Genomic DNA, 56674 nt, shown 5'->3' with positions numbered 1-56674 from the left:
GGGGTGGTGAAGAACGAGAACTCGTGCGTGCCGCCGCCGATGCCGACCACCGTCAGCCGCCCGCCCTGGGCCATCGAGGCCGCGGCGGCCGCGATCGTCGGGGTCACCCCGACGAAGTCGAACGCCGCGTCCACGCCCCGGCCACCGGTGATCTCCCGGATCTCCTCCACCTGGCGCGCGCCGCCCGCGACGGTCACCGCGCCGTTCTCCCGCGCCCGGGCCAGGGCCTCGGGCTTGACGTCGGTGGCGATCACGGTCGCCCCCGTCAGGGCCCGCAGGATCTGCACGCCGATCTGCCCCAGCCCGCCCAGGCCGATGACCAGGGCGTTGCGCCCGCCGCCCGCCAGGTGCGGCAGCGCCTGCTTGATCGCGTGGTAGGGCGTGAGCCCGGCGTCCGACAGCGGGGCGGCGGCCACCGGGTCGGCGTCGCCCAGCGGCACCAGGTGGTGGGCGGGCGCCGTCATGTACTCGGCCATGCCTCCGTCGCGGCCCAGGCCGGTGGCCAGGTAGGGCATCGTGGCCGCGTTCTCGCAGTAGGTGTCCTGGCCGCGCGCGCACTTGCGGCAGTGGCCGCAGCCGATCGGCCCGTAGACCAGGTAGGCGGCGCCGACCTCGACGCGCCCGCTCACGCCCTCGCCGAGCGCCTCCACCCAGCCGGAGTTCTCGTGGCCCAGCACGAACGGGGGCTTCTGCGCACCCGGCTGCCCCTCCTTGAAGTGGCGGTACACGCTCACGTCGGAGTGGCAGGCGCCCGCGCCCGCCACCCGCAGCAGCACCTCGCCGGGACCCGGCTCCGGCTTGGGGACGTCGGTCAGCGACGGGAACTGCTCGTAGTTCTCGAAGACCACGGCTCGCATCGGGTGTTCTCCTGCCTGTCGGTTTCGGCGGCGCCGGGCCACCGGCAGGTCGCCCCGCGTGCCCGGCCGACCGCTCGACGCTATCAACGCAGGTCACGGCTGTCGGCCAACGCCGATCCCGGAATCGGTCGACACTTCTTGACCCGGGAGGCCCCGCACGATCTCCCGGCGGTGGCCCGCCAGCCGCGAGGTCCGGTTCACGGTCAGCGCGCCGACGGTCCGGCCGCCCCGGAGGTAGACGACCTCCAGCCGCCGCCGCACGGGGTCGTGCTCGCGGACCTCGGCCCGGTCCGCCGCCCCCGGCACCCCCACCGACCGCAGGCGCAGCCCGAACTGGTCGGACCAGAACGAGGGGACCACCGGCTCCCGGGGCGGGGGCGCGCCCAGCAGGGCCGCCGCCGCGCCCGCGGCGCGGTCCACCGCCCCGCTCCAGTGCCCGAGCGCGAGATGGGAAGGGGTCCCCGGGCCGGGACAGGGGTGCGGCGGTGCGGCGGCGTCGCCCAGTGCCACGATGTCCGGTACGGGGTCGCCCCGCAGGTCCAGCGCCCTTCCGCGGCTGTCGCACAGCAGCGCGCCGGTCTTCGGGTCCAGGAGCAGCCCGCCGCCCCGCAGCCAGTCCGTGGCGGGCCGGGCGCCCAGGGCGAGTACGACGGTGCGGGCGGCCACCCGGGTCCCGTCGGACAGCAGGACCCGCCCGCGGCGGTCCGGCAGCGCCGCCACCGCGGTACCCGTGCGCAGGTCGACCCCGGCGTCGGCCTGCACGGCGGCCATGAAGGCGCCCGCCCGCGCGCCGACCGCGGACTCCAGGGGCGTCCCGCCCCGTGCCACCAGGGTGACCTCCAGCCCCATCGACCGGGCGGCGGAGGCGACCTCGCAGCCCAGGAACCCCGCCCCGGCCACCAGCACGGGGCCGCCGCCGAGCAGCGCGGCGCGCAGCGCGACCGCGTCGCGGCGCCCGCGCAACAGGTGGACTCCCGGCCCCGGTGTCCGCGGGCCGGGCCATGGCGCGGCGCCGGCCCCGGTGGCGACCACCAGCCCGGCGTAGCGCAGCTCGGTGCCGTCGTTCAGCAGAACGGTGCGCGCGGCCCGGTCGAGCCGGACGGCGGCCCGCCCCAGGACCGTGCGCGCGTCGAGTCCGGCGGGGATCGGCAGGTCGGCGGCGGAGACGGGCACGCGCCCGGTGAGCACGTCCTTGGACAGCGGCGGGCGGTCGTAGGGCGGGTCGGGCTCGTCCCCGACGAGGACCAGGCCGCCCGTGTACCCCTGCTCGCGCAGGGCGTCCGCGGTCCGCAGCCCGGCCAGGCCCGCCCCGATGACGACGACCGGGTCGGGCGCGGCGCTCACGGCGCCCCCTCGACGAGCACCGCCCGTACCGGGCAGGCCGCCGCCGCGGCGGCGACGGCCCCGGCCTCCCCGGGCGGCGGGGCGGGGTCGTAGAGGAGGTTCTCGTCGTCGTCGAAGGAGAACACCCCGGGGGCGGCGAAGACGCACTGGCCGTGGTCCTCGCACCGGTCGCGGTCGACACCGACTCTCATCGCGGAGCTCCTTCCGGGGACGCGGGGGCGGTGGGCGGGTTGAACCTGGAGTACCCGGGCTCCCCGGGCGCCAGCAGGCCCGCGCCGGGGACGGACACCGTCCGGCCGACGTCGAACACGACCGTGCGCGAGGTCCCCTCCCAGCCGACCCGGGCGCTCCCGGTGAGCATCAGGACGGCCCCCGTCTCCCAGTCCGGGAACAGGAGGCCGGCCCGCGGCCGGGACCACAGGTTGCCCAGGGTGTTGAACACCGCGTTGCCCGCGTAGTCGGGCCAGGAGAGCCGGGTGGGCGAGTGGACCCGCACGAACCCCGGCGCGCCGCCGCGGTGGCTGGCGTCGGCGTCCCCGTCCGGCCCCGAGGTGGCGATGAAGAACGTGTCCGCACCGCCGACCAGGGACCGCTGCTCCGCGGACAGTCGCGTGCCGCAGGCGGGAGCGCCCCGGCGTCCCGGCGGAACCGGCCGCGGGTGCCGCTTCTGGATGTACTTGGGGCAGTTGGCGTAGACCTGGTCGGTGGTGACGCGCAGCCCGCCCGGGCGCGGGCGCGCCACCCCGTTGACCCGCATTCGGCGCCGCGTCAGGGGGTCGATCGCCAGCAGGCCGACCCGGGCAGCGGCGTGCGCGTCCAGGGGGTCGCCCGCGCCGGGCAGGGCGGCCGCGTCCAGGGTGCGCGGCCCGGTCGCGCGCAGGAATCCGGCCGGGCCGCGGAGCAGGGTGCACCACGGGTCGCCGTGGGCGTCGACGGCGCCCAGGACCAGCCAGGTCCGCTCGGCGAGGAACGCGGCGGCGACTTCGGGGATCTCCGCGCGGATCGCGTCGTCGGAGAGGGCGGCCCGGCCGCTCAGGCCGGCGCGTTCGCGCACGGCCCGCTCACCGGGGTGGCGGCGTGGTGCCATGGTTCCTCCGTCGGGTGGTGGGAGCGGTGGGTGTGGTGGGGGCTCCGCTCGCGGGCGGACCGAGTTCAGAAGAAGCCGCAGGCGGGCGCGCCGCCGGCCGGGGCGGGGAGGGACTCCGCGCCGGCGGGGGCGTAGATCTCCAGGCGGATCCCGTCCGGGTCGTGGAAGAAGATCCCGCCGGAGGAGGCGCCCTCACCGTGGGGGACCACGCCGTCGTGGGCGAACTCCACGGACAGCTCCCGCAGTTCGCGCTCGGCGGCCCGGACCTCCTCCAGCGTGCCCACCTCGAAGGACAGGTGGTGCAGGCCGGATGCGGTCCGGTCGAAGGGCCCCCGCGCCTGCTGCCACAGGGTGAGGACCAGCCGCCCCGCGCGGCCGAGGAAGGCGAACCCGCGGCCCTCCTCGGAGCCCTCGCCCAGGACCTCGAAGCCGAAGACGCGCGTGTAGAAGGCGCGCGAGCGGGCGAGGTCGGTGACGTTCAGGCCCACGTGCCCGGTGGCGAGGTCGGTCGGTGCCATGACACCACTCCTTGAGTCGTCGGATGTAACCGTTGAAAGTGACTTTAGGGGTTAGTCGGGGAAGGGGCAACCCCTGAAATCCGTTTAGATGGTTGTCGCAGGTGGCTGGTAGCATCCCGCGACCGCCCGCGGCTTCCCGCCGCGGGGGACGTCCGCGGAGGAAGGGGGTGCGGAACCGGTGAACGACCGGCCGCTCCTGGGCGAACCGCTCGCGATGGACCTGCTCAACACCCGGTGGGCGGCGGCCGGGGAGCGCTTCGACCTCTTCGACGCGCCCGGCGGCCTGGCCCGGTGGCTGGCCGACAACGGCCTGTCCGCCCGCCACCCGGCCGACGCGGCCGCCCTGCCCCCGCTCCGGCACGTTCGCGACGTCCTCACCGGGCTCGTCGAGGACCCCGCATCCCCCGCCGCCACCGCCGACCTCAACCGCGTCCTGGCCCACGGCAGAGTGCGCAGGGTCCTGGACGGCGGGGCCCCGGGGGCGGTCGTGGAGTTCGACGACCCCGCCTGGGGGCCCGCCTGGGCCGCCGCCGACGGCTACCTCGACCTGCTGCGGGCCCCGGACCGCATCCGCCGCTGCGGCCACCCCGACTGCGTCCTGTACTTCTTCGACACCTCCAAGAACGGCACCCGCCGCTGGTGCTCCATGGCGGGCTGCGGCAACCGCGCCAAGGCCGCCCGGCACCAGGCCCGGTCCCGCTCCGACCTCCGGGCCTGACCCGCCGCCGCGGCGACGGGTCAGGCCGGGAAGCCGCTCCGGCGAACGGCTCCCCGGGCGCGATGAGTTCCGCGGCCCCTCCGTGTCCGTACGTGTGAACGAACCCGTTCGGACCGGAGGACACCGTGACCGCACCCCGCCCCGCCGCCCCGGCGGCCCGACCCGACCGCCGGGCCGTGCTCGGCTTGGCCGTGCTCGCCCTGCCCACCCTGCTGCTGTCCGTGGACATGAGCGTGCTGTACCTGGCGCTGCCGCACCTGGCCGCCGACCTGGACCCCACCGGGCCCCAGCTGCTGTGGGCCGTGGACGCCTACGGCTTCATGGTCGCCGGGTTCCTCGTCACCATGGGCACCCTCGGCGACCGCGTCGGCCGCCGCCGGCTGCTGCTGATCGGGGCCGCCGCGTTCGGCGCGGCCTCGGCCGCGGCGGCCTTCGCGCCCACCGTCGAGTTCCTCATCGCGACCCGCGCCCTCATGGGCGTCGCCGGGGCCACCCTCATGCCCTCCACCCTGGGCCTCATCGGCGGCATGTTCCCCGACCCGCGCCACCGCGCCGCCGCCATCGCCGTCTGGAGCGCCTGCTTCATGGGCGGCACCGCCCTGGGGCCCGTGGTCGGCGGGGTGCTCCTGCACTGGTTCTGGTGGGGGTCGGTGTTCCTGCTCGGGGTGCCCGTCATGGCGCTCCTCCTGGTGTGCGGGCCGCTGCTGCTGCCCGAGCAGCGCGCCGACCACCCCGGCCGCCTCGACCTCGCCAGCGTGGCCCTCTCCCTGGCCGCCGTGCTGCCCGTCGTCCACGGGCTCAAGACGCTCGCCGACGGTCACGCCCCCGCCGTGCCCCTGCTCACCGCGGCCGCCGGGCTGGCCGCGGGCGCGCTGTTCGTCCGCCGCCAGCTGCGCCTGGCCGACCCGCTGCTGGACCTGCGCCTGTTCCGGGCGCCGGGCTTCGGCGCCGCCCTGGCCGTGATGGCGGGCGGGGCCCTGGCCATGGGCGGCACCTTCCTGCTGATCAGCCAGTACTTCCAGCTCGTCGCCGGGTACCCGCCGCTCACCGCGGGCCTGTGGCTGCTGCCGCCGTCGCTGGCCATGGTCGCCGCCACCCTGGCCGCCCCGCCGCTGGCCGCCCGGGTCGGCCGCGCGAGCGTCATCGGCGGCGGCATGTTCGTCACCGCCGCGGGGTTCGCGGTCCTGGCCCTGGCCCCCGCCCAGGACGGGGCGCCCGCCGTCATGGCCGGGCTGCTCCTGGCCTCCGTGGGGCTCGGCCCGGGCGCCGCCCTGGTGGCCGACATCGTCGTCGGCTCGGCGCCCCCCGAGCGCGCCGGTGCCGCCGCCTCCCTGTCCGAGACCAGCGGCGAGCTCGGCATCGCGCTGGGCATCGCGCTCATCGGCAGCCTCTCCGCCGCCGTCTACCGAGCCGGCGTGACCGTGCCCGAAGGCGTTCCCGAGGCGGCCGGGAGCACCCTCGCCCAGGCCGTCGACGTCGCCCGGTCACTGCCCGACGCCACCGCCGCGGCCCTGCTCGGCCCGGCCCGGGAGGCGTTCACGGACGGCCTCAACCTGGCCGGGGGCGCCGGCGCCGTCGGCATGGCCCTGTTCGGCGCGGCCCTGGTCCTGCTGCGGACCCCGGCGAAGCCGGCCGGACCCGATGAGTCCGCGGCCCCGCCCGGGTCGGTACGGGTGAACGAACCCGTACCGGACGCCTGAGGAGGCACCGTGGCCACCCTCGACAGCATGCTGCTGGCCAGCACCGACCCCGACCGCCTGCACGACTGGTACGCCGCCGCGCTGGAGCCCCACTCCGACGACGACGTCGACTCCTACCGGGTGCTGCGGTTCGGCCGCTTCCACCTGCTCATCGACCGCCGCGAGGACGTCGGCCCCCGGGCCGCCGACGCCACCCGCATGATCATCAACTTCGACGTGGACGACGCCCGCGCCGTCGCCGCCCGCATGGACGGGCTGGGCACCGACTGGGTCTGCCCGCTGGAGGACCGCGGCGGCAGCCTGTTCGCCACCGCGGCCGACCCCGACGGCAACCTCGTCCAGATCATCCAGCTCGGCGCGGCCGACCGCGCGGCCATGGCCGCGGCGGAGACCGACTCCTAGGAGGGGACATGTTCGACACGAACCGGGCCTTCGGGTCCTTCGCGGTACCCGACACCGCACGGGCGCGCGAGTTCTACGGGGAGACCCTGGGACTGGACGTGCGGCCGGTCGAGGGCATGGAGGGGGAGGGGCTGATCCGCATCGCCCTCGCCGGGGACCACGCGATCCTCGTGTACCCCAAGTCCGACCACGTGCCCGCCACCCACACCGTGCTCAACCTGGTCGTGGACGACGTGGAGGCCGCGGTGGACGAGCTGGCCCGCCGGGGCGTGCGGACCCTGCGCTACGAGGGGTTCGACCAGGACGGGCGCGGCATCGCCCGGGGGGTGCCCAGGGTCGCCTGGTTCACCGACCCGGCCGGGAACATCGTTTCCGTCTTACAGGAGGCGTAACGTGGCGGTCGTGGTGGAACAGACGACCGACCAGGACTTCGCGCGGCTCGCCGCCCCCTACCGGCGCGAGCTGTACGCACACTGCTACCGGATGCTCGGCTCGGTGCACGACGCCGAGGACCTGGTGCAGGAGACGTACCTGCGCGCCTGGAAGGCCTACGACGGGTTCGAGGGCCGCTCCAGCCTGCGCACCTGGCTCCACCGGATCGCCACCACGGCCTGCCTCACCGCTCTGGAGCGGCGACGGCGGCGGCCCCTGCCCACCGGGCTGGGCGGGCCCGCCGCCGACCCGTCGGCCGACCTGGCCGACGGGTCCGAGGTGCCCTGGCTGGAGCCGGTCCCCGACGCCCTGGTGGGCGCCGACGACCCCGGCTCCGTGGTCGCCGCCCGTGCCGGGGTGCGCCTGGCGCTGGTGGCCGCGCTCCAGTACCTCCAGCCGCGCCAGCGCGCCGTCCTGGTCCTGCGCGACGTGCTGCGGCTGTCGGCCGCCGAGGTCGCCGACATCCTGGATACCTCCGTCCCGGCGGTCAACAGCCTGCTCCAGCGGGCCCGGGCGCAGCTGTCCCGCAACGCCCCGGTGGAGGAGGAGATCGTCGAGCCCGCCGACGCCAAGGCGGTCCTGGCCCGCTACGTGGCGGCGTTCGAGACCTACGACGTCTCGGCGATCACCGCCGTGTTCACCGAGGACGCGGTGTTCGAGATGCCGCCGTTCCGCACCTGGGTCCGCGGGGCGCCGCACATCGCGGAGCTGATCTCCGTGCACTGCCCGGCCTCCGCCGCGGGCGACATGGTGCTGCGGCCGGTGGAGGCCAACGGCCAGCCCGCGTTCGGCCTCTACATGCGCGACGCCGGGGGCGTGCACCGGGCGTTCGGGATCAAGGTGCTGGACCTGGTTCCGGAGGGCGTGCGGCACGCGGCGATGTTCTTCGACACCTCGCTGTTCGCCCGGTTCGGGCTGCCCGACCGGCTCTGACCCGCCCGTCGGCGGCCCCGCGGCGCGGCGCGGCCGGGTGCACGACGGCGCCCGCCCGCCCCCGGCGCCGCCGGGGCTTGACGCGGCGAAGCCGGCGGATGTAGCTTCCCGGAAGCCTTGCCACCGTGGCCCGCGTCTCCGTCGAGCGGTTCTGGAAACGTTTCCGCCCCTCGGCGCATCGCGTGACGGGAGCTTCGATGACGTCTTCACGCGCCACCCTGGTCCAGGTGGCGGAGCGCGCGGGGGTCTCGCTCGCCTCCACCTCCCGGGCCCTGCACGGGAGCGGCGCCAGCGCCGCCATGGTCGAGCGCGTGCGCGCGGCGGCCGACGAGCTGGGCTACAGCCCGGACGCGGTCGGGCGCTCGCTGCGGATGAAGCGCACCTTCCAGATCGCCTTCGCCGCCGCCGACATCGGCGGCCCCGCCCACGTCGAGATGATGACGGCGATCCACGGGGAGCTGGCCCCGCACGGCTACCGCGTCGTCGTCCTGGCGACCGGGGACACCGCGGCGTCCACCGCCGACCTGGTGCACAGCCTGAACAGCGGCTTCGCCGACGGGATGGTCCTCGTCCCCCCGCGCACCGACGACCTGCTCGCCGACTCCCTCCGGCGGCGGGACGCGCCCGTGGTCGTGGTCGGCCGCGCGTCCGGCGACCACGGCGCCGACTCGGTCTCCACCGACTCCGCCGCCGGGATCGGCCGGGCGGTCCGGCACCTGCGGGAGACCGGCCGCCGCCGGATCGGCTTCCTCGGCGGCCCTGCGGACAGCGTCCCCGGTGAGGAGCGCCGCCGCGGCTTCGACGCGGCCACCGCCGGCGGGGGCGGCCCGCCCGCCGTGGCGGAGGCCGCCGCGGAATTCACCGTCGCCGCGGGCGAGGTCGCGGCCCGGCGCCTGCTGGACCGCGCCGCCGCCGACGGCGGCCCGCTGGACGCGGTGGTCGCCGCCGACGACCTGCTGGCGATCGCGGTCCTGCGCGCCGCCCGGGAGCGGGGCCTGTCGGTCCCGGGGGACCTCGCGGTGACCGGGGTGGGCGACACGGAGCTGGGCCGTATCTTCCAGCCCAGTCTGACCAGCGTCTCCCTCGGGTGGGCCGAGTGCGGCCGCTCCGCCGCCCGGATCATGCTGGACCTGGTCCGGGGCCGCGGGGAGGGCGCCCGCCGGGTCCGGGTGGAGCCCCGCCTCATCGTCCGCGAGTCGACCGGCGGTGCCGCGCCCGGCGCCGCGGGGGACCCCGCCGCGGACACCCCGGAGCCCTGAGGGGCCGGCCGTGGGAGGGTGGGACCCCACCGGCGGGAACAGGGAGGCCCCGATGATCACGGGAGAGCTGGGCGGGAGCATCCGCCACACCGAGCACGGCGACCCGGACGGCGAACCGGTCGTCCTGCTCGCGGGGTTCAAGGCCCCGGCGACCTCGTGGCGCTTCCAGATCCCCGTGCTGGCCGGGGCGGGGTTCCGGGTGCTGGCCGTGGACCTGCCCGGGCACGGCGGCACCGCCCTGCCGGAAGGCACCGACATGGACGTGCGCGGGCGCGACCTGCACACCTTCCTCACGGCGGCGGTCGCAGGCCGGGCCCGGCTGGTGGGCGCGTCCATGGGCGGGAACACCCTGTGGTCCTACGTCGCGCGGTTCGGTACCGGGGCCGTCGAGCGCATCGTGATCGTCGACCAGACGCCGGCGATGCTCAACACCCCGGACTGGCCCCACGGGTTCTACGGGTACACGGAGGAGAACACCGACACCTACTTCCGCGACGGCATCCCGCGGACGGGGCGGGGGGTCCCGCTGCTGCGCCGCGGCGCGGCGGCCGTGCGGCTGCTGGTCGCCATGCGGGGCACCGACCCCGCCCTCACCGGCCCCGAGGGCGAGCTGCTGCGCGACCACGCCCGGCGCGACTGGCGGCCGGTGGTGGCCGGGGCGGAGGTGCCCGCGCTGTTCGTCGCGGGCGGGCGGAGCGAGTTCTGGCCCCCGGAGCACGCGGCCGCGGCGGCGGCCCTGAACCCGCGGGCCTCCGCGGCCGTGGTGGGGCGCGCGGGGCACGCGGTCAACATGGAGCGCCCGCGCGCCTTCGGCCACGGCCTGGTGGAGTACCTGCGGCGGGGGACCGCCGCGGGCTGAGGGGCAGGGCCGGCCCTCCCGGGGCGGGCCGCGCCGTGCGGCTCCGCCCGCCGCCGGCCCGGTGTGGCTCCGGGGCGTGGTCGGGACCGGAGCGGACACGGCGGACGGGACCCTAGTCGAACCGCGCGGCGTACGCCGCTGCGGCCCGGAGCGAGTCCGCCGCGAAGGCGACGTGCCCGACGGGGACCCGGCCGTCCACCGCGCGGGCCACCGCGGCGGCGTCCTCCAGGGAGAACCCGCCGCACAGCTCGATCAGCCCCACCCCCTCCCCGACCAGCTCCACGGCGAGGGCGGGTGCGTCGGCCGCGCGGGGGACGGGGACCAGGTGCGTGGTCTGCCCGGCGCGGTCCAGGGTCGTGCGGTCTCTGCCCGGGTCGCTTTCGGGGTGCTCGTAGATGTAGGCCCAGACGGCGTTCACGGCGACTCCTTCCGTTTCCCCGCGACGCTAGGGGCTCAACCTTGGTCGAGGTCAAGGAAGGGGGGTTTCCCGGAGGGCGCACCCGATATACCGTGCGGGCGTCTGGGAGCGCTCCCAGATCCGATCGAAAGGATGTGACCGTGTTACGCACCCTCCTGCGCGCGGCCCTGGCCGCCGCGCTCGTCGCAGCCGCCCTCGCCCCGGTTCCGGCGGCGGCCTCCCCGACATGCGCGGCCGAGGCCGCCGTGACCTCCTCGTGGGGGAGCGGGTTCACCGCCCTCGTCACGGTGACCAACACCGGGGACGCCCCGGTCCAGGGGTGGACCGCCTCCTGGACGCACCCGGAAGGGCAGGCGGTCACCTCCGCCTGGAACGCCGGCCTCGGAGCCGACGGGGCCGCGTACACGGCCCGCAGCGCCGCGTGGAACGGTGGACTGGCCCCGGGCGCCTCCGCCGACTTCGGGGTGCAGGGGACCACCGTCGGCGGGGAGGTCGAGTTCACCGGTCTGACCTGTGGCTTCGACACGGACGGAAAGGGGGACGCGGTGCGGATCATGCCGCTGGGAGACTCCATCACGGGCTCGCCGGGGTGCTGGCGCGCCCTGCTGTGGCGGGACCTCGCGGACGCGGGGCAGGAGGCGGACTTCGTCGGCACCCTGCCGGGCGACGGGTGCGGGTTCGCCTACGACGGGGACCACGAGGGGCACGGAGGCTATCTGGTGACGAACGTCGCCGCGCAGGGGCTGCTCCCCGGATGGCTGGAGCATGCCGACCCGGACACGGTGCTCATGCACTTCGGCACCAACGACGTCTGGAGCGGCGTCCCCACCGCCGGCATCCTGGCGGCCTACGACACGCTGCTGGCGCAGATGCGGGCGCACGACCCCGGCATCCGGCTGCTGGTGGCGCAGATCATCCCCATGGATCCCGACCGCAGCTGCGGGACCTGCGGGCAGGGAGTCCGGGACCTCAACGCGGCCCTCCCGGACTGGGCTGCGGCCAACACGACCCCGGAGTCGCCGGTCACGGTGGTGGACCAGTGGACCGGGTTCGACACCGACGAGGACACCTACGACGGGGTGCACCCGTCGGCGAGCGGCGACCGCCGGATCGCCGACCGCTGGTTCGCGGCCCTGGTGTCGTGACTCACGGTGGGCCGGGCGTCACCGGGGCCCGGCCCACCGCTAGGCTTCCCGCCATGAAACCCTCCGCACGGATGACACTGCCCCCGGCCGCCGCGGTGCTGGCCCTCCTCGCGACGGCGTGCGCGCCGACGGCGGACCTGTCCTCCCACTCCGAGCCGGCGTCCGGGCCGCAGGCCGGTGCCGAGGCCGCGCCGCTGCCGGACGGCGGGTTCGACTACCAGCTCGGCGGCGGGTACGAGCCGCCCGAAGGCGTCGAGATCGTCGTCCGCGACTCCACGGACGAGCCCGCCGCCGGCCTGTACTCCATCTGCTACGTCAACGGGTTCCAGACCCAGCCCGGGGACCGGGAGATGTGGCTCGACGAGGGGCTGGTCCTCCTCGACGGCGCCGGGGACCCGGTGCCGGACCCGGGCTGGCCGGACGAGTACCTGCTGGACACCTCCGACCCGGACAAGCGCGGGCGGATCGCGGAACTGCTCTCCGAGACCGTCGCGGGGTGCGCCGAGGCGGGCTTCGCGGCCGTGGAGTTCGACAACCTGGACTCCTTCCTGCGCTCGGACGGCGCGCTCACCGCCGAGGACAACTTCGCCCTGGCGGAGGAGCTGGTGGCGGCCGTCCACGGCCACGGCCTGCTCGCCGCGCAGAAGAACACCGCGGAGGAGACCGAGCGGGGCCTGGCCGCGGGGTACGACTTCGCGATCACCGAGTCCTGCGCGGCGTGGAACGAGTGCGACGTCTACACCGACGCGTACGGGGTGGACGGTGTGCTCGACACCGAGTACCCGGGCACCCTGGAGGAGCGGGGGATGACCTTCGACGAGGTGTGCGCCCACGAGGACACCCCGCCGCGTGCCATCCTGCGCGACCTGGACCTGGTGCCGGAGGGCGGGGAGGGCTACCTCTACCAGGCCTGCTGATCACGGATTGCAGGCGGGACCTAAGGCCCCGTTATCCTTCCCGGTTCCGTGGGGAACGCCGGCGCCGAAGGGGGACATTCCGCCCGGTCCTGGCGGTAACGCCGACCTTGGGTCGTCCGGAAAGCGCGGGGGCCGCTACGGACCGTGTACGCAGAGTTCCCGCCTGGTGCACAATGAAGCCGTCGGTGTTCCCTTCCTGGAACTTTCACATGCCGGCAGGGCCCCGGGGGTGCGCGCACCCCCGGGGTTCGTGCTTTCCGGGGTTCTCCCGCGCGGCGCCCACCCGGTGCAATAAAGTGCCCTTCGGGGCTCCTGTCCGATTTTCAAGAAGTTGGAAAATCGCCCGGTTTCCCGTGGAATCTTCGCAGCTCAATTACTGTGCTCCCCGCCCGCGCGGGGATGGTCCCGCCCCCACCCCCTGCACCTGGTACGTGGTGCGGTGCTCCCCGCCCGCGCGGGGATGGTCCCCCGGCGCCGATAGGACGTGCGCGAGTTCGGCGGTGCTCCCCGCCCGCGCGGGGATGGTCCCCATGCACTACTCCTGCGATCGGGGCACGCGGGGCGGTGCTCCCCGCGTATGCGGGGCTGAGCCCTCATGACCAACAATGAGCCGTCCGGTGGCCCCGCGCTCCCGTGCGCGGGGCGGGCCCGTGCCGCCGGCGGCGTTGGTCGCGTCCGGGCTCCCCGCGGGGCGGAGAGGGCGACGGAGCCGCCGGTGGTCGGGGGAGCAGGGTGATAGCGCTAACAATCGGCGAGTGAAGGCATCAGCCAAAGCCAAGGGGGGTGTCGTGAAAGCCAGCGAATGGGATATGTTAGCGCACACCCGTGCTCCTCGGGTGGGCCCCGGGTGCGGGGGCCGGTCCGGGCGGAGCACGCTACGGCATCGGCTGTGAAGGAGCTGCGGGTGAGCCAGACCCCACCGAACCCCGGCGCCGCCCGGGAACCGGCCATGACCGACGTCGCCCGGCTGGCGGGGGTGTCCCACCAGACGGTCTCGCGCGTCCTCAACGGCCACCCCAACGTCCGCGAGCAGACCCGGCTGCGCGTGCGCGCCGCCATCGAGCAGCTCGGCTACCGGCCCAACCGCGCCGCGCGCACCCTGGCGACCGGGCGGTCCCAGCTCCTCGGCGTCGTCGCCCAGAACTCGACCCTGTTCGGCCCCTCCTCGCTGCTGGCCGCCTTCGAGCTCGCCGCCGCCTCCCGCGGCTTCGTCGTCAGCGTCCGCCGCGTCCGGGTCCTGGACCGGGGCTCCATCGCCGAGGCCGTCGACCACCACCTGGAGCAGCGCGCCGCCGGGATCGTCGTGATAGCCCCCACCGCCGCCGCGGACGAGGCCCTGGCCGCGGTGCCGCCCGACATCCCGCTGGTCGCCGTGGACGGCGACCCCGCGCGCGGCGACACCCTCGTGACGGTGGACCAGCAGGAGGGTGCCCGCCTGGCCACCCGCCACCTCCTGGACGCCGGCCACCGCACCGTCTGGCACGTGTCCGGCCCCTCCGAGTGGTTCGACGCCGCCGACCGGGAACGGGGCTGGCGGCTGGCCCTGGAGGAGGCCGGGGCCGAGGTGCCGCCGGTGAGCCCCGCGGACTGGAGCGCCGCCTCGGGCTACCGGGCCGGGCTGCTGCTGGCCCGCATGCCCGAGGTCACGGCGGTGTTCGCCGCCAACGACCACCTCGCCCTGGGCATCCTGCGCGCGATGTCGGAGCGGGGCCGGGCCGTGCCCGGGGACGTGAGCGTCGTCGGGTTCGACGACGTGCCCGAGGCCGCCTACTTCATCCCGCCCCTGACCACGGTGCGCCCCGACTTCGCCACGGTGGCCACCGAGACCCTGGACGTGCTCCTGTCCTGCATGTCCGGCGAGCCCACCGCCTCCACCCGCAGGACCATCACGCCCACGCTCGTGGAACGCGCCAGCGTGGCCGCCCCGCGCGGGTAGGCGCGGGGCGGCCGTGCCGGTCAGGCCGAGGCGGGCTCCCGCGCCCCCGGGGAGGAGGCTCCCGCGCCCCCGCCGGGGCCGGGGCGCCCGCGCCGGCGGAGCCCGAACACCGCGGCCCCGCCCGCGCCGACCCGCCGCTTGTTGTAGATGTCGAAGGCCACCGCCAGCAGCAGCACCAGCCCCTTGATGAGCTGCTGCCAGTCCACGCCCAGCCCGATCAGCGACATCCCGTTGTTGAGGACGCCCATGACCAGGGCGCCGATGACGGCCCCCACCACCGTGCCCACCCCGCCGGAGGCGGACGCGCCCCCGATGAACGCGGCGGCGATGGCGTCCAGCTCGAACATGGTCCCCGCGCCCGGGGTGGCCGCGTTGAGCCGCGCGGTGAACACCAGCCCGGCCAGCGCGGACAGCGCCCCCATGTTGACGAACACCCAGAAGGTCGTCCGCTGCGTGCGGATGCCCGACAGGGCCGCCGCCCGCTCGTTGCCGCCCACCGCGTAGATCCGCCGCCCCAGCGTCGTGGAGCGGGTCACGAACGAGTACCCCGCGATGAGCGCCACCAGCAGCAGCCCGACCAGGGGCAGCCCGTTGTGGGCCGCCAGCGCGAAGGTGAACGCCAGGATCGCCGCCACCAGCACCGCCGAGGCCGCCGCGGTCACCGCCGCGTGCTGCACCGGCAGCCCGTGCGCCCGGGTGCGCGCCCGCGCGCGCCACTGGATCCACACCACGACCGCCGCGCCCGCCGCGCCCAGCAGCAGGGTCGGCAGGTGCGGGCCCTCGCCCTGGCCGGGCAGGAACCCGCCCGCGATCTGGCGCAGCGACGGGGGCAGGTGGGCGATGGACTCCCCGCCCAGGACCGCCAGGGTGGCGCCGCGGAACACCAGCATCCCGGCGAGGGTCACGATGAACGCCGGGACGCGCACGTACGCGATCCAGAAGCCCTGCCAGGCGCCGATCGCGGCCCCCAGCAGCAGGGCCAGGGGCACCACCGCCGCGGTCGGCAGCCCCCACGAGGTCAGCATGACCGCCGACACCGCGCCGGTGAAGGCCACCACCGAGCCGACCGACAGGTCGATGTGCCCGGTGACGATCACCAGCATCATCCCGATGGCCAGGATCAGGATGTAGGAGTTCTGGAGGATCAGGTTGGTGATGTTGAGCGGGGTCAGCAGCAGCCCGCCGGTCAGGATCTGGAACAGGACGACGATGGCGACCAGGGCCACCGCCATCCCGTACCGGCGGGAGTCGCCGCGGAGCAGGCTCCCGAGCCCGGCCCGTCCTGAGGTCGTCTGGTTCATGGCCGGTCCCCGGTTCTCGTCATCAGTCTCATCAGGGTCTCCTGGTCGGCCTCGCCGGCGGGCACCTCGCCGGTGAGGCGCCCCTCGCACATGGTGTGGACGCGGTCGCACATGCCCAGCACCTCGGGCAGCTCCGAGGAGATGAGCAGGACGGCCGCGCCCTCCGCGGCCAGCCTGCGGATGATCAGGTGGATCTCGTACTTGGCGCCGACGTCGATGCCGCGGGTGGGCTCGTCCAGGATCAGCAGCTCGGGGCGGGTGAACATCCACTTGGCCAGCACGACCTTCTGCTGGTTGCCGCCGCTGAGCGTGCGCACCGTTCCGGCGGCGACGTTCCCGCGCACGTGCAGCCCGTCGCTCATCCGCCGGGCCTCGACGGTCTCCCGCGCCTGGTCGATCACCCCGCGGCGAGAGACGCGGTGCAGCCCCGCCAGGGTGGTGTTGTGCCGGATGTCCTCGTCCAGCAGCAGCCCCAGCGTCTTGCGGTCCTCGGGCACGTAGGCCAGGCCGCCGCGGACGGCCGCGGCCACGTCGGGCACCGGCAGGACCTCGCCGTCCTTGAACAGCGTGCCCCGCACGTACCTGCCGTAGGACCGGCCGAACAGGCTCATCGCGAACTCGGTGCGCCCGGCCCCCATGAGCCCGGCCAGTCCGACGATCTCGCCCGAGCGCAGGTCGATGTCGACGCCGTCGACCATGCGCCGCCCCGGCTGGGTGGGGTGGTCGACCGTCCAGTCCCGCACCTCGAACCGCACCGGGCCGACCTCGCCCGCCGGTTCGGGGTAGAGGCGGTCCAGGGAGCGGCCCACCATGCCGCGGATGATCCGGTCCTCGTCCACCGACGGCGTCCCGTCCGCGCCGCGCTCCACGACGAGCGTCTCGATGGTGCGCCCGTCCCGCAGGATGGTGATCTCGTCGCTCACGCTCACCACCTCGCCGAGCTTGTGCGAGATGAGGATGCACGTGACGCCCTGGTCGCGCAGCTCGCGGAGCAGGTCCAGCAGCCGCCGGCTCTCCGCCTCGTTCAGCGCGGAGGTGGGCTCGTCCAGGATGAGCAGGCGCACCCGCTTGGCGAGGGCCTTGGCGATCTCGACGAGCTGCTGGGCGCCGATGCCCAGGGCCGAGACCGGGACGTCCGGGTTCTCGTCCAGGCCCACCCGGAGCAGCAGCTCGCGGGCCCGGGCGTGGTTGGCGTCCCGGTCCAGGACGCCGAACCGGGTGGCCTCGTGCCCCAGCAGCACGTTCTCGGCGATGGACAGCTGCGGGATGAGCGCCAGCTCCTGGTGGATGATGGCGATGCCCGCCCGCTCGCTGTCGACCACGCCGCCGAACGCGCAGGGCTCGCCGTCCAGCAGGATGTCCCCGGTGTACGTCCCGGCGGGGTGGACGCCGCTGAGCACCTTCATCAGGGTGGACTTGCCCGCCCCGTTCTCGCCCATGAGGGCGTGGACGCGGCCCTCGCGCACGTCCAGGGAGACGTCGTCCAGCGCCACCATCCCGGGGAACTCCTTGCGGATGCCCGCCATGCTCAGCAGCGGGCCCGGCGGGGCCCCGGCCCCGGTGGGAGCGCCCGTCACAGCTCCGACTCCTCGTAGTAGCCGCTCTCCACGAGCACCTCGGCGTAGTTGTCGATGTCGACCGACACCGGCTCCAGCAGGAAGGAGGGGACGGTCTTGACGCCGTTGTCGTAGGACTCGGTGTCGTTGACCGGCACGTCCTCCCCGGCGAGCAGCGCCTCCACCATGTCGACGGTCTGGGTGGCCAGGACCCGGGTGTCCTTGAAGACCGTCTGGGTCTGCTCCCCGGCGATGATGGAGCGCACCGACGACAGGTCGGCGTCCTGCCCGGTCACGACGGGCAGCGGCAGGTCGCCGGAGCCGTAGCCGACGGCGCGCATCGACTCGATGACGCCCAGGCTGATGCCGTCGAACGGGGAGAGCACGGCGTCCACCTCCTCGTCGGAGTAGTGGGCGCTGAGCAGGTTGTCCATCCGGGCCTGGGCGAGGGCGCCGTCCCAGCTCTGGGTGGCGATCTGCCCCATCTCGGTCTGGCCGCTGGGGATCTCCAGCGTCCCCTCGTCGAGGTGGGGCTGGAGCACCGACATCGACCCGTCGTTGAAGAAGTAGGCGTTGTTGTCGTCGGGGGAGCCGCCGAACACCTCCAGGTTGAACGGACCCTCCTCGCCGTCCTCCAGCCCGAGGGCGTCCACGATGTACTGCGCCTGGAGCACGCCGACCTCGAAGTTGTCGAAGGTGGCGTAGTAGTCGACGTGCTCGCTGCCCATGATGAGCCGGTCGTAGGCGATCACGGGGATGCCGCTGTCGGCGGCGGTGTCGAGCACGTCGCCCAGCGCCTCGCCGTCGACGGCGGCGATGACGAGGACGTCGGCGCCGCGGGTGATCATGTTCTCGATCTGCGAGATCTGGTCGGGGACGACGTTCTCGGCGTACTGGAGGTCGGTGCCGAAACCGCGGGACTCGAACTCGGCGACCATGTTCTGCCCGTCGTTGATCCAGCGCTCGGAGGACTGGGTCGGCATCGAGATGCCGATGAGGCCGTTCTCGCCGTCGGGCCGGGCGGCGTCGCCGACGCCGTTGCAGGCGGTGAGCAGGAGGGCCGATGCGGCGAGCAGGGCGGTGGCCGCCGTGCGTGAGCTGTGCGCCATGAGGGGGGTTCGCTTTCGTGTCGGTGTGCGTGTGGGGAGGGCGGGGCCGGAACGGCCCGGGACGGTGGGGCGGAGGGGTCGGGGGAGGGGCGGTGCCGGAGGGCGGCCGGGGCGCGGGGGCGGGCCGGCCCGCCCCCGCGCGGCCGGGTCAGACCGGTACGTACTCGATGCCGGTCAGCCGGCACAGGACCTGCCAGTCCTGCGCCCGGCGGCCGGTGTTCATGACCATGTGGTGGGTGCCGCCCGCCCGGAGCCAGGCGTCCATGCACCCCTGCACCCCGCTGTCGGGCCGGAAGCTCCCGTAGGGCATCTCCAGGGCCGGCAGCTCGGCGCCGTCGAGGACCTCGCCCTCGGCGACGACCAGCCGGAACCGGTCCCCGCCCAGGGCGACCAGGGAGGCCAGGGTGGCCGGGCCCGGCCGGTACCGGAACAGCAGGGTGGGCGGGTCGGCCAGGCCGCCGATGCCCAGGGGGCGCTTGATGAGCCGCACGGGCTCGTCCTCGCGGGCCAGCCGCCAGTTGCCCTCGCCCATGTGGCTCATGAGGATGGAGTCGCCGGGGAAGTCCATGGCGTACATCTCGGTGAAGTGGCCGTCCCCCGCCAGGCGGTGGCCCGCGTAGACGATCGAGGCGGCGAGCACGTCGCCCTCCCCGGCGAACCCGTACCCCTTGGCCATCAGGGTGGAGGCGGCGGCCATGGGCAGCCGGGTGAAGCGGCCGTCCTCGCCGATCGCGTCGAAGTGGGTGGAGTAGGCCCCGCAGCCGGACTCCTCCAGCAGCAGCTCGATGCCCAGCTGCATCCTGGCGTGGTCCTCCCGCTCCTCCTCGGACAGGCGCCCGTCCACCTCGAACACCGAGTCCTCCCAGGACATGAGGTCGCGGACGGCCTCCCCGGGCAGGCCGGCCATGGTGCGGTGCAGGGCGCCCGGCGCGATGACGTGGACCTCGGGGCCGACCACGCGCAGCAGCGAGGTCTCGTCGACCCGCGCGTCGCCCATGCCGTTCATGGGGTAGCCGAACACGCCGACCCGCAGGCGGCGCAGGGCGCACACGGCGCGGGCGGCCCGGGCCCAGCGGCCCACCCGCTCCCCGAACTCCGGGCTCTCCCAGTCGCCGGTGACTACCTCGAACGGCACCTGCGCGCGGACCAGGGCGTTGGCGGTGTCCTGCGCGCCGTGGATGCCCTGGTTGTAGGTCATGTCGTCCATGTCCCACGAGGCGCTCACGGCGGCCTCGGGCTGGATGTTGGCCAGGGCCAGCGGCAGCCGGGACCCGCTCAGCGCGCGGGTCACCCGCAGGGACGGCCCGTAGGTCAGCATGACCACCAGGACGCCGTCGAGGCCGGCCTCCTCGAACTCCCGCACCGCCCGTTCGGCGTCCTCGCGCCCGCGCACCGGCGGGGCGACGGTCCACTCGGCGATCCCGGAGAGCCGCTCGGCGACCCGGGACGCGTACCGCGCCTGGTGCTCGGTGATGCCGGGGATCATGTCGTCGTAGAGCGGCTGCATGATGCCCAGCAGCCCGATGCGCGGCGGGCCGTCCTGGACGGCGCTGCCGGGGGAGGGTGCAGGGGCGGGGGGTACGGGCACGGGGGTCTCCTCGCTGTCGGGGCGGCTCACTGGCCGTAGGCGGTGCGGTAGCGCTCGTGGAGCGCGTCGATGTGCTCCTGGGGCAGGCGTTCGACGGGGCCCGCCTGCCGGGCGATGTGCACGGTGTGGGCCGCGTCCTCGCACATCACCGCGGCCTTGACCGCCGACGCCGCGGTGGGCCCGACGGTGAACACGCCGTGGCCGCGCATGAGGACCGCCGGGGAGCGGTGGCCCGCCAGGGTGTCGAGCACCCCGCGGCCGATGGCGTCGTCGCCGATGAGCGCGAACGGCCCCACCGGGATGTCGCCGCCGAACTCGTCGGCCATGGCGGTGATCACGCAGGGGATGGCCTCGCCGCGGGCGGCCCAGGCGGTGGCGTAGGGGCTGTGGGTGTGGACCACCCCGCCGATGTCGGGGCGCTCCCGGTACAGGTGGGCGTGGGCGAAGGTGTCGCTGGAGGGGCGGTGGCGCCCCTCGACGACGTTGCCGCGCAGGTCGCAGACGACGATGTCCGCGGGACCCAGGTCGTCGTAGGAGACGCCGCTGGGCTTGATGACCATGAGGTCGGCGCCGGGGACCCGGGCGGAGACGTTGCCGCTGGTCCAGGTGACCAGGTTCCAGCGGGGCAGCTCCGCGTGCAGGTCGCTGACCCGCGCGCGCAGCTCCTCCACCGCCTCGCGGTGGGCCGCCAGGGCCTCGGCGGGCGTGCGGGCGGTCATCGCGGCCCCCCGCCCCGGGCGGCGGGGGCGGCGGCCCGGGCCCCGTTGCGCAGCGCGCGCAGCCGGTGCAGGGCGTCGCTGCCGCCCCGGCCGAAGTGGTCGTGGAGTTCGGTGTAGACGGTGAACAGCTCCTCGTAGGCGGCGGTCGCGGCGGGGTCCGGTTCGACGGGGTCGGGGCGGACCCGGGCCATGGCGGCCGAGGCGGTGTGCAGGTCGGGGTACAGCCCGGCGGCGACCGCCCCGTGGACGGCGGCCCCCAGGGCGCTGCCGTGCTCGGTGGCCGCGATCCGCAGGGGCAGGCCCAGGACGTCGGCGTAGACCTGGAGGACGAAGGGGTTGCGCACCATGCCCCCGGCGACGGTGAGGTCGTGGACGGGGACCCCGGCCCCGGTGAAGGCCTCGACGATGGTGCGGGCGCCGAACGCGGTCGCCTCCACCAGCGCGCGGTAGACCTCCTCCGGCCGGGTGGCCAGCGTCGTGCCGGCGAGCAGGCCGGAGAGCGAGTGGTCGACCAGGACCGAGCGGTTGCCGCTGTGCCAGTCCAGGGCGACGAGGCCGTGCGCCCCCACGGGGGCGCCGGCGGCCCGGCGGGAGAGCAGCTCGTGGACGGAGACCCCGAGTCCGCGGGCCTCCTCGTGGTAGTCCGGGGGGACGTGGGTGTCGGCGAACCAGCCGAAGATGTCGCCGACCCCGCTCTGGCCGGCCTCGTACCCCCAGGCGTCCGGGGTGATGCCGTCCCGGACGAGGCCGCACATGCCGGGGACGACGGCCCTGACGTCGGAGTTCATCACCAGGCAGGTGCTCGTGCCCATGATGGCGAGCATCCGGCCGGGGCCGGTGGTGCCCGCGGCTGCGGCGGTCACGTGGGCGTCGATGGCGCCCACCGCGACCGGGGTGCCCTCGGGCAGGCCGGTCCAGGCCGCGGCCTCGGCGGTGAGGCCGCCCGCGCGGGTCCCCGGCGGGGAGAGGGGGTGGTCGAGCCGTTCCCGCGCGAAGTCCGCCATGCGCGGGTCCAGGGCGGCCAGGTACTCCCGGGACGGCCAGCGGCCGTCCTGGTACAGGCCCTTGTACCCGGCGGTGGAGGTGTTGCGGGTCTCGGCGCCGCACAGCCGCCAGACGATCCAGTCGGCGGCCTCGATCCAGCGGTCGGCGCGCGCGTACACGTCCGGGTCGTCGCGCAGCACCTGGAGGGCCTTGGCGAACTGCCACTCGGAGGAGATGCGGCCGCCGTAGCGGGCCAGCCAGGGCTCGCCGCGCTCGGCGGCCAGGGCGGTGACCTCGTCCGCCTCGGGCTGGGCCGCGTGGTGGCGCCAGAGCTTGGGCCAGGCGTGCGGGCGGTCCGCGAGCCCGGGCAGCAGGCACAGGGGGGTGCCGTCGGCGGTGACGGGCAGGAAGGTGCAGGAGGTGAAGTCGGTGCCGATGCCCGCCACCCGCCCGGGCCGGACGCCGGCCAGGCGCAGGGCCTCGGGGACGGCGTTGCGCAGGACCTCCTCGTAGTCGCGGGGGTGCTGGAGGGCGGTCTCCGGTTCCAGGTCCCCCGCGGTGCCGGGGAGGCGGTCGGTGATGACGCCGTGGGGGTAGGCGTACTCGGCCGTGCCCAGCTCCGCGCCGTCGGAGACCCGGACCACGACGGCGCGGCCCGACAGGGTCCCGAAGTCGACTCCGACGACCACGGAATCCGCTGCGGGAGTGTTGTGCGCGCTAACATTCGGCGGCAAGGGCGCTTCCTTCCGAGATGGGGAGATTGAGAGGGATCGGGTGGATGGTGCCCTGAAGTCGGGGGGTGTCGGTTTCGGGGGATGGGGGTATCGAAGAGGGGGAACGCGAATGTGACCCAGGCAATATTGTTCGCGCTAACATTTTGGAATGTCAACCCCCCGCGGTCCGAAGGTCCGCCCGCACCGCGGGGCGTGCCGCCACCGCCCGGCGGCGCGGTCCGCGCCGGACCGTTCCACGGGCGGTGCGTCCCCGGCCGGTGCGCTGTCCCCCCGCCGGGCGGGCCCGGCGCGTTCCGGCGCCGGTCACGCCGGGCCCGGCGTGACCGGCCGTTCGCCCCGGTGCGCGTCCGCGCGGTTCTTCCCGGCCCCGCCCTGCTCCGCCGCTCCACCGCCGCCGCCCCCCGCGGCGCCGTGCGGGCCGGCCCCCGCACGTGGCGGCGGGCGCACCGCCCCTCCCGCGTCCGCCCCTCCCGCGTCCGGGCACGCGGCGGCCCCGGAGGGGCGGTGGCACCGCCCCTCCGGGGGACCGGCGGGTCAGGCGTCGCCGCGGGGCGCGGGCGGGTCGCCCTCACCGTCCGCGTCGCGCATCTCGCCGGTGCTGCGGTTCCACCCGGTCGGGTACTCGCGCCGCTCCGGGGCCGGCTCGCCGTTCTCCGGTGTGCGCCGGTCGTCCGCGGTGTTGCGCCGCAGGACCAGCACCACCAGCAGCACGATCACCGCGACCATCACCACGGCCACCACCCATGCCCATTCCATGTCCGTCACCTCTCCGGTTCGGTGTTCGTTCGGTCGACCGCGCCGCCCGCCGGGGGCGGCCGGTCCGGGACCCGCGGCGGTGCGGCGCCGGTCACGGCGCGCCTCCCAGGGAGAACCGCAGGGCCGTGTGGTCCAGGGACACCGGCAGGTCCGCGGCGGACAGCGGCACGCCGGCGTCCGTGCGCGCCGGCGGCGCCCCGCCGGTGAGCGCCCCCAGGAACCGGGACGCGGCCGTCAGCACCACGTCCCGCCCCGGGCAGCCCGCGGGCCCGTGGCTGAAGGGCACCAGCCCCGGCTCCGCGCGGGCGGTCCCGTCCAGCCAGATCCGCGGCGCGAAGGCGTTCGCGTACGGCAGCCGCGGGTCGCGGTGGAAGTACGAGCTCACCACGACGAACGCCGTGCCCCGGGCGAACACCCGGCCCCGCAACGCCGTCTCCCGCACGGCCTCGCGCAGGATCACCAGCGTGGTCGGCCACAGCCGGACCGACTCCTGGAGCGTGGCCGCCCACCGGTCCGGACGGCCCGCCGCCGCGTCGGGGTCCGTGCCCCGCGCGCCGAGCAGGGCCAGGGCCCGGAACGAGGCGATCGCCGTGGCGTCGAACGCGAAGAGCCAGTGCGCCACCTGGTCCTCGGGCCGCACCCGGGGGTCCCGGGGGAGCCGCGCGGCCAGGCTGCCCGGCGCCGCCCCGGAGATCCCCGCCCGCACCCGGTCGAGGAACTCCCTGCGGGTGCGGCGGTCCACCGGCAGGGCGTAGGCCCAGTCGGCGCGCGAGCGCAGGTGCCGCAGCAGCACGGTGGTCAGGTGGTCCCCGGCCGCGTGCTCCCCGAACACCAGCCTGCGCGCCAGCGCGTCGAACGACGCGGAGAACCGCGGCCAGTCCAGCGCCCCCGCGCGCCCCAGGGCGTGCCGCAGGACCCGCGCCTCCTCGTCCGCCTGGAAGTCCAGCGCGCCGGTGTCGGGGTGGGGCCGCCCGGTCGCCAGGGCCTCCTCGTTGGCCTCCCGCCGGGGCCCGCGCTCGTCGGCGTCGGACACCAGCACCCCGTGCGGCTGGAAGTGCTCCAGCGCGCCCCGCTTCTCCCGGCCGCCCGGGGAGAACGGGTCCGGCGTCCCCTCCAGGAGGTGGCGCACGTCCCCGGGCGCCAGTACGAGGGCGAGGGGGCGGCCGGCGACGGTCAGCGGCAGCGGGCGGTCCCCGTGCCGCTCCCGCAGCTCCCGCAGCAGGGCGCCGAGCCTGCGGTCCGCGCCGGCCGCCGCGGCCAGGGCCTCCCAGCCGGGGCGGCGCACGATCACCCCGCGCGCCACCTGCGCGGCCAGCAGGGGCAGCAGGCGCGCCTTCTCCAGCGTCCCGGGACCGGGGTCCGCGCCCATCGGCCTCACTCCCTCTCCGCCCGCGGCGGCGTCCGTCGTCGTCCGTGCACGGGGGCGACTACCCGTCGTTGCGGGGAGCGAACATGTCCGGCCCCGGGCGCCGTGCCCGGGGCCGGACCCCTCACCTCACCGGCGGGTCGCCGCCCTCCGGCGGCGGCAGGTCGTCCGCCGCCGGTCCCCCCTCCGGCCCGCGCCGGGCGCTCCCGGCGCCCGGGCTCCGGTCCCACCCGGTCGGGTACCGGCGGCCGTCGGGCCGCTCCTTCCAGTAGTCCGGCGAGCGCACGGCCCGCTGCTTGCGCGCGACGTCCCGGCGCAGCACCCAGATGACGAACAGGATCACCAGCACGGGGATCGCCGCGTACACGAGGACCATCAGCGGCCCCGCGGAGATCGGCCCCTCCATCGGCACGCTCCTTTCTCACGCGGGCGCGGCCGGGTCTTCGGCCGCGTCCTCACACGTGGTCGCGCGGGATCGTCTCGCTCCACTGGCGGGAGAAGATCCGCTCCCCGCCCTCGAAGGCGTCCAGCGTCCCGTACACCCGGAACTCCGTCTCGGTGCACTCCAGCGAGGTGCGCGTCTCGGTGCGGGTGTCCCAGCCCTCCCGGGCGAACCGCATGGTCCAGGAGGTCTCGCCGCGCACCGACGTGAAGTCGTCGGCCACCGACTCGTAGTGCTCGTGGGCGCGCCGCCCCACGTCCAGGCCGATGTCCTCGAAGCGCAGGATGCCGCCGTCCTTGACGATCTCCAGCGAGGACCGGGTGTCGACCAGGTCGCGGCGCACCTCCCACCGGTGGTCGGGCGTCCCGCGCCGGGTGGTGGGGATCTCCGGCGTCGTCTCGGGCTCGCCGAAGGGCCGGGCCCCGGCGCCCTCGCCCGCGGGCGGGGGCCGGACCGGCAGCGACAGGGAGCTGCCGCCCGGGTGCACGGTCAGCAGGACCGGCCGCGGCGGGGGCCAGGCCAGCGGCCAGTACGACGTGGACAGCGACAGCCGGATGCGGTGCCCCGCGGGGAACACCTGGGCGACCCCGTTGAGGACGACCCGCACCCGCCGACGCTCGCCCGGCGGCATCTCCTCCGGCTCGCCGTGCCCGTTCCGGTGGGTGAGGTTGAGCAGGCCGAACGTGACGCGTGTGGCGGCCCCGTCGGGGGCGATGTCGCTCAGCCGCGCGGCGACCATGGCCACCGGGGCGTCCACGGACACCTCCAGCTCCACCTCGGGCGCCCCGAGGATCTCCACCGGCTCGTCCAGGACCTCGGTCTCGAAGACCAGGGAGCCGCCGTCCTCCTCGCGCTGGTCGTAGGGCAGGTCGGGCGGCGCGTTGTAGGAGGCCCACTTGCCCGCGAACTGGCCCACGCTCAGCGGGGAGGACACGCTCAGGGGGCCTCCCGGCGACTCGTCCTCGGGCGGGGTGACCCCGTCCGAGGCGAACAGGCGGTGCGGTCCCAGCCCGAAGCCCGTCCGCTCGATCCCGGGGGAGGGCCACCGGTCCTCGCGCACCCAGCGCCCGGGCCGCTCCTCGTAGGACGTGGCGGGCGGGACGGACTCCTGCATCCACGCCCACAGCGCCGGCCCCTCGTCCACGCCGTTCTCCACCCCCTTGAGCCAGTGGTCGAACCAGCGCACGACCTCCTGGAGGTAGCCGATGGCGGGGCCCGGCAGGCCCAGGTGGGGGTAGCGGTGCGACCAGGGGCCGATGAGCCCCCGGCGGGGCGCCTCCAGGGTCTCCAGCACCCGCAGGACCGCGTTGGAGTAGCCGTCGGCCCAGCCGCCGGCGGCGAGCACGGGGCAGGCCACCCGCTCGGGCGCCTCGATCACGGAGGCGTGCCTCCAGTAGTCGTCCCGGCGCTGGTGGTGCAGCCACCTGATGATCCAGGGCCGGTTGGCCTCCAGCCGCTCCAGCCACATCCGCCGCCACCGGTCGCCCACCGTCGCCGGGTCCGGCGGGCAGGTGCCGAAGGCGAAGGTGGTCCCGGACTCGGCGAGGTTGTCCGAGAGCAGGCAGCCGCCCATGTAGTGGAAGTCGTCGTTGTAGCGGTCGTCGGTGAAGGAGGCGACGGCGATGGCGCCCAGGCTCGGCGGGCGCCGGGCCGCCACCTGGAGGGCGGCGAAGCCGCCCCAGGACAGGCCCATCATGGCGGTGGAGCCGTCGCACCAGGGCTGTTCGGCGAGCCAGGCCAGGACCTCCTCGGCGTCCTGCTGCTCGCGCTCCAGGTACTCGTCGGCGAGCACCCCCTCGGAGTCGCCGCTGCCGCGGATGTCCACGCGGACGCAGGCGTAGCCGTGCCCGGCGATGTAGGGGTGGTGGGTGGAGTCGCGTACCGCGGTGAGGTCGCGCCTGCGGTAGGGGATGTACTCCAGGACGGCCGGGACCGGGGAGGTCTCGGCCGACACCGGCAGCCAGGCGCGCCCGGCCAGGCGCACCCCGTCGGACATCGGGATCCAGAAGTGCTCCTCCGTCCGCACCTCGTTCGGCAGGGTCTCGATCACCCGCATGGGACCTCCTCCCGTCAGCGGCCGTCGCCGGGCAGCTCGTCGAACTCGAAGGCCAGCTCCTCGGCGCACCGCTCGTACTTGGCGCGCATCTCGGTCTCGTCGGCGCCGCCGATGACGATCTTGGCGAGCTCGTAGCTGTAGCTGTCCTGTGCCTGGAGGTCGGAGAGGCGCTGCCCCTCCCGAGGCACGACCACGACCTGTACCCCCGGCACCTCCTCCTCCAGCCGGCGGACCTCCTCCGGGGTGGGCACCCGGGTGACCAGGCCGTCGGAGAAGCGGCGCAGGTACCACTCGGCGGCGATGGCGTACTCCCCCCGGGTCCCCTCGGGCAGGGCGGGGTCCCCTCCCAGGGCGAGCCGGAGCATCCGCTCGTGGTTGGCGGCCCCGTCGACCAGCTCGAACAGCGAGGCGTGCGCCTGGGAGTGGCGGGGGTTCACCTCCAGCACCCGGATGTCGTCCTCCACCGGGTCGTAGAAGTACTCGATGCTGAACGTCGAGTCGTCCAGCCCGAGCCTGCCGATCACCCGCTCGGCGATCGACGCCATGCGCCGCCGGACCCCCTCGGGCAGGGTGGAGGGGTACTGGTGCCGCAGGAACGCCGGGCTGGCCGGGAAGTCGACCGAGTCCAGGGTGGCGTACACGACGCACTCGCCGTTGTGGACGTAGCCCTCGACGGCCACCTGGAGGCCCTGGAGGGCGGCCTCGGCCAGGCAGGAGGTGCCGCCCGCCTCGGCGATCTCCGGGGGCAGGTCCACGCGGCGCAGGATCTCCTCGAAGGGGAGCCCGATCTTGCCGATGCCCTCGCGCAGCTCGGCGACCGCGGCGTGGAACTCCTCGTCGTTCTCGACGCGGAAGGCCAGTTCGGAGGAGGCCGACTTCACGGGCTTGAGCCACAGGGGGTAGCCGGGCTCGGAGGGCGGCACCGGGTTCTCCAGGTCCACGAGGGCGAAGGCGGGGTACTCGTCGATGACCTCGCTCTGGAGGAGGCGGCTCCAGTACTTGTGCTCGCACCGGACGACGGATTCGAGGGTGGGGGCGGGGAGGCCGCGGTGCGCGGCCAGGATCGGCACGAGGAGGGTGACGGGGAAGTCCCAGTAGCCGGCGACGGCGTCGACGCTCCCGTCGAACGCGTCCAGGGCGCGCAGGGCGTCGGCGACGGTCTCGTCGATGTCCAGGTGCTCGGAGCGCAGGGAGTCCAGGGTGGACAGGGGGTGCAGGTCGGCGCCGCGCCCGGTGGGGGTCCTCTCCAGGATCTCCCGGTTGCGGTCGTCCAGACCGAGGATGAAGACGTTCTTTCGTTGCATGGGACCTCCTGATTCCCTCGGGTGCGCCCCGGTCTCCGCCCGCCGGGTCAGGGTCCGGGCGACCGGGGCGTGGGGGATGTGGGAGGCCGACTACCCGAACCCTGCATCCTCAATCGGACGAAAACAGGAGATACCTCCGCCGCGGGGCGGGGCGGGGGTGCCCGCCCCGGAAAGCCGCGGTGCGCGGGCCCGGCCGCCGGAGCGGGGGCCGGGCCCGGGGTCGGACGGGGGCGGAGGCCGGTCCCGTCCCCGCTCAGGGGGTGTGCGGGGAGTTGAGCACGGACAGGAACCGCACCAGCAGCGCCTCCCGGGCGGCCGGGGCGAGCCCGTCGAGGATCGTGTTCACCGCGGCCGTGGGCGAGCCGCCCGGGCCGCCCAGGGTGACGCCGACCGCGGAGAGCAGGTCCGCGAACCCCCGGTCGTCCACCGCGGACAGGTCGAGTCCCTCCACCGCCCCGGCCAGGCCCCCGGGCAGGTCCGGGCGCCGGCCGCGCACCGCCGCGACCGCGTCGGCCAGCACCTCCAGCAGCGCCTCCACGCCCGCCAGCGACACCCCCGTCAGGGTCAGGTGCAGGTTGGGCGGGATGCCCGCGTACGACAGCTGCACCTGGAGGAACCACCCCGCCCGCGCGACCTCGTCGGCGAGCACGAACACGTCCACCTCCGGGTCGGAGGAGGCCAGTGCCACCAGCGGCGCGTCCGGCTCGCCCAGCACCCGCAGACCGGGGATGTCCGCGACCCCCGCGCGCAGCCGGTCGGCCGCGGCCGTCGCCTCGGCGGCCAGCTCCCGGTACCCCGAGGCGCCCAGCGCCTGGAGGGTCGCCCACGCCCCGGCCAGCGGCCCGGCGCCCTTGCTGCTCTGCACGGTGGAGTTGATCACCGTGTAGCCCGGCCAGTCCGCGCTCGCGTAGTACGCCGCCCGCCGCAGCCCCTCCCGCGCGAACAGCACGACGGACGCGCCCTTGGGGGCGTACCCGTACTTGTGCAGGTCGCAGGAGATCGAGGTGACCCCGGGGACGGACAGGTCGAACGGCGGCGCGCCCTCCAGCCACGGCAGCACCCAGCCGCCCACGCAGGCGTCCACGTGGCAGGGCACCCCGCGCCCGGCGGCGATCGCGGCGATCTCGGGCACCGGGTCCACCACCCCGTGCGGGTACGACGGGGCCGAGGCGACCACCAGCGCGGTGCGCGGACCGACCGCGCCGGCGACCGCCGAGGGCACCGCCCGCAGGGTGACCGGGTCCACGGGCACGGTGACGGGTGCGAGCCCCAGGTAGTGGCAGGCCTTGCGGAACGCCGGGTGCGCCGTCACCGGCAGCACGACCTCCGGTACGTCCCGGGGGCCGCCGGCGCCCTCCGCGCCGGGCCCGGCGGCGGGCGGGGTCCAGGAGTCGCGGGCGGCCTTGACCGCCAGCATGATGGACTCGGTGCCGCCGCTGGTGAAGATGCCGGGCGTGCCCGCGTCCCCGCCCAGGACGGCGGCGACCGCGCCCACCACCCGCCCCTCCAGGGCGACGGTGCTGGGGAACGCGGTCGGGTCGAGCCCGTTGACCTCCAGCATCTCCAGGTATGCCCGGCGGCCGGCCTCGCGCACGTGCGGGCGCCCCGGGTCGTACACGTAGGCGGCCACCCGCCCCTCGCGCACCGGCAGGTCGCCCTCCTTGAGGCGGGCCAGCTCGGCGAGCAGGTCCTCGGTGGAACGTCCGTTCTCAGGCAGCACTCTCGTCTCCCACGACACTCTCGGGTCCGGCGGCGGTCGATTTCGCGAAGGCGAGCAGCGGCACCAGGCTCACGAGGAACAGCGCCGCGGGCAGCAGGGTGAACCCCTGGCTCAGGCCCATCAGGGCGCTCTCCGGCTGGACGGCGGCGGTGGCCGCGTCCGAGGAGCGGAACGCCGTCGCGGCCAGCACCGCGGAGAACAGCCCCGGACCCAGCGCCATCGCCCCCGTCTCCAGGCCGGTCCACAGTCCGGTGAAGGCCCCCGCCTGGGCCTGCCCGCTGCGACCGGCGTCCGCGCGCACCGTCTCCGGCAGCAGGGACAGCGGCAGCAGTTGCAGCCCGGTGTAGAAGACCCCCACCAGCCCGGTCCCGGCCAGCACCGCGGCGGCGCTCCCGGTGAGCACGGCGGGGAACAGCAGGGCGGACGCCGCGGTCATCGCGGCCAGCGCCGCCAGGTAGCAGTTCACCGTGCCGAACCGCCGCGCCAGCGCCGACCAGGCGGGCACGGCCACCAGGCTCGGCCCGACCACGCACACGAACATGGCGGAGGTGAGCCCGTAGTCGTCCAGCAGGTGGGCGGCCACGTAGGGCGCCCCGGCCAGCATCACCGACACCGCCAGGGCCTGGGTCGAGAACGCGGCGGCCAGCGCGAAGAACGGCCGGTTCCCGCGCGCCGCCCGGAACGCGGCGACGGGCCCCAGCGTGTTCGGCCCGGGGCGGCTCGGGATCCACCGCGTGCCCAGGGCGGCGGCCGACAGCGCCGCGCACAGCACCGCCCCGATGACGGCGCCCATGGCCGCGTGGCCGGCCCGCCCGCCGCCCGCGGCCTCCACGACCAGGGGCGCGAGCCCTCCCGCGGCGAGGATGCCCAGGGTCAGGCACACCACCCGCCAGGACACGGCGCGGCTCCGCTGGTCGCGGCGGGGCGAGATCTCCGCGGGCAGCGCCGCGTAGGGCACCTGGAAGAGGTTGAACGCGGTCGTGGCCAGCAGGAACGCCGCTCCCACCCACAGCGCGGACCAGCCCGGGGACCCTGCGGGCGCGGCGAACACCGCGGCGAACAGCGGCGGCAGGGCCAGCGCCCCGGCGAGCATCAGGCGAAAGCGCCCGCCGGTGCGCACGGCCTCCCGGTCGCTGGCGACCCCGATGGCCGGGTCGACGAGCATGTCCCAGACCTTGGGCAGGACCAGTACGAGCCCGGCGAGCCCGGCGGCGACGCCGAGCACGTCGGTGAGGTAGTAGAGGAGCAGCAGGCCGGGCAGGGCGGAGAAGACGCCGGTGCCCACGGAGCCGATCCCGTAGGCGAGGAGCCGGGGGCGGGGGAGCGGGGCGGCGCTCACGGGGCGCGGCCGGGGAGGGTTCGGGGGCCGGGGACGGGACGGGGGGATGCGCCGGGACGGTCGACGTGCGTGCGCCCGGTGTGCACGGGGGAGTCCACCCGCCGCACGTTACCCCCGGCACGCGGGCACGGGCAACGGCCTCCGGGAGCCGCACCGCCGTGACCTCGGATGTCGCGCGGCGTGGCGCGGGGCCCTCCCGGCCGTCGCCGCCGGTACCGCGGCGGCGGGCCGCCCGCCGCCCGGGAGTGCGTGCGGGCCCCGGGCGCCGCCGGCGCGGGTTTTCCGCGCCGCCGCCGCGGGTAGCCGTGTACACATCCCCTCCGCACGAGAACCCGGACCACCCAGGACACGACAGGAGGGGCGGCGAGCGGCGACACCGCGCTCCCGGGAGGCGGCCCGCAGAGGGCGGGCCGCCGGCCGGCACCGCCCCCCCGACAGCACGGAGGAGAGATGCAGACCGTGCACCGATCACACCGTTCGCACGAGCACCCGACGTCCCGGCCGCACCGCTCGGCGCGGTACCGGCTCCGCTATCCCGAGCCGGTGCCGGACCCGCCGATGCCGCCGGACCCGTTCCCGCCCGTGCCCGCACCCGTGCCGCCCGAGCCGGGGCCGGACCCCGTACCGCCGGGCCCCGGCCCCCTCCCCGAGCCGCCCTCCCCGGAGCCCCAGCCCGAGCCGGTCTGACCCGGCAGGGGCGCCGCCGCGGGTGTGCGCCCGCACGCCGGTCCGCCCGCGGCGGGGCCTCCGCCGCGGAGCCCGGCACGGCGCGCGCCCAGCGGGACGGAGGAGGGCGGGAGTGAATTCGTTCGGTAAGGGGGATTGACCGCAGCGTGACGGGCGCTTAGGTTGCGGAATCAGGAAGGACTCCTTCCGGTTCGGTGCGGCCCCGGTCCCGGTCGCATCGGGCCGCCACCCCCCGCCGGAGGATGCCGTGACCCGAGTTCCGCCCCGCCACACACGTACCCCCCGAACCTTTGCCGGGCGCGCCGCCCGGGCGGGGACCCTGCTGCTCGGACTCGGCCTGGTCGCGGCCACCGCGTTCGCCGTCAACGGCCAGACCGCCGCGGGCCCCGCCGCCACCGTCGCGGACTCTTCGGCCGCCGCCACCCCCGTGGGCGAGCACGGACAGCTCCAGGTGTGCGGGCTCAAGCTCTGCGACGACACCGGGCAGCCGGTGCAGCTCACCGGGATGAGCTCCCACGGCCTCCAGTGGTTCAGCCACTGCCTCACCGACTCCTCCCTGGACACGCTCGCCTACGACTGGAACGCCGACGTCCTGCGCGTGTCCATGTACATCCAGGAGGGCGGCTACGAGACCGACCCGCGCGGGTTCACCGACCGGGTCCACGAGCTCATCGAGGACGCCTCCGAGCGCGGCATGTACGTCATCGTCGACTGGCACATGCTCAGCCCCGGCGACCCCAACCACAACCTGGACGCCGCCCGCACCTTCTTCTCCGAGATCGCCGAGGTGCACGCCGACAAGGACAACGTCCTCTACGAGATCGCCAACGAGCCCAGCGGCGTGCCGTGGTCCTCCATCAAGGGCTACGCCGAGCAGGTCATCCCGGTGATCCGGGCCGAGGACCCCGAGGCGGTCGTGCTGGTGGGCACGCGCGGCTGGTCCTCGCTGGGCCTGTCCGAGAACGGCGACCACACCGAGATCACGGCGGACCCGGTGGACGCGGACAACATCATGTACGTGTTCCACTTCTACGCGGCCTCGCACACGTCGTTCCACCGCGAGGGCTTCCGCGCCGCCGCGCAGGAGCTGCCGCTGTTCGTCACCGAGTTCGGCACCCAGGAGTACACGGGCGACGGGCCCGACGACTTCGCCTCCGCCCAGGCCTACCTCGACCTGATGGAGGAGGAGCAGATCAGCTGGGTCAACTGGAACTTCTCCGACGACTTCCGCACCGGCGCGGTCTTCCGGACGGGCTCGTGCTCCTCGGGCTCGTGGGACTCGCTCAAGCCGGCGGGCGAGTGGATCCGGGACCGCATCCGGGAGAGCGGCACCGCCGCCTGACGGCCTCCCGCCCCGCACGTGCGGGGCGCGCCCGTGGGGGACGCGCCCCGCACAGCCGGTTCCCCGCGGCCCCGCCGCGGGGGACGGCCCGGCCCCGGACGCCGGCCCCGCCGCGCGCCCGCTCCGCCGGGACCCGAGCCAGGTCGGCCGCCGAGCCAGGACGGCGGCCGACCGCCCGGCTCAGGCCGGAGCGGCGGTGGAGATCCGCAGCTCCCCGCCGTCGTCCACGTCCACGACCACGTCGTCGCCCTCGGCGACCTGGCCGTCCAGCACCATCCGCGACAGGCGGTTGCCCACGCTGCGCTGGATGGTGCGGGCCAGCGGCCGCGCACCGTACGCGGGCTGGTACCCGTGCCGGGACAGCCACTCCACCGCCTCGTCGGTGAACCGGACCGTGATCCCCTGCGCCCGCAGCCGCCGCTCCGTGGCGGCCAGCATCAGCCGGGTGATGCGGTCCAGCTCCCCGCGGTCCAGCTGCCGGAAGACCACGATCTCGTCGATCCGGTTGAGGAACTCGGGCCGGAACTCCTCCCGCAGCCGCCGCATCACCCGCTGCTCGGTGTCGGGGTCCATCTGGCCGTCGGCGGTGAACCCCATCGGGCCCCCGCCGGTGATCGCCTCCGACCCCAGGTTGCTGGTCATGATCACCACCGTGTTGCGAAAGTCCACGGTCCGGCCCTGCCCGTCGGTGAGCCGCCCGTCGTCGAGCAGCTGGAGCAGCAGGTTGAACACGTCGGGGTGGGCCTTCTCGACCTCGTCCAGCAGCAGCACCGAGTACGGGTGGCGGCGCACCGCCTCGGTCAGCTGGCCGGCCTCCTCGTACCCGACGAACCCGGGGGGCGCCCCGGTCAGGCGGCTGGCGGTGTGCCGCTCCTGGAACTCGCTCATGTCCAGGCGCACCAGCGCGTCCTCGGACCCGAACAGGGCCACCGCCAGCGCCTTGGCCAGCTCCGTCTTGCCCACGCCGGTCGGGCCCAGGAACAGGAAGCTGCCCACCGGCCGGTCGGGGTCGCCCAGCCCGGCGCGGGAGCGGCGGATGGCCTCGGAGACCGCGGTGACCGCCTCGTCCTGGCCGACGACCCGCTCGTGCAGCACCGCCTCCAGGTCGACCAGGCGCTCGCGCTCCTCCTGGGTGAGCCGGGAGACGGGGATGCCGGTGCTGCGCGAGACCACCTCGGCGATGTCCTCGGCCGTCACCTCCGGCACCGCCGACCCGGTGCCGCGCGCCTGGTGGACGGACCCGCGCGCGGTGGAGATCTCGTCCCGCAGCGCCGAGGCCCGCTCGTAGTCCTCGTCCTGGACGGCCCGGTCCTTCTGCTCCTCCAGCCTGCGCAGCCGCTCCTCCAGCTCGCGCAGCGCGGAGCCGGAGGTCGTGAGCCGCAGCCGGACCCGGGCGCCCGCCTGGTCGACCAGGTCGATGGCCTTGTCGGGCAGGAACCGGTCGGTGACGTAGCGGTCCGACAGCTCGGCCGCCGCGACCAGGCTCCCGTCGCTGAAGCGCACCTGGTGGTGGGCCTCGTAGCGGTCCTGGAGGCCGCGCAGGATCTCGATGGTGTCCGCCACCGACGGCTCGGGGACCAGGATGGGCTGGAACCGGCGCTCCAGGGCGGCGTCCTTCTCGATGTTCTTGCGGTACTCGTCGATGGTGGTGGCGCCGATGACGTGCAGCTCGCCCCGGGCCAGGGCGGGCTTGAGCATGTTCCCGGCGTTCATCGAGCCCTCGGCGGCCCCGGCGCCGACGATGGTGTGGATCTCGTCGATGAAGACGAGCAGCCGGTCGGACCCGTCGCGGATCTCGTCGATGAGCGTGGTGAGGCGCTCCTCGAAGTCGCCCCGGTAGCGGGTCCCGGCGACCATCCCCGCCAGGTCGACCTGGACCAGGCGGCGCCCGCGCAGCGTCTCGGGGACGTCGTCGTCGGAGATGCGCTGCGCGATGCCCTCCACGATGGCGGTCTTGCCGACGCCGGGGTCGCCGATGAGGACCGGGTTGTTCTTGCGGCGCCGGGCCAGCACCTCGATGCACTGGTCGACCTCGTCGTCGCGGCCCACCACCGGGTCCAGCCTGCCCTCGCGGGCCAGCGCGGTCATGTCGGTGCCGAACTCGTCCAGGGTGGGCGTGTCGGAGGGCTCGCCCTCGGCCGGCTCCCCGGCGGCGGTCGCAGGCCCGGCGGCCTGCTGGAGGTTCTGCGGGGTGGCCCCGGAGTCGCGCAGCAGCCGCCCGACGGCGCCGTCGGGGTTGACGGCGAGGGCGAACAGCAGGTGCTCGGGGGTGATGCTGGAGCTGCCGGTGGCGCGGGCGATCTGGAAGGCGTCCAGCATGGCGCGCTTGGCCGACGGGGTGAGCCGGACCGAGGCGCGCACGGACCGCGGCGCCTGCGCGACGGCCTGGTCGACCACCTCCTCCAGCTGTGCGGCGCCGCCCGCGGCGCGTTCGACGAGGTCGCGGGCGGGCCGGTACCGCAGCAGCGCCCAGAGCAGGTGCACGCTGTCGACGTCGGCGCCGCCGTCCTCCAGGGCGCGGCGGACGGCGGCGTCGGCGACCTGGCGGGCCTCGGGGCTCATGAGCCTGGACAGGTCCACGCGGCGCACCTGGCCGCGGGAGGACCCCAGGAAGCGGGCCAGGAACTCGTCGAACGAGCGGTCGCCGTCGTCGGGAAGGTCGTGGGTCATCGTGGTCGTCCCCCGGGGCGCAGTGTGTTTACCCGATCACCCTAGGTGATGACCCTTCCGCCGTCCGGTAGCGGGAACCGGCGTGGGGCGGGCGGTCGGCGGCGGTGCGGCGGGGGCGGCGCCGCGGGTCGCAGCCCCCGGGTCCAGGGCCGATGTCGCCGAAGCCCTGGCATCCGCGTGGTCGCGGTGTTACGCTGCGACCAATTCCCTACTTTTCCTATCTGGATTAAAGGTACAGGTGCGCCGATGACCGACCCCGAACACCCCTGGTCCTTCGAGACCCGGCAGATCCACGCCGGAGCCGCCCCCGACACCGCCACCAACGCCCGGGCGACGCCGATCTACCAGACGACGTCCTACACCTTCCGCGACACACAGCACGGGGCCGACCTGTTCAGCCTCGCCGAGCCCGGCAACATCTACACCCGCATCGGCAACCCCACCCAGGACGTGCTCGAACAGCGCCTGGCCGACCTGGAGGGCGGCGTCGCCGCCGTCGCCTTCGCCTCGGGCTCGGCCGCCGTCACCGCCGCCGTCCTCAACCTCGTCCGGGCGGGCGACCACATCGTCTCCAGCGCCCTGCTCTACGGCGGCACCTACAACCTCTTCCACTACACGCTGCCCAAGCTCGGCGTCGAGGTGGACTTCGTCGGGGACCAGGACGACCCCGGGGCGTGGCGGGCCGCCACCCGGCCCACCACCAGGCTGTACTTCGCCGAGACCCTGGCCAACCCCGGCGGCGACGTCCTGGACGTGCGCGCCGTCGCCGACGCCGCCCACGGGGAGGGCGTGCCCCTGGTGGTGGACAACACCGTCCCCACGCCCTACCTGCTGCGGCCGATCGAGCACGGTGCCGACATCGTCGTCCACTCGGCCACCAAGTACCTGGGCGGGCACGGCACGACGATCGCCGGCGCCGTCGTGGACGCCGGGACCTTCGACTTCGGGGCCGACCCCGAGCGCTTCCCCGGGTTCAGCGAGCCAGATCCCAGCTACCACGGGCTGCGCTACTGGGAGGCCCTGGGGCCGGGCGCCTACGCCGCCAAGCTCCGGGTGCAGGTGCTGCGCGACACCGGCGCGGCCATCGCCCCGATCAACGCGTTCCTCATCCTCCAGGGCATCGAGACGCTGTCCCTGCGCGTGGAGCGCCACGTCGACAACGCCCTGGCGCTGGCCTCCTGGCTGGAGGGCCGGGAGGAGGTCGAGAGGGTCCACTACGCCGGCCTGCCCTCCAGCCCCCACCACGGGCTCGCCTCCCGGTACCTGCCGCGGGGCGCGGGGGCCGTCGTCTCCTTCGAGCTGCGCGGCGGCGTGGACGCGGGCAAGGCGTTCGTGGACGGCACCGAGCTGTTCAGCCAGCTCGTCAACATCGGCGACGTGCGCAGCCTCATCGTCCACCCGGCCAGCACCACCCACAGCCAGCTCACCCCCGAGGAGCAGCTGAGCGCCGGCGTGACCCCCGGCCTGGTCCGCCTGGCCGTGGGGCTGGAGGGGGTCGACGACCTCCGGGCCGACCTGGAGCTGGGCCTGCGGGCGGCACGGGCGCTGCGGTGACGTTCACGCCGGGCCGTCCCGCCCCCGGGCGGGACGGCCCCCCGCGCGAGGGGCCCTTCGGCGGCCGGCGGGAGGGGGACCCGCCGGGAGGGCGCCGGTGGGTGCGCCTGCCCGCGCCCCTGGAGCTGGAGTCGGGGCGCGCCCTGCCCGGGGCGCGCATCGCCTACCAGACCTGGGGGCGGCCCAACGCGCGCCGCGACAACGCGGTCCTGGTCCTGCACGCCCTCACCGGCGACTCCCACGCGGCCGGCCCCGCCGGTCCCGGCCACCCGGACCCCGGCTGGTGGGACGGCCTGGTCGGCCCGGGACGGCCGCTGGACACCGACCGGTTCCTGGTGGTGGCCCCCAACGTCCTGGGCGGCTGCCAGGGCAGCACCGGGCCCTCGTCCCCCGCACCCGACCGGCGGCCCTGGGGCGGCCGGTTCCCCGGGCTCACCCTGCGCGACACCGTGCGCGCCGAGGCGGCGGTCGCCGACGCCCTGGGCGTGGAGCGCTGGGCGGCGGTCGTCGGCGGGTCCATGGGCGGGATGCGGGCACTGGAGTGGGCGCTCACCCTGCCCGACCGGGTGGACCGGGCGCTGGTCCTGGCCTGCCCGGCGGCCACCACCGCCTGGCAGATCGCCTGGGCCGCGCCGCAGCTGCACGCCGTGCGCTCGGACCCCGACTGGTTCGGCGGCGACTACCACGGAACCGGCCGCGCCCCGGTCGACGGCCTCGGGGTGGCCCGCCGCATCGCCCACGTCACCTACCGGGGCGCGGCGGAGCTGGACGACCGGTTCGGCCGCCGCCCCCAGGACGGGGAGGAGCCCGGGCGCGGGGGGCGGTACGCGGTGGAGTCCTACCTGGACCACCAGGCGTGGAAGCTCGCCCGGCGGTTCGACCCGGCCAGCTACGTGGTGCTCACCGAGGCCATGAACGGCCACGACGTGGGACGGGGCCGGGGCGGAGCCGCACGGGCCCTCAAGGGCATGCCCGCGCGCACGCTCGTCGCCGGGGTGGACACCGACCACCTGTACCCGCTCGCCCAGCAGGAGGAGATCGCCCGGCACCTGCCGGTGCCCGGGCGGGCCCGGGTGATCTCCTCCCCGTACGGGCACGACGGGTTCCTGCTCGCGCAGGAGCAGGTGGGGGACCTGCTCCGGGAACTGCTGGACGACGCGGGCTGAGCCGCCGCGCGGCCCGCGGGGGCGGGGCGGGCACTCCCGGCGGGGGTGCCGCCGCCCCGTCCCCCGGGACGGCGCACCATCACGGCCGCGTCCCGGGGCGCCGCCCGCCGGCGTCCGGGTGCCGTACCGCGACGGGCACCGCGCGTCCCGGGGCGCCGCCCGGCCCGCGGGGCGGTCAGGGGGCGGAGGCCTCGGTCAGCAGGGCGGTGGAGTCGGGGTCCAGCACCAGCGACTGGACCGACAGCAGGTCGGCCAGCTGCTCGGGGCCGCGCGCGCTGGCCAGCACCGAGGCGACCGACGGCCGGTCGGCCAGCCAGGCCAGCGCCACGGCGGCCTGCGCGACGCCCAGCCGCCCGGCCACCGTGTCCAGGGCGTCCAGGACGCGCAGCGCCCGCGCGTCCTCCAGCAGCGCCGAGGCGCCGCCCGCCCGCGGGCTGTCCACCGCCGGGCCGCCCGGCCGGTACTTGCCGGTCAGGAAGCCGCGCGCCAGCCCGAAGTACGGCAGCAGGGCCAGCCCGCGCTCCTGCGCCAGCGGTACCAGCGCGTCCTCCGCGCCCCGTTCCAGCAGGCTGTAGTGCGGCTGTACGCAGACCGGGGCGTGCAGGCCCCGGTCCGCGCAGATGTCCAGCCAGGCGCGGATGCGCTCGGGCGCGTGGTTGGACAGGCCGATGCGGCGCACCAGGCCGGCGTCCACCAGTTCGGAGAAGGCGCGGGCACTCTCCTCCAGCGGCGTCTCGGGGTCGTCGATGTGCGCGTAGTACAGGTCGACGGACTCCAGGCCCAGCCGGTCGAGCGAGGCCCGGGCAGCGGCGTGGACGTTGGCCGCGGACAGTCCGCGGAACCCGGGGTGCCGGCCGACCTTGGTCGCCAGCACCAGGCCCTCGGGACGGCCCCGGTCGGCCAGCCAGCGGCCGATGACGGTCTCGGACTCGCCGCCGCTGTTTCCCTCGATCCACGCGGTGTAGGAGTCGGCGGTGTCGATGAAGGTGCCGCCGCCCGCGACGTAGTCGTCCAGGACGCGGAAGGAGGCGGGTTCGTCGGCGGTCCACCCGAACACGTTCCCGCCCAGACACAGCCGGGAGACGCGCAGGTCGGAGTCGCCGAGGGGACGGAGGTCGACGTCGGTCATGATCACCGGTTCCACAGAAGGGGAGATGCTGCCGCGCACAGGCTAGGGCACCGGCCGCCCCGCGGCCGGCGCCGCCGCGCCGGTGCTGGCGAGGGTCAGTGAACGCCCGGGTTGGCCGGGGTCTGGAGGGTGATCTCGTCCTCCTGGCCCGGCAGGTAGTGGACGGTGACCACCCGGCCCACCTGGAGGGACGTGGACAGCCGGGCGGGCAGCCGCTTGACCGTGCGGGTGTGGAAGACGCCCCCCTCGGGCCGGGTCACCGCGACCTCGACGTCCATCTCCGGGTTGCCGCCGACCAGGTTCCCGGTGGGGCGGACCTCGGTGATGACGCCCTGGGCGGCGATCCCGTGCGCGGCGATCTCCAGGGCCCGCGGGGTGGTGAGCCCGGCCCGCAGCATCACCGCGTCGAAGGCGGCCTGGGCCGCGGCCTGGTCGCCGCTGCGGTCGATGGCGACCACGCCGGGGCGGTCCGGGCGGTAGCGGACCGGCAGGACGGCGCCCGGCTCCAGCAGGCCGACCTCGGCCGGGTCGAGCAGCTCCTTGGCCACGCCCCTGAACCGGTACCCCTCGGGGGTCTCCACGTCCAGGGTGATGGCGATCTGCGGGGCGTCGTTGACGGTGAGCCCGGTGCGCCGCCAGTCGGTGACGGTGCCGACCGCCAGGGGGGCCGCGGCCATGGCCCGGGCCCCGCCCAGGCCCTTGAGCGAGGACGCCGTCATGCCCATGGGGAAGGCGGTCAGCAGCAGGACCGCCCCCGCGATGCCCGCGCCCATGTACATCTCCCACGGGCCGGGGAAGGCGTCGTCCGGCGCGGTCAGCCCCGCCCACAGGTACCAGCCGAGCAGGCCGGCCCCGGCGAGCAGCTGGGCGAAGAAGACGAGGCGCAGGATCAGTCGTACCGCGTTCACGGGGTGCCTCCTCGGCGATCGGTTCTCTTCCGTGGTCGTGCACAGTCGACACCCGGGGCCCCGCCTACCGATCCCAGGTTCCGGCCGGACCGGATCGCGGGGGGCCGGGTATCGTCGTCCCGTGCCGGAGATCCCCGACGAACGCCTCCGCCCCCGGTCGCAGGTCATCGACCGGGCCTGGCGCGTGCTCGGCCCCGGACTGGAACCGCTGAGCGGTCCCGACGGCGCCCCGCTCACCCGCACGGTGAAGCTGGTCGTGCTGCCGCTGGTGCTGCGGCCGGTACTGCGCCCGGAGCTGGCCGGGGACCTGCTCACCCCGCGGGCGGCCGGGCTGGCCGCGGGGCTGCTGCGCGGAGAGGGGGACCGCCTGGTCGCCACCGCCCGCTGGTTCGCCCTGCTCAAGCGGGTGCGCCGGGCGCTGAAGGTGGTCGGCGGCAACCCCCAGGACCTGTACTTCCAGCGCTGCTACGAACTCGCCGCCGAGCACGGGGCCCCGGACGGCCCGGCGGCCGAGGACGTGGCCCGCGCGGCGGTACTGGACGCGGCCGACCGCGGCGACCGGACGGTGTCGGCGCTGCGCGAGCACCTGGGCGACCCCGAACGGGCCCGGGCCGTGGCCGCCGCCCTGGCCCGCGCCTGGGCCGATCGCCCTCTCGCCGCCGCCCCGTCGGCACCCCCGCCCCCGGACGCCCCGCCCGCCGCCCCGGCACCGGCTGCCTCCCCGGGCACGGCCGTCCCGGCCGTCCCGGTGCCCCCGCGGGACGCGGCCGTCCCGGGTGCCCCTCTGGACACGGCAGCCCCGTCTTCCGCACCGGTGTCGGCGGCCCCGCCGGACGTCACCGCTCTGGGCACCACGCCTGTTCCGGGCGCCACCTCTGTCCCGGGCACCTCACGCGAGGCGGCCGTCCCGGCCGCCGCACCCGTCCCGGCTCGCCCTTCCGTCGCGGGTGCTTCTTCAAGGGCGACCGTCCCGGATGCCGCACCGGTGTCGGCGGCCCCGCCGGACTCAACCGTCCCGGGTTCCACACGGAACGCGGTCGTCCCGGCCGCCACGCCGGGGCCGACGGGGCCGGCCCGGCCGACCGCGCCCGCGGAGCACCTGCGGGAACTGGCGGACGCCGTGCTGGACTCCTGCCTCTCCGGCGGGGGCGGGCCCGCCTTCGCGGCACTGGTCGACGGGGCCGCGGGCCGCTCCCTGGGCGCGGCGCTGTGGACCGGCCCCGTGTCCGGCTGGGGCCGCCCCGGCGTCCCCGCCCACCTGGGCCTGACCGCCGCCGACGTCCCGCCGCCGCCCGCCGTGGGCGCCGGGGCCTCCACCACCGCCCTGCCCGCGCCCCTGGACCGCAGCGTCTACGAGCGCGTCTTCACCCTGCTGCGCACCCCCGGCCACGACGACCTCCCGCCGGTCCCCGAGCTGGTCGACGCCGAGGTGGCGCGCGCCTGCGCCCCGCTCGGCCTCACCGGGGAGTCCCTGCGGGCCGCCCTCCTGGTCGGCGGACGCCTGGCCGCGGGCCTGGACCCGCTGGGATCGGGCGCCGGCCCCACCGCCGCCCACCGGGCCCTCGACCGGCGCTGGCGGCGCGAGTCCTCGGTGGCCCGCGCCCGCCGCGCCACCGTCGACCCCGCGTGGACGCAGGGCCCCTTCGCCGACCCGGCCCGCGCCCTGCGCGAGCCCTGGACCGCCTACGTCCGCCGCCTGTGGGCGCGCCTGCACGGCCGCGACGCCCACGCCGTCCCGGTATCCGACACCGCGGAGCTGTGGGCCCTGCTGGACGGCATCTCCTACTCCGTGCTGCGCGACCACCGCGCCCGCGTCCGCGCGGTGCTGCGCTCCCTGGCCGCCCCCGGCCCGGGGACGGCCGACGCCTCCGGGAGCGCGGCGTGAGCCCCGCCCCGGACCCCGCGCCCCTGGTCGAGGTCACCGCCGCCGAGGACGGCGTCGCCGTCTCCGTCGTCGGCCGCCCCGCCGCCCCGCCCCCGTTCGCCTCCGCGGTGCTGGACGCCGACGGCGCACTGCTCACCTGGCCGGACGTCACCGGACCCGGCCTGCCCGACGCACACCTGGACGACGCCTCCGCCGCCCAGGCCTGGCTCTGGGACCTCTACGGCCCCGGCACCGCCCGCGCGGTCGCCGCCGCCGGTCCCGCCCCCCTCCGGGTCCGGGCCGCCCCGGGCGCTCTGGCCCGGCCGCTGGCCGCGCTGGCGCTGGGCCACTGGGCCGCCCGCTGGTGGCCCGCCTCCCGGCTCGACGGCGTCCCGGCCCTGGACCCCGACCTGCTGGGACTGGAACTGGCCGCCCTCGCCCACAGCTGCCACCGCGCCCTGCCCCCGGACGAGGCCGCCGACCTGCTGCTGGAGCACCGGGCCGGGATCGGCGCGCTGCTGGAGGAGGACCCGCCCGGCCTCGCCGCCGCACTCGCCGCGGTCGCCGACGCGGCCGGCCTCGACGGCGAGGGCGTCGACGCGCTCCTGGGCGCGGCCCCGCCGCCCGCCGCCCCGGCCCGCCCCGACGGCTACGCCCTGGCGGCCGGCCCCGGGGCGCCCGGCCCCGCCCGGACCCTGGCGCGCGGCCACGGCGCCAACGACTGGTGCCGGTACCCGGCCGGATTCGTCGACGCCGCCGAGGACGCCGTCTCCTGGACCGTTTTGGCCCGCGGCGCCGCCCGCGTCGTCGAGGTGCGCGCCGTCGCGGGACCGCTGCGCCCGTCCGCCGCCGCCCGCCCCGTCGCCGAGGTCGCGCCCTCCGCCGGGACCGCCCCGCTCCTGGTCCCGCTCGCCCCCGACGGGGACGCCTGGGCCGGGAGCGCCGGCCTCGACCTGCCCGCCACCGCCGTGCCCGACCCGCGGGTCGCCGTGCTGCTGCCCGGCTTCGACCCCGGACCGAGCGGTCCCGGCGCGGCCGCGGCCCGCGACCGCCTGCGCGCCCTGGCCGCCCGCCGCCTCGACCTGGCCCGCGGTGCCCCCGCCGGCCCCGGCGAGCCGCCCCCGTTCGCCGCCGAGGTCCGCGCCGCCCGCGACGACGAGGACTTCTGATGACCGCGAGCCGACCCGGGGACGACGTCCCGATCGAGTACGGCGTGTTCTTCGGCGAACCCTTCGACGAGTGGCTGGCCAGGGCCGGGACCCTCCTGGAGCTGCGCCGCCCCCGCGAGGCCCGCGACATCCTCGACCGGCTCCTCGCCCTGGCCGACGGCCTCGACCCCTCGCCCGCCGTGGACCTGCTGCGCGGCGCCCTGCTCTCCGACCTGGGCCGCGCCCGTACCGGCCTGGCCGACCTGGCCGGGGCCGCCGCCGACCTGGACCGCGCCCTGGCCCTGCTGCGCCCCCTGGGCCCGCACGCCACCGGCCGCACCGCCCGCCCGGCCTGGGCGGGCCTGCTCGTCCACGCGCTCATCGAACGCGCCGAGAACGCCCGCCGCCTGGGCGACGCGGACACCGCCGCGGTCCTGCTGGACGAGGCGGCGGTCCGCGCCGACGACAGCGCCACCCCCGAGGTCCACCGGGCCGAGACCGCGGGCGGGCGCGCCCTGCTGCTGGTCACCCGCGGTGAGTGGGGCGCCGCCGAGGAGCTGTACCGCGCGGCGCTGGCCGCCACCGACCCGGAGCTGCACCCCGTCCCGTACCTGCTGGCCGGGCTGGCCGACCTGCTCGCCGAGACCGGGCGCACGGACGAGGCCGAGGACCTCCTCGCCCGGGCCGCCGAGCGTTTTCGCGCCCTGGGCGGCGAACCCGCCTCCCTGGACGGCGGGCGCGCCCACCTGGCCCTGCTCCGCGGCGACACGGAGGAGGCCGAGCGCCTGTACCTGCGCGCCTCCGTCGCTTTCGAGCGCGAGGGCGACCCCGTCTCCCTGGCCGCCTGCGAGCAGGTGCGCGCCGTCCTGGCCCGGATGCGCGGCTCCGCCGACACCGCCGAGGCACTGGCGGCGGCCTCCCGCGCCCGCTTCGAGGAGCGCGGGGTGCGCGCCGCCCTGGGGGAGGGCCTGCTGGAGGACGCCCGCCGCGCCCTCGCCGCGGGCGACACGGCCGCCGCACACGACCGCGCCCTGCGGGCCCGCGCGCACTTCGAGGAGCAGGGCGCCTTCGAGCGCTGCGCCCAGGTGGACCTGCTGGCGGCCCGGACCGCCGAGGCCCTGGCACAGGCGGGGGCCTTCCCGGACGGCGGGGACGAGGCGCTGCGCGCGGCCCTGGCCGCGGCGGTCCCGGTGGCGCTCGCCCTGGCGGCGGTGCGTGCCGACTTCGCCACCGGGCACGCCCGCGCCCGCTGGGACGCGCTGTCCCGCGCCGCCGCGGACCTGGCCTTCCGCCTGGCCTGGAGCACCGGCGACCAGGGCCTGCTCTTCGAACTCGTCGAGGTGTTCTGCGCGGGTGCGCCGCTGGCCGCCACCGGCGCCCCCGGCCCCGCCGACCCGGTGTCCGTGCTCTTCCCCGCCCCGGCCGCGCACGCCCCCGGCCTGCGGGTGGGCGCGGTGCCGCGGGTGGAGGTGTCGCCGGGGCGCTTCGCCCTCCAGGAGTACGCCGCCGCGGCCGAGGCCCGCTACCGCCGCCCGGTGTCCTCCGCCGGGCGCGTCGCACCCGTCGCCGGGTCCGACCGCTCCTATCCGGAGCCGGTGCCGACGGTGCTGGTGCGGCTGGCCGACGCCGACGGCCTGTACATGTCCTGGCGCTGGACGGCGGGCGCCCAGGGGTTCGGCACCGGCTACGCCCCGGGGCCGGACACCGACGCCGTGCTCGCCGAGCTGGCCGCCGCGCTGCCCGGCCCGGAGGGCGTGGCCGACGCCCTGGCCCGCGGCGCCCTCGCGGACCCGGCGGCCGAGCCCGCCCTGTCCGCCCGGCTCGCGGAGGTGCTCTGGCCGGCCGAGCTCACCGGTCAGATCCGTGCCGTCGCCCGGGGCCTGGGCCTGCGCCCGCTGGTGCGCGTCCAGCCCTCCCCGCGCACCGGCCGGGTGCCCTGGGAGCTGCTGGTGACCGACCCCGACGGCACCCGCCTGCTGGACCTGGCGGACGTGGCCCTGGCCGCCCCGGCGGCCCTGACCGCCGGCCCCCGTCCCGAACCCGCGCCCGGCGGCCCGGCCGTGCTGGTCCTGGACCCGCGGGTGCCGGGTTTTCGGGCCGACTCCGCCCTGGGGTCGGTGCTGGGGCGGCCGGGGACCGACCCGGACGCGCTCGCCCTGGTCGACGCCCACCGCGCCGCCGACGACATGGTCCCCCGGGTGGCCGCCCCCCGGGAGGCGCTGCGCCGCACCGACCAGGACCGCCGCTGGCTGGGCTCGGCCCTGCGCGCGGGGGCCCGCCGTCTCCTCTACGTCGGCCACGCCACCTCCGCCCCGGTGCGGGAGGGGCAGAGCGAGGACACCCTCCTCCACCTCTGCTGCACCGCGGACGCCGAGGGCCGGGCCGAGCCGGTCCGCGGCCACCGCCCGCTCAGCGCCAAGGACCTGCTGCTGGGCGTCCCGGGCGGGCGCCCGGGGCACGAGGAGTGGCCGTCCCCGGCGCGGGTGGCGCTCATCGCCTGCGACAGCGGCGCCGACACCCGCTTCGCCGAGCCCTTCGGCCCCGCCTCGGCCCTGCTGCGCAACGGCGCCGACCTGGTGACCGCGGCCCGGTGGGCGCTGCCGACCAACGCCGCCCTGCACCGGTTCGGCCGGGTCCCCGCGACGGAGCGCCCGCTCACCGGCCTGGTCGCCGCGGTGGACGCCGCCCACGACGCCCCCGCGCCGGTCCGGGCCCTCGCGGACTGGCAGCGCACCCGGCTGGACCGCTGGCGCGCCACCGGCGACCCGGCCGCCGCCCCCCTGCTGTGGGCGGCCCTGGCCACCGCCACCGCCGGCCCGCGCTGACGGGGCCGCCCCGGCCCTGAGGGCGTACGCCCCGGGCGGGCGGCGGACGGCAGCCGGACGCCGTGGGCCGAGCGTCCCGGTGCGGTGTTCCCGGACCTGGACGCAGGCCCCGCCGACGCCCGTCCGGCCGCATCCCCGCCGGCCCCCGTGCCGGACCGCCGGCCCGACACCGCGGGCCGGGCCGCGCGTTGCGTCGCGGTGTTCCCCGAACCCGGGGGAGCGGGCGCCCCGCGGGTCAGACGCCGTGGGCGGTGCGGCGGACCTCGGCGTAGCGCTCGCGGACCCCGGGCGCGGGCGCCGCCTCCACCGCCTCCTCCGCGCCTCCCGTGCGCCACTCCGGCGGCGCGGACGTGCCCGCCAGCGCCCACGCGGCCTGGCGGGCGGCGCCCAGCGCCACGTACTCGGCCGGCTCGGGCACCGCCACCGGCGCGTCCAGCACGCCCGCCGCGACCGCCCGCACGGCCGCCGACCGGGCGCCGCCGCCCACCAGCAGCACCCGCCGTACCGGAACGCCCCGGTCGGTCAGCGCCGACAGCCCGTCGGCCAGCCCGCACAGCATCCCCTCCACCGCCGCCCGCGCCAGGTTCTCCGCCGTCATGTTCTCCCGGCGCATCCCGTGCAGCGACCCGGCGGCCCCGGGCAGCGGGGGCGTGCGCTCCCCGTCCAGGTAGGGCAGCATCACCAGGCCGCCCGCACCCGGCCCGGCCGCGAGCGCCAGCGCGTCCAGCCCGGCCGGGTCCGTGCCCAGCAGACCGGCGGTGGCGGTCAGCACCCGGGCGGCGTTGAGCGTGCACACCAGCGGCAGGTACCGCCCGGTGGCGTCCGCGAACCCGCACACGGTCCCCGACGCGTCGCGCACCGGCGTCTCGCTCACCGCGAACACCGTCCCGCTGGTCCCCAGCGACAGGACCGCGTCGCCCGGCCGCAGCCCCAGCCCCAGGGCGGCCCCCATGTTGTCGCCGGTCCCGGGGGCGATCACCGCGCCGGCCGGGGTGTACCCGACCGTCTCCGCGGGCGCGGCCACCCGCGGGGTGTCCAGCACCCGCCCGAAAGCCCGCTCCAGCAGGTCGGTCCGGTACCTTTCGGTGCTGGCGGACCAGTACCCGGTCCCCGAGGCGTCCCCCCGGTCGGTGACCGGCGCGCCCGCCCGGCCCGACAGCCGCCAGGTGAGCCAGTCGTGGGGGAGCATCACCCCGGTCGCCCGCGCCGCCGCCTCCGGTTCGTGCTCGGCGAACCAGCGCAGCTTGGACACCGTCAGCGAGGCCCCGGGGACGTTGTCCACGGCCTCCGCCCACGCCCGGGGGCCGCCCAGCTCGGCGGCGAGGTCGTCGGCGGCCCCGGCCGACCGGGTGTCGTTCCACAGCAGCGCCTCGCGCACCACCCCGCCGTGTTCGTCCACGGCCACCATGCCGTGCTGCTGCCCGGCGACGGCGATCGCCGCCACCCCCTCCAGCAGCCCGGACGACGCCTCCTCCAGCGCCGCCCACCAGGCGTCGGGGTGGACCTCGGTGCCGTCCGGGTGCGGGGCGCGCGCCTCGCGCACCACCGTCCCGTCGGCAGCGTCGCAGACCACGATCTTGCAGGACTGGGTCGAACTGTCGATTCCGGCGACGAGGGGCATCGGCACTCCGGGGTGAGGGATTCGTTGTGATCCCCAACGAACCTAGTCCGCGCCGCCCGTTCTGTCACGGGGGGCGACCTCGGCCGCGATCCCCGCCAGCACCACCCGCAGCTTGCGCCCGAACCACTCCCGCGGGTCGGCCTCGATGGCCCGCCGCATCGCCGCCCGCCCGGGCGAGGGCGGCCCGGGGGCGTCCGACCACAGCCGCCGCATGCCCTCCCGGTCCATGCCGGGCAGGTGGTCCAGCCCCTCCACCCCGCGCCGGTTGTCCACGACGAGGTCGAACACGGTGTCGCAGGCCAGCGCCGCGCCGTCGGGCGTGAACCCCCGCTCCGCCAGCGCCGCGCACAGGGTGTCGAACAGCCGTACCGCCTCGGGCGGGACCATCCCCCGGGAGGCCTCGGTGGCGGCGCCGGGGTGGCGCGCCAGCGCCTCCCACAGCGCCAGCGCGTGTCCCTCCAGCACCCGCCGCCAGGTCCCCTCCACCGGCGGCCAGTCGGTCCCGCGGGCCAGCGCCGACATCCCCAGCCGCACCAGGTTGTCGCGGTTGGCGGCGTGCCGGAACACCGTCGCCTGCCCCACTCCCAGGTGGTCGGCCACCGCCGCCACCGTCAGGCCGGGGAACCCCACGGCCAGTACGGCATCGGCGATGGCCTGCGGGGTCAGGGCCGGCGGGCGCCCCCGCCGCCCCGGCGCGCGCTCGGGCATGGTCCCCCTACCGTGGTCCGGCGGCCCCGCCCCCGTGGGCGTCCCGGGCCCTGATGAGCCACAGGGAGGATAGCGCGCACGCGAACGCCGTCGCGGACGCCGCCAGCAGCACCAGCGCCAGCCCGTCCACGTACGCCTCCCGCGCCGCCGCGGCCGCCGCGCCGGACAGCCCGCCGAAGTCCCCGGCGGCGACCCGGCCGGGCTCGTCCACCCGGGCGCCGACCACCGCCGACACCAGCGCTCCGAACACCGCCACGCCCACGGCCGTCCCCAGCGGGAAGAACGTGTTGGCGGTGCCCGAGGCCATCCCCGCCCGCTCCGGCGGGACCACGGACACGGCCAGGTCCATCATGTGCGGGGTGATCACGCCCGCGCCCACCCCCACCAGCACCAGGCCGGGCGCGACGGCGCCCCACCCCTGCCCCGGGTCCAGGGCCAGGGCCGCCCACGCCAGCCCGGTGCCGATGAGCGCCATGCCCAGGGCCATGAGCGCCCGCACCGGCAGCAGCCGGGCCGCCACCCCTCCCAGCGGTGCCAGCAGCACGATTCCGGCGGGCACCAGCAGCAGCACCAGGCCCACCTGCAACGGGCCCAGCCCGACCACCCCGGTCAGCCACAGGATGAGGAAGGGGAACATCCCGAAACCGGTCACCCGCGCGGCGAACGACAGCCCGACGGCGCCCACGAACGTCGGGATGCGGAACAGCGACAGGTCCAGCATCGCCTCGCGCCCCCGGGCCCGCTCCACCAGCAGGAACGCCGTGAGCAGTACCGGCAGGGCCGCCAGCGCGGCCACCGCGTCGGGACGGCCCCAGCCCTGGCCGGAGCCGGTGAGCAGCCCGTAGTTGAGGGCGAACAGCAGACCCACCGCCAGCACCGCCCCGGCCGCGTCGGTCCGCCCGGTCCCGGCACGCGGCTGGGGCAGCGTCCAGAGCAGCACGCACACGATCGCCAGTGCCCCCACGGGCAGGTTGACCAGGAACAGCGAGCGCCACCCGGCGAACTCCACCAGCACCCCGCCCACCAGCGGGCCCAGCGCGGCCGCCGCCGCGCCGCCCGCGGCGAAGACCCCCATCGCCGCGCGCCGGGCGCTCGCGGGCAGGCCCGCGTGGGCCCCGGCGATGAGGGCGGGCCCGGTCCCGAACACGAACGCCGCGCCCGCCCCCTGGACGATCCGCGCCGCCACCAGCCACCCGGACCCGGGCGCCAGCGCGCAGGCCAGCGACGCCAGGGTGAACACGGCCATCCCGGCGGCGAAGGCGCCGCGCCGCCCGAACCGGTCCGACAGCGACCCGGCGGTGAGCAGCAGCGCGGCGAAGGCCAGCGTGTACCCGTTGACCACCCATTGCAGGTGGGCCAGCGGGGCGGCGAACTCGCCGCCGATCTCGGCCAGGGCCACGTTGACCACGGTCGCGTCCAGGGTCATCACCGCGGCCGAAAGGGAGGTCACGGCGACCGTGGTGCGCCGGGACCGGCGCCGGGCGGCCTCCCGCGCGGTCTCGGGCGGGGTGCCGGAGGTCGTCTCCATGGGGGTTCCTCGTTCCGTCTCGCATTTTTTCGATAGCCGACTCTCGAAAATAGAGACTAAGGCGAGGCTAACCTCACGTGCAAGGGCGCGGGCGCGCAGGAGGGGCGCCCGGGGGCGCCCCTCCTGTGACTCGCGCGGGTCCGGGTCAGCCCAGCGGGGCCACCCCGCCGAAGGCGCCGCGGTGGTACACCAGCGGCGGACGCGGGTCCTCCAGCACGAGCGTGTGCGTCACCCGGCCCACCACCAGCCAGTGGTCGCCGATCAGCCGGGTGTCGTAGCGCTCGCACACCAGGTGGGCGACCGCCCCGTCCAGCAGCGGCACCTGCGACGGGCCGGGCCGCCAGGACGTCGGCGGGGCGAACCGGTCGGCCCCCCTGCTCGCGAACCGGGCGGCCAGCTCCGCCTGCTCCTCGCCCAGCAGCTGCACGCCGAACCGCCCGGCCAGCCGCAGCGTCGGCCAGGTGGTCGAGGACTCGGCGATGTAGAACGACACCAGCGGCGGGTCCAGGCTCACACTGGTGAACGACGTGGCGGTCAGCCCCACGGGCCGCCCCTCCACGGTGGCGGTGATGATGACGACCCCCGCAGGGTGGTTGCGCAGCGTCGCGCGGAAGCGGTCGGCCTCGGCGGAGGACGGGGAAACGGTCTCGGTGACACTCAACGGACTCTCCCGGGGTGGTGGGGACGGCGGGGTCAGGGAGCGCTGGTCCGCACGGTCGCGCGCAGCGCGGGGGCGGCGCCGGCGGCCCACGGGGCCAGCACCTCGTCCAGGCGGGGGGCGGCGACGGCGGGCCCTTCCGGGGGGATCGTGTCCTGGAGCAGGGCCAGCCCGGGGGTCGGCACCGCCGCGCCCAGCTCCAGCAGCAGCGGGCGCAGGTGCACGTCCACCGCCAGGGTGTGCGCGGGCGACCCCATGACCAGCACCGGGACCGCGGTGACCCCGTCCAGGCCGCCGGCGGGCAGCAGGTCCAGGAACACCTTGAGCAGGCCGGTGTAGGTGGCCTTGTAGGTGGGGCTGGCCACGACCAGCAGGTCGGTGGCGCGCACCCGCTCCAGGGCCGCGGCCACCTCCGGCGGCGGGCCCGGGGCGAGCAGCCGCTGCTGGAGTCCGGCGAGGTCGAGCAGGTCGGCCTCCCCGGTCAGGCCGGCGGCGCGCGCGGCGTGGCCGGCCACGGCCAGCCCGGCGGTGGCGGTGCGCGAGTGCGGTCGGGGGTTGCCGACGAGGACGGTGGTGGTCATGGCGGGCCTTCGGGTCGGTGGCGGTCGGACGTCGGTACGGGCGGGGCGGGCGGGTCAGGAGGAGGCGGCCGGTGCCGCCGGAGCGAAGGGTACGCTCGCGGCGGCCCCGGGGGTATCCCCGTCGGGGTGGTTCCACAGGCCGCTCTCGCGCAGCAGGGGCAGTACCCCCTCCCCGAACCAGTAGGCCTCCTCCAGGTGGGGGTAGCCGGACAGGACGAACTCGGTCGCCCCCGCCCGGTGGTACTCCCCGATGAGGTCGGCCACCTGGGCGTGGCTGCCGACCAGGGCGGTGCCGGCCCCGCCCCGGGCCAGCCCCACCCCCGCCCACAGGCCGGGGTGGACCTCCAGGTCTGCGGCGCTGCCGCCGTGCAGGGCGAGCATCCGCCGCTGCCCCTCGGACTCGCTCAGGGCCAGCCCGCGCTGCACCTGCTCGACGGTGCCCGGCTCCAGCCAGTCCAGCAGCCGCTGCGCCTGGGCCCACGCCTCCCCGGCGGTGTCGCGGCTGATGACGTGCAGCCGCACCCCGTAGTCCAGGACCCGGCCGTGCGCGGCGGCGGCCTCCCGCACCCGGCCGATCTTCGCGGCGACGGCGGCGGGCGGCTCGCCCCAGGTCAGGTACACCTGGACGCGGCGGGCGGCCACCTCCAGGGCCGCGGGCGAGGAGCCGCCGAAGTACACCGGCGGCAGCGGGTCGGGCACCCCGGCCAGCGCCGCCCCCTCCACCGTGACGTGCTCCCCGGCGAAGTCGACGGTCTCGCCCCGCCACAGCCGCTGCACCACCTGGAGGAACTCGTCGGTGCGCGCGTAGCGGGCGTCCTTGTCCAGGAAGTCCCCGTGCCCGCGCTGCTCGGCGGACTCGCCGCCGGTGACGACGTTGAGCAGCAGCCGCCCGCCGCTGAGCCGCTGGTAGGTGCCCGCCATCTGCGCGGCCAGGGTCGGCGAGAGCAGCCCCGGCCGGAACGCCACCAGGAACTTCAACCGCCTCGTGTCCCCGACCAGCATCGCGGTCGTCAGCCAGGCGTCCTCGCACCAGGACCCGGTGGGGGTGAGCACCCCCTCGAAGCCCAGCCGCTCGGCGGCCCGGGCGATCTGGCCCAGGTACTCCACCGAGGGCTCGCGCGTGCGCCGGGCCGACGCGGTCACCCCGGCGCCGTGGCCGCCGCCGACGATGCCGCGGCCGTCGCCCTGGGTCGGAAGGAACCAGTGGAAGGTCAGGGACATGAGGGGTCTCCTCCTCCGTTGCGGGTCAGATCTGCCCGTGCCGCGGGGGGCGGCGCCGGTTGAGGGCGTGCTCGCCCAGGTGCTGGACCTTCCAGCGCACCGGGTCGTGGACGGTGTGGGTGCGGGTGTCGCGCCAGAACCGGTGCAGGTTCTCGCCCTCGGCGGTGGCGCGGGTCCCGGCCACCTCGAACAGCGCCGAGGACACCTCCACCGAGGTCCGGCCCCCGGCGACCTTGGCGGCGGCCACCGCCAGGGAGGCCTCCGCGGTGGCGTCCCCGGCCCCGTCGGAGCCCGCGGCCAGCACCGCGTCCGCGGTGTCCACCCGCGCCGCGGCGGCGGCCAGCAGCGCCTCGGCCGCGCGCACCTGGACCTCCAGCTCGCCGAACCGGTGGACGAGCAGGGGGTCCTCGGCGGCGGTGTCCGCGCCGCTCTCGAACCAGGGGCGGCTCTTGGTGCGGACGAACTCCGCGGCCGTGTCCAGGGCGCCGCGCGCCGCGCCGACGTCGATGGCGGTGTGCAGCAGCTGGGCGAACGCGCCGAACGTGGTGGGCGACTCGAACGTGCGGTACTGGGGCAGCACCAGCGCGTCGGGCACCCGCACCCCGGACAGGTGGACGGTGCCGCTGGCGGTGGTGCGCTGGCCCATCCCGTTCCAGTCGTCCTCCACCCGCACCCCGGGGTCGGCGGCGGGCACGAGGGCGAGGTGCGGGCGGGGGCCCTCGGGGGTGTCGGCGGGGGCCACGACCGCGATCCAGTCGGCGAACAGCGAGCCGGTGGCGTAGTACTTCGTCCCCTCCAGACACCACTCGCCGCCGTCGCGTTCCAGCCTGGTGGCGTGCGTGTGGGCGGTCCTGCCCGAGCGCTCGGCCTGGGCGTTGCCGAGCAGCGCCCCGGCCAGGACGTCGCCGAAGACCCGCTCCAGGGCGGCGGGGCCGCCGCGCAGGCGCAGGGCGTTGAGGAACGCGAAGTGCGGCTGGGGGATCTGGGCGAGGCTGAGGTCGACGGTGCCGAGCAGGCGCAGCACCTCGGCGACGGTGGCGGCGCGCACGCCGGCGCCGCCCAGGGCGCGGGGCACGGTGATGCCCAGCAGCCCGGCGCCGGCCAGGGCGCGTACCTGCGCGCGGGGGAGTTCGCGGTCCCGGTCGCGTGCGGCGGCGCCCTCGGCCAGGCGGGGGAGGAGGGCGCGGGCGGCCTCGACGGCCTCGGCGTCGGTGGCCAGGACCCGGACGGGGGAGCCGTCGTCGGCGGGGCCTCGGGTGGGGCCGGTGATCGTCTCGGACACGGGGAACCTCCTGCTGTCGTGCACGCCGACCGGTGAAAACCTACCGGAATTATGGGGAATTACAGCACGGGTCGGCGTGCGTCGGGCGGTGCCGCCCGACCTTCGGCGTGGCGTCCGGTCAGGCGCACCGGGCGGGCCCGGTGGTCGCGCCCGCCACCGCGTACGTCCCCACCTCGGGGCGGTCGTACGCCCGCGCGGCGCCGCGGACCTTCGTCCGCGGATCGCGGCGGAGCGGGGCTGCGGGGGAGGGGGCGGGCCGGGCGGGGTGCGGGGTTCCGTGGTCGGACATCGGTGCCGCCTCCCGACGGGGTCGTGCCGGTGCCGCGGAGCGGGAGAACGCCCCGGGCCGGGTGACGGGCCACTCCGCGCATGGCGGCCCTCCCGGCCCGGGGCGTGGGGACCGGCCTCGCGGCGTCCGTCCGGCGGGGTGGCCCGGACGGGCGCGCGGGTGCGGCGGGTCCTGGCCGGCGGCTCCGCGATTCCGTCGGCCTCCCCTCCAGCCTGCGGCCTCTTAACCGATTTTGTCAACCAAAAAAGTAGGGAATATTGGCGGGGTGTCGCCGGCCGCGACACGCGGCGGCGGGAGGCGGGTCGCGGGGCCGGCGCCCCGGCCCGCCGCGGCCTGCGGCGACGGCCCGGGGCGGGTGCGGTGGAGGTGGTACGGCGTCCTACCAACTAAACCTGTAGGGAATATGGTTTACTGCGGGCATGGCAGTAGGCACAGGGGTACGCCGCACCTGGTGGAGAGCGTCCACCTTCGACGAGCGCTGTCCGTGAGCGGTGGGCGCGCAGCGCCGACCGCACCCCGACCACGTCCGTCCCGCCGCCCCAGCAGTGAGAAGAAGACCGATGACCGTCGACACCGCCGTCACCACCGCCCCGACACCGCTCACCCTGGACCGCCTGGCCGCGCTGACCGCCGAGGTGGCCGAGGAGGTCCGCCAGGGCCTGCACGAGATCCGCTTCGACGCCGAGAACCGCTGGTCCGTGCGCCTGCACGCCGACGACCACACCGACGTCTGGCTCATCTCCTGGACCCCCGACCAGTCCACCCGGCTGCACGACCACGCGGGCTCCCTGGGCGCCCTGACCGTCGTCGCGGGCGAGCTGGTCGAGCGGTTCTGGACCGGGGAGCTGCGCGAGCGCACGCACGCCGACGGCGGGGGCGGGCGGTTCCCCCTCGGTCACGTCCACGACGTCGTCAACGCCTCCGACGCCCCGGCCGTCAGCGTGCACGCCTACTCGCCGCCGCTGACCGCCATGCACTACTACGAGGTGGGCGGCGACGGCGCCCTGCGCCGCACCGGCAGCATCCTGACCACCGACCCCGAGCCCGACGTCCCCACCCTGGGCGACGTCCCGTCCCGGGGGGAGCGCCGATGAGCGCGATCGACCGGCTCCTCGGCGACCGGCGCGCCCTGCTGGAGCGCCTCACCCCCGGCGAGGCCCTGGCCGCCCAGCGCGGGGGCGCGCTGCTGGTCGACACCCGCCCGGCGGTCAACCGGGAGTCCGAGGGGGAGATCCCCGGAGCCCTGGTCATCGACCGCAACGTGCTGGAGTGGCGGCTGGACCCGACCAGCCCGGACCGGGTGCCCGAGGCCGACTCCGCCGACCGGCGCATCGTCCTGTTCTGCAACGAGGGGTACGCCTCCAGCCTGGCGGCGGTCCAGCTCCAGGAGCTGGGGCTGCACCGGGCCACCGACCTCATCGGGGGCTTTCGCGCCTGGCGGGGCCAGGGCCTGCCGGTGCTCGAACCCCGCCTCTGACCCGCCGGAGGCGGCCGGGCCCGGCCGGGGAGGTGCCGTCCGGGGCTGGCGCTCCGCGCGGCCATTAACTACACTAAATCAGTAGGTTTTATCTAGAATCACCCCGCGGCACCCCGCCGCGGACCCCCATCCCCCGGGGCGCCCGGACACCGGCGCCCGGAGAAACAGAGAAGGACCATGAGCGAAACACCCCCCACCGGCCCCGGGCGCCCGCGCCGCCGCCTCGGCGAGGACTGGGCCGCCACCCTCACCGGACTCGTCCTGCTCGGCCTCGCCCTCGTCGGCGCCATCCCGGCGGGGCTGATCCCGTGAGCGGCACGACGCCCGCCCCCGGCGACGGCGCGACAGGTCCCCAGGACACGGCCCCGGCCGCCGCGGCCCCCGAGACCCCCACCGACGGCACCGGGGCCGAGGGCGCCCGCGAGCCGCGGGCCGGCGGCGAGACCGCCACCACCACCGAGGACCCCGCACCCGCCGCACCCGCCGCACCCGCCGCACCCGCCGCCCCGGCCGCGGA

49 protein-coding genes (2 of these 49 only partly in view) are annotated in these 56674 nt (G+C 76.4%); 20 read left to right on the top strand and 29 right to left on the bottom strand.

The genetic code is table 11. The annotated features are described in order from the left end of the window. The 5 genes from BUE45_RS09870 to BUE45_RS09850 form a co-directional block, all read right to left on the bottom strand. Nucleotides 1–857: the 5' portion of an NAD(P)-dependent alcohol dehydrogenase gene (locus tag BUE45_RS09870; RefSeq protein ID WP_073377957.1), read on the bottom strand. The gene continues 193 nt to the left of window position 1, outside the view; the window shows 857 of its 1050 coding nt (coding positions 1–857); it begins with the start codon at nucleotides 855–857; its stop codon lies beyond the left edge, outside the window. Nucleotides 858–950: 93 nt separating this feature from the next. Continuing rightward, nucleotides 951–2201: an NAD(P)/FAD-dependent oxidoreductase gene (locus BUE45_RS09865; protein WP_073377955.1), complete on the bottom strand. Its 1251-nt coding sequence runs from the start codon at nucleotides 2199–2201 to the stop codon at nucleotides 951–953. Next, the gene (locus BUE45_RS09860; RefSeq protein ID WP_073377953.1) at nucleotides 2198–2392 is read right to left on the bottom strand and encodes a ferredoxin; all 195 of its coding nucleotides are present in this window, start codon (nucleotides 2390–2392) and stop codon (nucleotides 2198–2200) included. Before BUE45_RS09860 ends, BUE45_RS09865 begins: the two co-directional genes overlap by 4 nt. Next, nucleotides 2389–3288: a pyridoxamine 5'-phosphate oxidase family protein gene (locus BUE45_RS09855; protein WP_073377951.1), complete on the bottom strand. Its 900-nt coding sequence runs from the start codon at nucleotides 3286–3288 to the stop codon at nucleotides 2389–2391. Before BUE45_RS09855 ends, BUE45_RS09860 begins: the two co-directional genes overlap by 4 nt. A gap of 65 nt (nucleotides 3289–3353) precedes the next feature. Beyond that, on the bottom strand, nucleotides 3354–3806 hold the full coding sequence (locus tag BUE45_RS09850; RefSeq protein ID WP_073377949.1) for a VOC family protein: 453 nt from the start codon (nucleotides 3804–3806) through the stop codon (nucleotides 3354–3356). Between the two features lie 178 nt (nucleotides 3807–3984). Between BUE45_RS09850 and BUE45_RS09845 the strand changes: the two genes are divergently transcribed. The 7 genes from BUE45_RS09845 (at nucleotide 3985) to BUE45_RS09815 (ending at nucleotide 10109) form a co-directional block, all read left to right on the top strand. Next, complete coding sequence (locus BUE45_RS09845) at nucleotides 3985–4524, top strand: CGNR zinc finger domain-containing protein (RefSeq protein ID WP_342746019.1); 540 nt, start codon at nucleotides 3985–3987, stop codon at nucleotides 4522–4524. A 125-nt stretch (nucleotides 4525–4649) separates the two neighbouring features. Continuing rightward, nucleotides 4650–6224 carry an MFS transporter gene (locus BUE45_RS09840; protein ID WP_073377947.1) on the top strand — a complete coding sequence of 525 codons (1575 nt, stop codon included), beginning with the start codon at nucleotides 4650–4652 and terminating at the stop codon, nucleotides 6222–6224. Nucleotides 6225–6251: 27 nt separating this feature from the next. After that, nucleotides 6252–6626 (top strand): VOC family protein, encoded by a 375-nt coding sequence (locus BUE45_RS09835; protein WP_073378289.1) that lies wholly within the window; start codon nucleotides 6252–6254, stop codon nucleotides 6624–6626. 8 nt (nucleotides 6627–6634) lie between these two features. Further along, nucleotides 6635–7018 carry a VOC family protein gene (locus BUE45_RS09830; RefSeq protein ID WP_073377944.1) on the top strand — a complete coding sequence of 128 codons (384 nt, stop codon included), beginning with the start codon at nucleotides 6635–6637 and terminating at the stop codon, nucleotides 7016–7018. A gap of 1 nt (nucleotide 7019) precedes the next feature. Beyond that, nucleotides 7020–7991, top strand: coding sequence for a sigma-70 family RNA polymerase sigma factor (locus tag BUE45_RS09825; protein ID WP_073377942.1), 972 nt, complete (start codon nucleotides 7020–7022; stop codon nucleotides 7989–7991). Nucleotides 7992–8188: 197 nt separating this feature from the next. Then, entirely contained in the window at nucleotides 8189–9250 is a 1062-nt protein-coding gene (locus BUE45_RS09820) for a LacI family DNA-binding transcriptional regulator (protein ID WP_073377940.1), read from the top strand. 52 nt (nucleotides 9251–9302) lie between these two features. Continuing rightward, nucleotides 9303–10109 (top strand): alpha/beta fold hydrolase, encoded by an 807-nt coding sequence (locus BUE45_RS09815; RefSeq protein WP_073378287.1) that lies wholly within the window; start codon nucleotides 9303–9305, stop codon nucleotides 10107–10109. Nucleotides 10110–10221: 112 nt separating this feature from the next. Here BUE45_RS09815 and BUE45_RS09810 read toward each other — a convergent pair whose 3' ends face one another. Next, nucleotides 10222–10527: a DUF6506 family protein gene (locus BUE45_RS09810; RefSeq protein ID WP_073377938.1), complete on the bottom strand. Its 306-nt coding sequence runs from the start codon at nucleotides 10525–10527 to the stop codon at nucleotides 10222–10224. Nucleotides 10528–10667: 140 nt separating this feature from the next. Between BUE45_RS09810 and BUE45_RS09805 the strand changes: the two genes are divergently transcribed. From BUE45_RS09805 to BUE45_RS09795, 3 genes are all read left to right on the top strand, one after another. Beyond that, a complete protein-coding gene (locus tag BUE45_RS09805) occupies nucleotides 10668–11672 on the top strand; it encodes a cellulose binding domain-containing protein (protein ID WP_073378285.1) in 1005 nt (334 codons plus the stop codon). Between the two features lie 53 nt (nucleotides 11673–11725). Beyond that, nucleotides 11726–12589 (top strand): endo alpha-1,4 polygalactosaminidase, encoded by an 864-nt coding sequence (locus BUE45_RS09800; RefSeq protein WP_073377936.1) that lies wholly within the window; start codon nucleotides 11726–11728, stop codon nucleotides 12587–12589. Between the two features lie 949 nt (nucleotides 12590–13538). Continuing rightward, the gene (locus tag BUE45_RS09795) at nucleotides 13539–14525 is read left to right on the top strand and encodes a LacI family DNA-binding transcriptional regulator (RefSeq protein WP_073378284.1); all 987 of its coding nucleotides are present in this window, start codon (nucleotides 13539–13541) and stop codon (nucleotides 14523–14525) included. A 20-nt stretch (nucleotides 14526–14545) separates the two neighbouring features. Here the strand turns inward: BUE45_RS09795 and mmsB are convergent, their stop codons facing one another. The 13 genes from mmsB to BUE45_RS09730 form a co-directional block, all read right to left on the bottom strand. Beyond that, on the bottom strand, nucleotides 14546–15826 hold the full coding sequence (mmsB, locus tag BUE45_RS09790) for a multiple monosaccharide ABC transporter permease (RefSeq protein ID WP_073377933.1): 1281 nt from the start codon (nucleotides 15824–15826) through the stop codon (nucleotides 14546–14548). Continuing rightward, nucleotides 15823–17352, bottom strand: a complete 1530-nt coding sequence (locus BUE45_RS09785) for a sugar ABC transporter ATP-binding protein (RefSeq protein WP_143173324.1) — start codon at nucleotides 17350–17352, stop codon at nucleotides 15823–15825. The genes mmsB and BUE45_RS09785 overlap by 4 nt, the downstream gene beginning before the upstream one ends. Nucleotides 17353–17399: 47 nt before the next feature. Further along, the gene (chvE, locus tag BUE45_RS09780; protein ID WP_073377917.1) at nucleotides 17400–18491 is read right to left on the bottom strand and encodes a multiple monosaccharide ABC transporter substrate-binding protein; all 1092 of its coding nucleotides are present in this window, start codon (nucleotides 18489–18491) and stop codon (nucleotides 17400–17402) included. Between the two features lie 148 nt (nucleotides 18492–18639). Continuing rightward, entirely contained in the window at nucleotides 18640–19998 is a 1359-nt protein-coding gene (locus BUE45_RS09775) for an L-fucose/L-arabinose isomerase family protein (protein ID WP_143173323.1), read from the bottom strand. A 107-nt stretch (nucleotides 19999–20105) separates the two neighbouring features. Beyond that, on the bottom strand, nucleotides 20106–20798 hold the full coding sequence (locus BUE45_RS09770) for an L-ribulose-5-phosphate 4-epimerase (protein WP_073377915.1): 693 nt from the start codon (nucleotides 20796–20798) through the stop codon (nucleotides 20106–20108). Continuing rightward, nucleotides 20795–22471, bottom strand: a complete 1677-nt coding sequence (araB, locus tag BUE45_RS09765) for a ribulokinase (RefSeq protein WP_073377913.1) — start codon at nucleotides 22469–22471, stop codon at nucleotides 20795–20797. The genes BUE45_RS09770 and araB overlap by 4 nt, the downstream gene beginning before the upstream one ends. A 579-nt stretch (nucleotides 22472–23050) precedes the next feature. After that, entirely contained in the window at nucleotides 23051–23272 is a 222-nt protein-coding gene (locus tag BUE45_RS09760) for a hypothetical protein (RefSeq protein WP_143173314.1), read from the bottom strand. 91 nt (nucleotides 23273–23363) lie between these two features. Further along, complete coding sequence (locus BUE45_RS09755) at nucleotides 23364–24641, bottom strand: cytochrome P450 (protein WP_073377907.1); 1278 nt, start codon at nucleotides 24639–24641, stop codon at nucleotides 23364–23366. 121 nt (nucleotides 24642–24762) lie between these two features. Continuing rightward, the gene (locus BUE45_RS09750; protein WP_073377905.1) at nucleotides 24763–25044 is read right to left on the bottom strand and encodes a hypothetical protein; all 282 of its coding nucleotides are present in this window, start codon (nucleotides 25042–25044) and stop codon (nucleotides 24763–24765) included. 49 nt (nucleotides 25045–25093) lie between these two features. Next, complete coding sequence (locus BUE45_RS09745; RefSeq protein ID WP_073377902.1) at nucleotides 25094–27136, bottom strand: CocE/NonD family hydrolase; 2043 nt, start codon at nucleotides 27134–27136, stop codon at nucleotides 25094–25096. 14 nt (nucleotides 27137–27150) lie between these two features. Continuing rightward, nucleotides 27151–28440, bottom strand: coding sequence for an ATP-grasp domain-containing protein (locus tag BUE45_RS09740; RefSeq protein ID WP_073377900.1), 1290 nt, complete (start codon nucleotides 28438–28440; stop codon nucleotides 27151–27153). A 253-nt stretch (nucleotides 28441–28693) separates the two neighbouring features. Then, complete coding sequence (locus BUE45_RS09735; protein WP_073377898.1) at nucleotides 28694–30160, bottom strand: pyridoxal phosphate-dependent decarboxylase family protein; 1467 nt, start codon at nucleotides 30158–30160, stop codon at nucleotides 28694–28696. Further along, nucleotides 30150–31499, bottom strand: coding sequence for an MFS transporter (locus tag BUE45_RS09730; RefSeq protein WP_073377896.1), 1350 nt, complete (start codon nucleotides 31497–31499; stop codon nucleotides 30150–30152). Before BUE45_RS09730 ends, BUE45_RS09735 begins: the two co-directional genes overlap by 11 nt. 934 nt (nucleotides 31500–32433) lie before the next feature. Here BUE45_RS09730 and BUE45_RS09720 point away from each other — a divergent pair. Continuing rightward, the gene (locus BUE45_RS09720) at nucleotides 32434–33528 is read left to right on the top strand and encodes a glycoside hydrolase family 5 protein (protein ID WP_073377892.1); all 1095 of its coding nucleotides are present in this window, start codon (nucleotides 32434–32436) and stop codon (nucleotides 33526–33528) included. Nucleotides 33529–33708: 180 nt separating this feature from the next. On the opposite strand, the gene BUE45_RS09715 is transcribed toward BUE45_RS09720, so the two are convergent. Beyond that, nucleotides 33709–36198, bottom strand: a complete 2490-nt coding sequence (locus BUE45_RS09715) for an ATP-dependent Clp protease ATP-binding subunit (protein WP_073377890.1) — start codon at nucleotides 36196–36198, stop codon at nucleotides 33709–33711. A gap of 246 nt (nucleotides 36199–36444) precedes the next feature. Between BUE45_RS09715 and BUE45_RS09710 the strand changes: the two genes are divergently transcribed. Both BUE45_RS09710 and metX read left to right on the top strand, forming a co-directional pair. Next, on the top strand, nucleotides 36445–37752 hold the full coding sequence (locus BUE45_RS09710; RefSeq protein ID WP_073377888.1) for a bifunctional o-acetylhomoserine/o-acetylserine sulfhydrylase: 1308 nt from the start codon (nucleotides 36445–36447) through the stop codon (nucleotides 37750–37752). Further along, the gene (gene metX / locus BUE45_RS09705; protein ID WP_073377886.1) at nucleotides 37749–38918 is read left to right on the top strand and encodes a homoserine O-acetyltransferase MetX; all 1170 of its coding nucleotides are present in this window, start codon (nucleotides 37749–37751) and stop codon (nucleotides 38916–38918) included. Before BUE45_RS09710 ends, metX begins: the two co-directional genes overlap by 4 nt. Before the next feature lie 175 nt (nucleotides 38919–39093). Here the strand turns inward: metX and BUE45_RS09700 are convergent, their stop codons facing one another. Beyond that, nucleotides 39094–40047, bottom strand: coding sequence for an aldo/keto reductase (locus BUE45_RS09700; RefSeq protein WP_073378280.1), 954 nt, complete (start codon nucleotides 40045–40047; stop codon nucleotides 39094–39096). A gap of 95 nt (nucleotides 40048–40142) precedes the next feature. Further along, nucleotides 40143–40955: a DUF3592 domain-containing protein gene (locus tag BUE45_RS09695; RefSeq protein ID WP_084737092.1), complete on the bottom strand. Its 813-nt coding sequence runs from the start codon at nucleotides 40953–40955 to the stop codon at nucleotides 40143–40145. A 121-nt stretch (nucleotides 40956–41076) separates the two neighbouring features. On the opposite strand from BUE45_RS09695, the gene BUE45_RS09690 reads away from it, so the two are divergent. From BUE45_RS09690 to BUE45_RS32925, 3 genes are read left to right on the top strand one after another with little or no spacing between them, the layout of a single operon-like run. Next, entirely contained in the window at nucleotides 41077–42840 is a 1764-nt protein-coding gene (locus BUE45_RS09690; RefSeq protein WP_073377884.1) for a hypothetical protein, read from the top strand. Beyond that, on the top strand, nucleotides 42837–43988 hold the full coding sequence (locus BUE45_RS09685; RefSeq protein ID WP_073377871.1) for a hypothetical protein: 1152 nt from the start codon (nucleotides 42837–42839) through the stop codon (nucleotides 43986–43988). Before BUE45_RS09690 ends, BUE45_RS09685 begins: the two co-directional genes overlap by 4 nt. Then, nucleotides 43988–46792: a CHAT domain-containing protein gene (locus BUE45_RS32925; RefSeq protein WP_218619515.1), complete on the top strand. Its 2805-nt coding sequence runs from the start codon at nucleotides 43988–43990 to the stop codon at nucleotides 46790–46792. The genes BUE45_RS09685 and BUE45_RS32925 overlap by 1 nt, the downstream gene beginning before the upstream one ends. A 235-nt stretch (nucleotides 46793–47027) precedes the next feature. On the opposite strand, the gene xylB is transcribed toward BUE45_RS32925, so the two are convergent. The 7 genes from xylB to BUE45_RS09645 all read right to left on the bottom strand — a co-directional run bounded on the left by xylB (nucleotide 47028) and on the right by BUE45_RS09645 (nucleotide 54391). After that, on the bottom strand, nucleotides 47028–48413 hold the full coding sequence (gene xylB, locus BUE45_RS09675) for a xylulokinase (protein ID WP_073377869.1): 1386 nt from the start codon (nucleotides 48411–48413) through the stop codon (nucleotides 47028–47030). Between the two features lie 42 nt (nucleotides 48414–48455). Beyond that, nucleotides 48456–49121 (bottom strand): TetR/AcrR family transcriptional regulator, encoded by a 666-nt coding sequence (locus tag BUE45_RS09670; protein WP_073377867.1) that lies wholly within the window; start codon nucleotides 49119–49121, stop codon nucleotides 48456–48458. A gap of 7 nt (nucleotides 49122–49128) precedes the next feature. Further along, nucleotides 49129–50649, bottom strand: coding sequence for an MFS transporter (locus tag BUE45_RS09665; protein ID WP_084737091.1), 1521 nt, complete (start codon nucleotides 50647–50649; stop codon nucleotides 49129–49131). A 145-nt stretch (nucleotides 50650–50794) separates the two neighbouring features. After that, entirely contained in the window at nucleotides 50795–51310 is a 516-nt protein-coding gene (locus BUE45_RS09660; protein ID WP_073377865.1) for a flavin reductase family protein, read from the bottom strand. Nucleotides 51311–51342: 32 nt separating this feature from the next. Next, nucleotides 51343–51888 (bottom strand): NADPH-dependent FMN reductase, encoded by a 546-nt coding sequence (locus BUE45_RS09655; RefSeq protein WP_073377863.1) that lies wholly within the window; start codon nucleotides 51886–51888, stop codon nucleotides 51343–51345. A gap of 54 nt (nucleotides 51889–51942) precedes the next feature. Continuing rightward, nucleotides 51943–53109 carry an LLM class flavin-dependent oxidoreductase gene (locus BUE45_RS09650; RefSeq protein ID WP_073377861.1) on the bottom strand — a complete coding sequence of 389 codons (1167 nt, stop codon included), beginning with the start codon at nucleotides 53107–53109 and terminating at the stop codon, nucleotides 51943–51945. A gap of 25 nt (nucleotides 53110–53134) precedes the next feature. After that, nucleotides 53135–54391 carry an SfnB family sulfur acquisition oxidoreductase gene (locus BUE45_RS09645; RefSeq protein ID WP_073377859.1) on the bottom strand — a complete coding sequence of 419 codons (1257 nt, stop codon included), beginning with the start codon at nucleotides 54389–54391 and terminating at the stop codon, nucleotides 53135–53137. An 849-nt stretch (nucleotides 54392–55240) separates the two neighbouring features. On the opposite strand from BUE45_RS09645, the gene BUE45_RS09640 reads away from it, so the two are divergent. From BUE45_RS09640 to BUE45_RS09630, 4 genes are all read left to right on the top strand, one after another. Further along, the gene (locus tag BUE45_RS09640) at nucleotides 55241–55774 is read left to right on the top strand and encodes a cysteine dioxygenase (protein ID WP_073377857.1); all 534 of its coding nucleotides are present in this window, start codon (nucleotides 55241–55243) and stop codon (nucleotides 55772–55774) included. Beyond that, nucleotides 55771–56157 carry a rhodanese-like domain-containing protein gene (locus BUE45_RS09635; RefSeq protein WP_073377854.1) on the top strand — a complete coding sequence of 129 codons (387 nt, stop codon included), beginning with the start codon at nucleotides 55771–55773 and terminating at the stop codon, nucleotides 56155–56157. The genes BUE45_RS09640 and BUE45_RS09635 overlap by 4 nt, the downstream gene beginning before the upstream one ends. A gap of 177 nt (nucleotides 56158–56334) precedes the next feature. Continuing rightward, on the top strand, nucleotides 56335–56469 hold the full coding sequence (locus tag BUE45_RS33800) for a hypothetical protein (protein ID WP_281256336.1): 135 nt from the start codon (nucleotides 56335–56337) through the stop codon (nucleotides 56467–56469). Further along, nucleotides 56466–56674, top strand: the 5' end (the start) of a protein-coding gene (locus BUE45_RS09630; RefSeq protein WP_245832948.1) for a YeiH family protein. 1132 nt of this gene lie beyond the right edge of the window; 209 of the gene's 1341 nt are visible here — the first part of the coding sequence; the start codon lies at nucleotides 56466–56468; the stop codon falls past the right edge of the window. The genes BUE45_RS33800 and BUE45_RS09630 overlap by 4 nt, the downstream gene beginning before the upstream one ends.

The organism is Nocardiopsis flavescens (assembly GCF_900141985.1).
GTDB lineage: Bacteria > Actinomycetota > Actinomycetes > Streptosporangiales > Streptosporangiaceae > Nocardiopsis > Nocardiopsis flavescens.
This window is presented reverse-complemented; position numbering and strand designations above follow the sequence as displayed.

Excerpts from the sequence above, each read along its gene's own strand:
- BUE45_RS09775 (WP_143173323.1), bottom strand. The coding sequence starts at position 19,998 with ATGCAGCCGCTCTACGACGACATGATCCCCGGCATCACCGAGCACCAG.
- BUE45_RS09665 (WP_084737091.1), bottom strand. The coding sequence starts at position 50,649 with ATGGAGACGACCTCCGGCACCCCGCCCGAGACCGCGCGGGAGGCCGCC.
- BUE45_RS09635 (WP_073377854.1), top strand. The coding sequence starts at position 55,771 with ATGAGCGCGATCGACCGGCTCCTCGGCGACCGGCGCGCCCTGCTGGAG.
- BUE45_RS09860 (WP_073377953.1), bottom strand. The coding sequence starts at position 2,392 with ATGAGAGTCGGTGTCGACCGCGACCGGTGCGAGGACCACGGCCAGTGC.
- BUE45_RS09855 (WP_073377951.1), bottom strand. The coding sequence starts at position 3,288 with ATGGCACCACGCCGCCACCCCGGTGAGCGGGCCGTGCGCGAACGCGCC.
- BUE45_RS09700 (WP_073378280.1), bottom strand. The coding sequence starts at position 40,047 with ATGACCGACGTCGACCTCCGTCCCCTCGGCGACTCCGACCTGCGCGTC.
- BUE45_RS09820 (WP_073377940.1), top strand. The coding sequence starts at position 8,189 with ATGACGTCTTCACGCGCCACCCTGGTCCAGGTGGCGGAGCGCGCGGGG.
- BUE45_RS09830 (WP_073377944.1), top strand. The coding sequence starts at position 6,635 with ATGTTCGACACGAACCGGGCCTTCGGGTCCTTCGCGGTACCCGACACC.
- BUE45_RS32925 (WP_218619515.1), top strand. The coding sequence starts at position 43,988 with ATGACCGCGAGCCGACCCGGGGACGACGTCCCGATCGAGTACGGCGTG.
- BUE45_RS09800 (WP_073377936.1), top strand. The coding sequence starts at position 11,726 with ATGAAACCCTCCGCACGGATGACACTGCCCCCGGCCGCCGCGGTGCTG.
- BUE45_RS09760 (WP_143173314.1), bottom strand. The coding sequence starts at position 23,272 with ATGGAATGGGCATGGGTGGTGGCCGTGGTGATGGTCGCGGTGATCGTG.
- BUE45_RS09650 (WP_073377861.1), bottom strand. The coding sequence starts at position 53,109 with ATGTCCCTGACCTTCCACTGGTTCCTTCCGACCCAGGGCGACGGCCGC.
- BUE45_RS09795 (WP_073378284.1), top strand. The coding sequence starts at position 13,539 with ATGACCGACGTCGCCCGGCTGGCGGGGGTGTCCCACCAGACGGTCTCG.
- BUE45_RS09750 (WP_073377905.1), bottom strand. The coding sequence starts at position 25,044 with ATGGAGGGGCCGATCTCCGCGGGGCCGCTGATGGTCCTCGTGTACGCG.
- BUE45_RS09835 (WP_073378289.1), top strand. The coding sequence starts at position 6,252 with ATGCTGCTGGCCAGCACCGACCCCGACCGCCTGCACGACTGGTACGCC.
- BUE45_RS09850 (WP_073377949.1), bottom strand. The coding sequence starts at position 3,806 with ATGGCACCGACCGACCTCGCCACCGGGCACGTGGGCCTGAACGTCACC.
- BUE45_RS09710 (WP_073377888.1), top strand. The coding sequence starts at position 36,445 with ATGACCGACCCCGAACACCCCTGGTCCTTCGAGACCCGGCAGATCCAC.
- BUE45_RS33800 (WP_281256336.1), top strand. The coding sequence starts at position 56,335 with ATGAGCGAAACACCCCCCACCGGCCCCGGGCGCCCGCGCCGCCGCCTC.
- mmsB (WP_073377933.1), bottom strand. The coding sequence starts at position 15,826 with ATGAACCAGACGACCTCAGGACGGGCCGGGCTCGGGAGCCTGCTCCGC.
- BUE45_RS09755 (WP_073377907.1), bottom strand. The coding sequence starts at position 24,641 with ATGGGCGCGGACCCCGGTCCCGGGACGCTGGAGAAGGCGCGCCTGCTG.
- xylB (WP_073377869.1), bottom strand. The coding sequence starts at position 48,413 with ATGCCCCTCGTCGCCGGAATCGACAGTTCGACCCAGTCCTGCAAGATC.
- BUE45_RS09740 (WP_073377900.1), bottom strand. The coding sequence starts at position 28,440 with ATGCAACGAAAGAACGTCTTCATCCTCGGTCTGGACGACCGCAACCGG.
- BUE45_RS09655 (WP_073377863.1), bottom strand. The coding sequence starts at position 51,888 with ATGACCACCACCGTCCTCGTCGGCAACCCCCGACCGCACTCGCGCACC.
- BUE45_RS09770 (WP_073377915.1), bottom strand. The coding sequence starts at position 20,798 with ATGACCGCCCGCACGCCCGCCGAGGCCCTGGCGGCCCACCGCGAGGCG.
- chvE (WP_073377917.1), bottom strand. The coding sequence starts at position 18,491 with ATGGCGCACAGCTCACGCACGGCGGCCACCGCCCTGCTCGCCGCATCG.
- BUE45_RS09670 (WP_073377867.1), bottom strand. The coding sequence starts at position 49,121 with ATGCCCGAGCGCGCGCCGGGGCGGCGGGGGCGCCCGCCGGCCCTGACC.
- BUE45_RS09745 (WP_073377902.1), bottom strand. The coding sequence starts at position 27,136 with ATGCGGGTGATCGAGACCCTGCCGAACGAGGTGCGGACGGAGGAGCAC.
- BUE45_RS09715 (WP_073377890.1), bottom strand. The coding sequence starts at position 36,198 with ATGACCCACGACCTTCCCGACGACGGCGACCGCTCGTTCGACGAGTTC.
- BUE45_RS09640 (WP_073377857.1), top strand. The coding sequence starts at position 55,241 with ATGACCGTCGACACCGCCGTCACCACCGCCCCGACACCGCTCACCCTG.
- BUE45_RS09815 (WP_073378287.1), top strand. The coding sequence starts at position 9,303 with ATGATCACGGGAGAGCTGGGCGGGAGCATCCGCCACACCGAGCACGGC.
- BUE45_RS09785 (WP_143173324.1), bottom strand. The coding sequence starts at position 17,352 with ATGGCGGGCATCCGCAAGGAGTTCCCCGGGATGGTGGCGCTGGACGAC.